This is a genomic window from Streptohalobacillus salinus (assembly GCF_003201605.1).
Taxonomy (GTDB): Bacteria; Bacillota; Bacilli; order Bacillales; family Amphibacillaceae; genus Streptohalobacillus; species Streptohalobacillus salinus.
The window spans coordinates 1-57,671 of record NZ_QJJR01000008.1 but is presented as its reverse complement, the minus strand read 5'-3'; the positions used below and the strand labels follow the sequence as shown (position 1 = coordinate 57,671).

Sequence of the window (57,671 nt, the reverse complement as noted above, 5' to 3'; positions counted from 1 at the left end):
ACCCAGAGCAAAATTATCAATTCAGTGATCACTTTGTTGAGGAACCGTATGATTTATCACAGGTGCTTTTTATCGCGACCGCAAACCAAGGTCAATTAATCCCGCGTCCGCTCTTAGATCGGATGGAAGTTATTCAATTACCTGGCTACACTGAGATTGAGAAACAGTTTATTGCGAAAAACTATTTAGTACCGAAACAGCTAAAACAGCATGGTTTAACAAAAGCGAATCTCACGATTCGTAAAGATGGCTTGTTAGAATTAATCCGTCGCTATACGCGAGAAGCAGGTGTCCGTCAACTAGAACGTAAAATTGCTTCTCTCTGTCGAAAAGCAGCCAAAGTCATCGTTGAAAACCCTGATGAAAAAATCATGATAACGAAGACACGTCTCGAAGATTATTTAGGCAAACCGCTCTACCGTTACGGTCAAATGGAAACAGAAGACCCTATTGGAACAGCAACAGGTCTTGCTTATACGGCTTTTGGTGGTGATATCTTATCTATCGAGGTGAGTGTCGTTCCTGGTAAAGGGAAACTGCAATTAACAGGTAAGCTGGGTGATGTGATGAAAGAATCTGCTCAAGCAGCGATTAGTTATATTCGTTCAAGACAAGCAATGCTCGGGATTAACGAAAACTTTTATCAAACCAATGACATTCATATTCACGTACCAGAAGGCGCCACGCCAAAAGACGGTCCTTCTGCGGGGATTACCATGGTGACAGCCCTTGTTTCAGCGTTAACCAACAAGCGTATTCGTCGCGAAGTCGGTATGACCGGTGAAGTCACCTTACGTGGACGTGTGCTCCCGATTGGCGGTTTAAAAGAAAAGACGATGAGTGCACACCGCAGTGGTTTAACAACGATTATTATGCCTAAAGACAATGAGAAAGACTTAGATGATATACCAGAAAGTATTAAGAAAGATTTGACCTTTATTCCTGTCTCGCATATGGACGAGGTCTTAACACATGCATTCGTGGAGGGTGACTAATGAAAGTAACAAAATCAGATATAACCATCAGTGCGGTAGCACCAAAACAATATCCACCTGAAGGCTTACCAGAAATAGCATTAGCGGGTCGTTCAAACGTGGGAAAATCATCATTTATTAATAAGTTAATCAATCGAAAAGCGTTAGCACGAACATCATCAAAACCAGGTAAAACCCAAACCTTAAATTTCTATCTCATCAATGAAGCCTTTCACTTTGTTGATGTGCCTGGCTATGGCTATGCGAAAGTGTCAAAAACGGAACGTGAAGCTTGGGGGAAGATGTTGGAAACGTACTTTTCTGAACGTGAGAATTTGCGCGCGACCGTACTTGTTGTTGATATTAGACATCAACCATCTGTTGAAGATGTAGCGATGTATGACTTTTTAAAATTCCATAAATTACCTGTCATCATTGTGGCAACGAAATTAGATAAAATTAAAAAAGCGCAAGTCCAAAAACATGTTAATCGTATCCGAGAAACCTTAGCCGTTGAAGGTGATGATGTAATCATTCCGTTCTCATCAGAAACAGCACAAGGGAAAGAAGAAGCTTGGCGTAAAATTGAATCATTTTTATGATAGTTGCAAATCCGTTTCTGTTCTGAATAGGCACTTTCATGTAAACGAGAGTACCGGACGTAAGGTTGATTTTTAAGTTCAAGATGGCGAGAAACCAAATTGACAATGGCCAGTGAGGTTTTTCTTGTCGCAAAAAACTCAAGTTAAGTAAGCAGTGCCCAGTGAACCATTACGATTGTTCACTGGGTAGCTTTACTGTTGGGCAGAATGAGACCTAGCTGCTTTATTGTGAGAAAACATATTTAAACGAATCGATTTTCTTTTCATATTAGCGAAAATAGCGTAAAATGAAAGCGCTTAACAACGTGGTCAATGTCTGCTTATAAGTATTTTATCTAAATGATTCAATTGCTTTAATGCAGCGTAGCCTTTGTGTGGTGTGACAGCACAAAAATAATAGAAGTGGAGTGGTGGTAAGTGGAAAAACAAGCAGTAAACCCGTACCTTCCATCTTGGGAATATATTCCTGATGGTGAACCTTATGTATTTAATGACCGAGTTTACGTCTATGGCTCACATGATAAGTTCAACGGTCATGTCTATTGTTTAAATGATTATGTGTGTTGGTCAGCGCCGGTTGATGACTTAGGGAATTGGCGCTGTGAAGGGACAATTTATCAGAAAACGGATGATCCGCTTAATTCTGACGGAAGGATGTGTCTTTATGCACCTGACGTGACGATTGGTCCAGATGGTCGCTATTACATATATTACGTCCTAGATAAAGTATCGGTTGTATCTGTTGCTGTTAGTGATTCACCAGCAGGAAGGTATCAATTTTATGGTTATGTTCGCTATGATGACGGCACGCGTTTAGGTGAAAAAGATGGTGACCAACCGCAGTTTGATCCAGGGTTGTTAACGGAAGGGGATACGACCTATTTGTATACCGGTTTTTGTCCAGTGGGCGATAAGTCAAGGAAAGGAGCGATGGTTACCTTACTTGGTCGAGATATGGTAACGATTATAAAAGCGCCTGCAATCATTTCACCTAGTGAACCATATAGTTCAGGAAGTAGTTTTAAAGGGCATGAATTTTTTGAAGCGCCATCGATGCGGAAAATCGGTGAGACGTATTATTTTATTTACTCTTCTGTTGTTTTCCATGAACTCTGTTATGCGACCAGTCGATCGCCAGTTGAAGGATTTGAATATCAAGGGGTAATCGTTAGTAACAACGATCTTCATATTGATTCTTATAAGCCTGCAGCACAACCGATGTACTATGGGGGTAACAATCATGGAAGTATTGTTGAAATCAAGAAAAAATGGTATATTTTCTATCATCGTCACACGAATGGTTCAAATTTTAGTAGGCAAGGTTGCATCGAAGCAATTACCATTCAACCTGATGGAGCGATTCCGCAAGTAGAGATGACCTCTTGTGGTGCAAATGACGGTCCGCTAATTGGGCGAGGAGAATATTCGGCACATCTAGCCTGTAATCTTTACTGTGCCGATGAAGCGATGTATACGGGTGATTTATGGATGGATCATCAGTTTCCGAAAATTACTCAAGACGGAAAAGATGGCGATGAGGAACCTGGCTACATCTGTAACATGAGAGACTCAGCAACAGCTGGATTTAAATATTTTAATTGCCAAGGCGTGACCCATATCTATCTAAACGTTCGTGGATACTGTCGCGGTTATTTTGAAGTGAAGACGGTTTGGAATGGCGAGGTGTTGGCGAAAATTCCGGTGGCATTCACCAATGTTTGGACAAAGTACGGAACCCCTGTGTCGATACCAGACGGTGTGCATGCATTATACTATACCTATAAAGGTGAGGGGCAAGCAAGTCTCCAATCCTTTGAACTTGCATAAGAAGTAAGCGGTTAAGAGAAGGCGCTTCTGTTTGTTTGGAAAGGGAAAAGAAGGGTTACTTAAATAAAAGAAAATCAGCGCGTAAGACAACTTGTCTTACGCGCTGATTTTAAGAAAGCTAGGTTTAAACTCCTATAAATTATGCTGTTCTTTCAGAAAGACGGTTATGACCTAAAGAAAACATGAATAAATCGTACCGCTTTCAGTCACGCGTTACTTTTTAAACAACAAATAACTACCGAATAAAATTAATCCAATTGGCCAGTAACTTTCAATGTTCTGAATAAAGCTTTGTATTTGCTCTTGAAAAGGAAGATAGGTAAGTGACAAGAGGAAAAACAAACCGACAATGAAAAGCGTAACCCCTAATTTTAAGCCTCGTTTTGTTTTTTGATAACCAATCAGAAGACTCAAACCAATTAAAATTAAATACATACTCCAATGATCAACCCAAAAAGAAAGATGATTAATGAAATGGAGATGAAGGCCAAGTAACAGCAAAAAAGCGCCAAGGCTGGGTTTATCATCGTTACGTGCTTTTGAACGATCAAGCAACAAGCTAAGCCCGAAAATTACAAGTACAGATGGCCAAAGTGCTAATGCTGGTAGGTAGGGAATGTTAAATTGTTGGGAAAGAAAATAAAGACCTAAACCGATTAGGAAATAGGCAAACGCTTGATTTTGTTTTTTCATAAATGAGATACGCATGAACAGGTATCTCCTCACCTCCTTTAATGATAAATACGATGACATCCGCATTGTGCAGTTTGATTGATAATCGAAATTATGATAGATTTTGTAGAGACAATCTTAGAACGCTAAACACGCATTGTTTATTTTAGCATAGAAAGTGGAATGCTTGCGAGTAAAAGAAAGGAAGAGGCAGATGATACAATTGTTCACCATCAATCACGAACGGGCACCGCTGTTAGTCCGTGAACAATTAGCGCTGACGGATAAATGCTTAGTAGAGTGGCAAGAAGCGTTAGACAGCCAAGCATCAATTAGTGGCAGCGTGCTCTTAAGCACCTGTCACCGTTTTGAATGTTACCTCCATACAACAACCAATCAAACGTCATTTATAAAAGAGAAAATGCGAAGCTGTTTTAATTTTAATGGCGACCAATTTGATCGTTTTGTTGATGTGAAAACTGAGCAATTAGCTGTCCAGCATTTATATGAAGTGACGACCGGTTTGCAAGCTGCAATTAAAGGGGAAACACAAATTCTTGGGCAAGTGAAACAAGCATACTTTGCCGCCCAGGCAAATGGAAGTACAGATAAAGAAATTCATCGCCTTTTTCAAAGCGTGCTTCATTTTGCAAAAGATATGCACAAAAAAACTGGCATCAACAACCACCCCATTTCATTAAGTCGAATGGCCTATCAATTTGCAGCTGAGAAGTTGTCTAAAGAGCGATTAGCTGTAGTTATTTTAGGTGCAGGTAAAATGGCAAAACTAGCGATTGAATATATTACTGGTACCTCAAATGATACGGTTACGGTATTAAATCGCTCAAAAGAGGCGTTAATGACGCTGAATCAGCAATTTGATGTGACTGTTGCTGATTTGTCAACGGTTTCCGATCAGCTTGAAAATGCAGATTTAATCATTAGTACGCTGAACGTTGATCAACCTTTTCTTACAGCAAGTATGCTACAGTTCCGTTCGCGTAAAAAGCCACTAATGATCATTGATTTATCAGTTCCACGCAGTGTCGAAGCTTCTGTTGGTCTGTTGGAAGAGATTAGTTCCTATAACCTTGATGATTTAGCTGCCGTGATTGATCATCACACGTACTTGAGAAGAGATAAAGCTGATTTGATTCAACAAGCGATTGAAAGAGCTGTTCCAGAGGTGTATCGAACTGTCTTTCAGCAGTCCGAAGAAGCGTTAAAAACACTTTTCACGACAAAAAGTCAACACCTTGACCAACTCATGACTAGTGTTGCTAATAAATTACCAGGTTTAACTGCACGGGAACAACAAGTGATTGAAGACCATCTTTCCTATGCACTTCATCTCAATTTAAAGCCAACGCTTGATGAACTAAAAAAAATGAACAAGCAGTAATAACTGTTTCAAAACAAGGAGGACTGGACAATGGAAAAACAATTTCCGAAAGCGAAACAAGCATATAAAGCAGCCGTTGAATTGATGCCAGGTGGCGTGAATTCACCTGCCCGTGCGTTTCGCTCTGTTGCCATGGATCCATTATTTATTGAAAAAGGGTCGGGTGCTTATATTTATGATATCGATGGCCATTGCTATCTTGATTATGTTTTAAGTTGGGGGCCTTTAATTTTAGGACATGCAGCGCCTTCAGTGGTCGATGCTTTAAAGAAAGCAGTTGAATGTGGGACAAGTTTTGGCGCGCCGACACTCCTTGAGAATCAACTGGCACAAATGGTCATTGACCGGGTACCGTCGATTGAAATGGCTCGGATGGTCAACTCAGGGACAGAGGCAACGATGAGTGTTCTGCGCTTAGCACGCGGTTATACACAAAAAACGAAAATTTTAAAGTTTGAAGGTTGTTATCACGGTCACGGCGATTCGTTGTTAATTAAGGCAGGTTCTGGTGTCGCCACGCTCGGATTACCTGATAGCCCGGGTGTGCCTAAAGGCCTTGCTTCTGAGACAATTACCGTCCCGTATAATGATTTAGCTGCTGCACAGGCTGCTTTTGATCAGTATGGTGATGATATTGCTTGTGTAATTGTGGAACCCGTTGCTGGTAACATGGGGGTTGTTCCGCCTCTTGACGGTTTTTTAGCTGGTCTTCGCAAACTAACAACTGCACACCAAGCGCTATTGATCTTTGATGAAGTCATGACTGGATTTAGGGTCGGGTATGAAAGTGCACAAGGCTATTTTAATGTCACACCAGACTTAACGTGTCTTGGCAAGGTGATTGGTGGCGGTTTGCCAGTCGGTTGTTACGGGGGAAAACGAGAAATTATGGAACAGATTGCCCCGGCGGGGACGATTTATCAAGCTGGAACCCTCTCAGGGAACCCGCTTGCGATGACGGCAGGAATTGAAACGTTAAAGAATTTAACAGTGGAGAGTTATGATTACTTAGAAGACCGGATTGATCAATTAAAGCAAGGGTTTCTCGAGAAAAAAGCGAAATACAACATCCCACTCACAGTGAATACAGCCGGTTCGATGATTGGGATTTACTTTAATGATGAACCTGTTTATAATTATGAAACGGCGAAAGCGAGCCGCCATGATCTTTTTAAAGTATATTACCAGTCAATGATTGACCAAGATATTTTCTTGCCGCCTTCACCTTACGAAGGTGTCTTTTTATCGACTGCTCATACCAAAGCGGATATCGATAAAACAATTGCAGCAATTGATGTAAGTTTTAAACAATTAGTACCACTGGTTTAGGCGGGTTAACCAAGATATAAAAGTATCTGTTGATTTTACTAGTAAGATTCGCTAAAATAAACTAAAGTATAAACTTATAGTGATACGATGATGAGGAAGAGTAAGGTGAGGAGACAATTTTAGAGAAGAAACCCTTTGGCTGTGAGGTTTCTATTGCCACGATCCCCTGAAGGTAGCCTCGGATGTAATTTGGTTGAACCTAAGTAGGCCAAGTCGGTTAAATACCGTTATTCATTTAATGAAGTGTGCAGTCAGTGAATGATTGTAAACAAAGGTGGTACCACGGAAATGACAACTCAATTCGTCCTTTATATAATAAAGGCTGAATTGGGTTTTTTTGTGATTAAAAAGGAGGAAAACAACAATGGAACAAAAGCAAACGAATTTACCCCCAAAATATGATTCGACAGCAGTGGAAGCAGGCAGGTATCAATATTGGATCGACAACAAATTTTTTGAAGCGACGAAAGATGAGTCGAAAAAACCGTATACCGTTGTGATTCCACCACCAAACGTGACAGGTAAACTCCATATTGGTCATGCGTGGGATACAACGTTACAAGATATTATTACCCGAATGAAGCGGATGCAAGGTTATGATGTTTTATATTTACCAGGTATGGACCATGCCGGAATCGCAACGCAGGCAAAAGTAGAGGCAAAATTAAAAGAACAAGGTGAGAATCGTTATGATCTTGGCCGCGAAACGTTCCTAGAAAGAGCTTGGGATTGGAAAGAAGAATATGCAAGTTTTATTCGCGAGCAGTGGGAGAAGATGGGGCTGGGTTTGGACTACTCACGTGAACGATTTACCTTAGATGATGGCTTATCTGAAGCAGTTAACGAAGTATTTGTTAAACTTTATCAAGAAGGACTTATTTATCGCGGAGAATATATCATCAACTGGGATCCGCACACGAAAACCGCACTCTCTGATATTGAAGTGATCCATGAAGATATTATGGGGCATTTCTATCACATGAAATATCCATTAAAAGATGGTTCAGGTCATATCGAAATTGCTACGACACGTCCGGAAACAATGCTGGGCGATACTGCGGTTGCGGTTCACCCTAAAGATGAACGTTATCAACATTTGATTGGCAAACAAGTCGTTCTTCCAATCATTGGTCGTGAGATTGACATTGTCGCAGATGATTATGTTGATATGGCGTTTGGTTCAGGTGCAGTGAAAATTACACCAGCTCATGATCCAAATGACTTTGAAATTGGAAATCGCCATAACTTAGAACGTGTACTTGTGATGCACGAAGATGGAACCATGAATGAACGTGCCGGTAAATATGAGGGAATGGATCGGTTTGACTGCCGCAAAGCAATTGTTAAGGATTTACAAGATGCAGGTGTCCTCTTTAAAATCGAAGAACATATGCATGCGGTTGGGCATTCCGAACGCAGTGGTGCAGTTGTCGAGCCGTACCTCTCAACACAATGGTTTGTTAATATGCAGCCGTTAGCGGAAGATGCATTAAAGAGTCAAGCAAATGAAAGTGAGAAAGTTAACTTTGTACCTGAACGCTTTGAAGGCACATATTTACGCTGGATGGATAACATTCGTGATTGGTGTATTTCGCGTCAATTATGGTGGGGTCATCGGATTCCTGCTTGGTATCATAAAGAGACGGGTGAGATCTATGTTGGCAAAGATGCACCAACAGACAGTGACAACTGGCAACAAGATGAAGACGTCCTTGATACTTGGTTCTCATCTGCACTTTGGCCATTCTCTACGTTAAACTGGCCGGATACAGAAGATGATGAATTTAACCGATACTTCCCAACGAGTACCTTAGTGACCGGCTATGATATCATTTTCTTTTGGGTTGCACGCATGATTTTCCAATCGAAGCACTTTACAGACCAACGGCCATTTGATGATGTCTTGATTCATGGACTTGTTCGTGATGAGCAAGGACGTAAAATGAGTAAATCACTAGGTAATGGCGTTGATCCAATGGACGTCATTGAGAAGTACGGCGCCGATTCATTGCGTTACTTCTTAGCAACCGGATCAACACCAGGTCAAGATCTACGCTTCCAGTGGGAGAAAGTAGAGTCAACCTGGAACTTTATTAATAAAATCTGGAATGCTTCTCGGTTTGTCTTGATGAACACTGAAGGAATGACAGCAGCAGATATTGATATGACTGAAAATCAAAACATCGCTGATCAATGGATTTTAACACGTCTGAATGAAACGATTAAAGAGGTCAATAAGCATACCGAACGCTATGATTTTGGTGAGGCGGGTCGTTACTTATACAACTTTATTTGGGATGACTTCTGTGATTGGTATATTGAAATGGCGAAATTGCCCCTTTACGGAGAAGATGAAACAGCAAAAGCAACCACGCGTTCTGTGTTGGTTCATGTCTTGGATCAAATCTTGAAAATGTTACATCCATTTATGCCATTTGTAACCGAAGAAATCTGGCAATACTTGCCGCAAGAAGGTGAGTCAATTACTGTCGCTGACTGGCCGGTTGTTGATGAAACACAATCAAATAAAGAGGCGGCAATAGAAATGAAAAGATTGGTATCAATCATTCGCTCTGTCCGTAACATTCGTCAAGAAGTTGATACGCCGATGTCGAAACAGATTGATTTGTTTATTCAAGTCTCAGATGAACGTGCGCATCAACAATTAATCACTAATAAACACTATCTAGAAAAATTCTGCAATACCGATACGTTAGTGATTGATACAAAAATTAACGTTCCAGAAAAATCAATGTCAGCAGTTGTAACGGGCGCAGAAATATTCTTGCCACTCGCTGGTCTGATTGACATTGATAAAGAATTGGCGCGTTTACAACAAGAATATGAAAAGCTAACCAAAGAAGTTGAACGGGTGGATAAAAAGTTATCAAATCCAGGCTTTGTTAATAAAGCGCCAGAACAGGTTGTTGACGAAGAAAAAGCAAAACAGCAAGACTACATTGAGAAACGTGAAAAAGTCAAAGTACGCATGGAAGAATTGAAGAAATAAGGCACAAACAAGCTAAATAAATGGAACGTTCACTGCAAATTGAGTGAGCGTTCTTTTTATTTATGTAAAAGATGTCTTAAACACTTTTCAAACGACCTAAAAAGGGCTACAATGTTAGGCATGATTACAAGAAGGGGGTGGCATCTTATGTTTAACACAGTTCATGCTGTCGATGCTTATTTAGATGAGAGAGAAAAATTAGGCGTAAAGCCAGGTTTACAACGCGTGAAGGCGCTGTTGGAGGACGCGGGATTTTATCAACAGCCCTTTAAGGCCATTCATATTGCAGGAACTAATGGAAAGGGTTCGACAGTGGCTTATTTAAGTGCATGTTACCGCGCCTGTGGAGACAATGTAGGAACGTTCACATCACCAACACTGACAAATCGACAAGCAATGATTCAACTCAATCACCAGCCGATTAGCGATGACGATTATTTAGCGCTAATTAATCGTTTGTATCCAACGGTTGTTAAACTTGATCACGTTGACGACCAAGCAAGTTCATTTGAAATTTTAGTCGCAGTCGCTTTTATATATTTTCAAAGTGCAGCCGATATTGCTTGTATTGAGGCGGGGCTTGGTGGACGAGAAGATGCCACTAATGTATTTACACCGATTGCTTCAGTCATTACTTCAATTGGTTATGACCACGAAAACTTTTTAGGGACATCACTAGCAGAGATTGCTGCACACAAGTCAGGGATCATTAAAGAAAAAGTACCGATCATTGTTGGTGAAGTGGATAAAGAAGCGTTAACGGTTATAAAAAAAGAAGCGCGACGCTTGCATGCCCCCATTTATCTTTACGGTGAACAATTTAGTGTGATTGAAGAAAGACGAGAAATCTTCTATCAATCATTTAATTTAAAAATGCCATTACGCTTACAGATGAAAGGGAAACACCAAGCCCATAATGCAGCTGTTGCGATTAAAACATTGTTCGCCTTAAATCAACTAGGTGAGAACGTGTGTATCAGTGAAATTAAAAATGGCATTGCTGCAGCACAATTAGCAGGTCGTTATGAAGCTGTTTCAAAAAATCCAACCATTATCATTGATGGTGCGCATAACACCGAGGCTATTACAGCGTTTGTCGATACAGTAAGAAATGATATCAAAAAAGATCAACCTGTTACCGTTTTATTTGCGGCATTTAAAGATAAACCCATTACTTTGATGCTCGAAAAGTTAGTGGAACTAACAAATGATATTCAGTTAACCAGCTTTGATCATCCAAGAGCAGCATCACTTGAAACCTTAGCTGAGTCTGTGCCAAAGCTGTTAAAGACTACGCTGGTTGATGATTGGCAAGCTTATTTATCAAAGAAAATGGAAAATGCGGAAGATAATCATGTGACTTATGTTGTGGGCTCACTTGATTTTGTTGGGAAAGTTCGCCAATATATTGGGGCGATTGTATTGCAGAAATAACCATTTAAGCTTATACTTAAGTAAAGTTACTCAGAAAATACAGATAATTTAACCGGCAGAAAAAGAAAGAGTTAACTTGCGTTAGCTCTTTCTTTTGGATTTAACTATATATTTGTGAGGGGAAGGTGCGTGCATCATGAAATGCTTAAGAAATGAAACGGGTTTAACATTAGTTGAAGTTCTTGCCTCAATTGTCATATTATCATTAATTGTGGTCACGTTCCTTACTTTTTTTATTAATTCTGCGCGGACGACTGAGATGTCAGAAGACACGTTAGATGCGAGTTTTTTTGCTCAGCAATACATAGAAGAAGTATATAACATTGCCGCAATGGATGGACAAACACTTGCAAGCATTCATACAGCGGTTGTAAATCTTCAAGATATCAGCAGCAGTGATGGCACCATTCCGGCAACCTATACAATTAATAATGGAAGCGGTACGGGTATGATTATCATTGAACCAGCCCAAGATAAAGAAGGCAATTTGATTGATCGCTTGCTTAAAGTAGTTGTTACGTTCAATGTATCTGGAAATAGTGATGCGAAGCATGAGACACGAATGATTTTCGGAGAAGGTGATTTGAATGATTAAAAACGAAAAAGGAATCACCCTTGTTGAGCTTCTTGCAGCATTAGCTATTTTATCGATTATTTTATTATTAGTGGGTTCTGCGCATATATTCGGTCAACGGCAATATTTCGAGCAAAATAAAACAATTCAACTTCAAGATGAAGTACGAGCGGCTATGAGTCAACTAACAACGGATGTGCGTAAGGTAACAGCAGATACGGGCGCAACGGTAACAAGAACTAATGGTACGACGACGCTCACGCTAGGTGAAAATAATTATACACACCAAGCTTCGACATTGAAACGAAATGGTGTCGTAATCAGTGATTATATTTCCACTTTCAACTGGGAAGAACCTAATGAGCGGCAAATAAATATTGAAATCGAAAGTACGTTAAATGACAAAGGAAAACGAGCAACGCTTACAACGACGGTATACTTTAGGAGGTAGCAAAACTCATGCGAAAACTAATCAATGATGAATCTGGTGCAGCGTTAGCTACCACCTTAATGATTTTAGTTATATTAGTTGTTTTGGGAACAACCACTGCATCGATTGCCCTCGCCAATGTGAAACTGACAGCAGAAGAACGCGATTATCAATCGGCTCACTATATAGCTGAAGCAGGGGCAAACGAAGCTTACTTAGAAATTGAAAAATTAGTCCATCATAGCTACCAAACAACATCGACTGAGGAAGCTTTTTTAAACCAAGTAAACGCAACGCTTGCGGCAAGATTTGATAAAACATATGATGATTTTGAAGCAGTAAACAATGAAGCACCTGTTGCAGAAGTTTCAGTCAAAAATGATAGTGGAAATGAAATAGAGATTATTGCATTAGGTCGAATCGGGTCCAGACAAAGATCTATCAATAAGCGTGTGACGCTTAATTGGATCGCTAAAGGTAGTAACGGTCAATATCCAACGCCAACTCTACCAAAAGGCTATGCTGCAGTGGTAAGATCTTTATTAAAGGTATATGGGGGCGGAAGAATACATGGCAATGCATTAGTAGAATCAAGAACAACGACCGTTGTCAATGTTACTAAAAATAGTTTTAAGCCTAAAAGTAATGGTGTTGATTATATTGAAGATAATCCGAATTTAACAGTGGATTGGTCGCTATTAGACGATTTTTTTAATAATTTTCCCTCAGCACCTACCTTGATGACACATCCGAATGTAACGGAGGATGTGCTTGGTCAAGAAATTTCGGTTATAAACAACGGACGACTAAGAACGGGATATAATGGAAGGTTAACAAGTCATACGTTGGAGATAAAGGATAACTATTACTTTGAGAGCATTGATCTTGCAGGGACTTTAAATATTGACGTTGGTAATAGTGATCAAACAATCGTTGTTAAAAACTTAAATACGGCTGGCATGGCACAAATAAATATTATAGGAGATGGATCATTAACGGTCCATGTTTTGAATCAACTGAATCTACAATATGGTAGCGTGAATAGCGGTGGTAGAACGAATCAATTAACTTTCTTTTACCATAATCATACCCCGTTACATTTAAAAACAGACACTGTAAATGCCGGCATAATTGTTAAAGATGCAGTGGTAAAGATGAGTAGCAATAGCAATCATAATGACCACAATGGCTTAGGGTACCTATTAACGGGTGGTGATTTCGTATACTCAGATAATGGTTTTAAAGGTGAATATATTATTGTAGGTCCGTATGCTGAAGCGAATTTTCAAGGTGGGGTATGGTTTTCTGGTGTTGCACTTGTTGACCGATTTGTAGCAGGCAACGGTATGAGGTTAGAGTACAAAGAAGTTGATACGTCAGGTTTTGTTTTAGATTTTATAACAATTGATGAAGGTGAAAAACCACCAACAAATAACCAAGGGATCGAAGATTTAATTACAGCAGGACCAGGTATCGGAAGTTAATGCAATAATTAATTTTAGTTTAACTTACTTACATAAGTGATAGACTACAGTATGGACTGTTTTTCGTTTTATGGTTACATAGACGAAAGTAGGTGAGTAAGTTGAAGCGATTCAAAGATGAAAGTGGTGCAAGTTTAGTCATAACACTGATGACGATGGTTGTCTTATCAATACTTGGTATTACAATTGGTACACTAGCAATCGAAAATGTGCGTTTAACGAGACAAGAACAAGATTATCAAGCTGCTTTTTACATTGCTGAAGCGGGTCTGAATGAAGCTTATATTGAAGCTTCAGATATAATTGCCACAAATGCAACATTGTTTAATCAATCGGATAGTTTTTTTAATCAGTTGACTATCGATCTAACGAATCAATTGCATAATAAAACATACAACCATTATGAAGTAAATACAGGTAAACAACCAACTGCTCAAGTTCAAATTGAGCGGATAGAGGGCAGTGGAGATGCACGCGCTGTTCGTCTTTTAGCTAGAGGACAGATTGGTCAACGTACACAAACAGTGCGTCGTGACTTCATTGTCAAATGGAATAAGATAGGCGTTCTACCCTATATTCCTCCAGGAACTGCAGGGATGATTCGCACTAAGATGAACTTACGAACAACCATAAATGGCGATCTCTATATAGGTAGTGGAGTAAGTGGGGCAGTCGAGCTTGATTGGGGCACCAATTTCAATGGTGACTTATATGCACCTGATAACTACGCAAATGATCTGATAGATTATCCAAATAATTACAATAATGTTCCTAATATAGAGAACTACACCTTTGGTGATACCTTTAATCAATTTGATGCCTTAATTAATCAGTTTCCGGTATTTAACCCGCCATCAGAAACAATCAGTAATATTCAATTGCAAGGGGGTACCAATGAAACAATTACGCAATCAAGTGATGTATTCATTGAAGAGATATCGATTAATAGTAACCGAACATTAACAATTGATACAGAGGGAAACGATATTAATATTTATTTGGAACGCCTTCTTGTGAAACAAGGAATGATAGAAATTGTCGGCGGTGGAACGGTAAACTTATATATTAGTGAACGGTTTCAAATTGGTAATCGTAATGGGGGAGGAAGTAGTCAACTTAACACCACGGCTGCAACAGACCAGCTAAATGTTTATTATAGTGGGACAGAGTCGGTGCAAATAGGTGGCGGAAATGCGGTGAACGGCTCGCTTTTTAATAAACAAGCAGATTTATCTTTTGGTAACGGTCAAAGTTTTACCGGCTTTATCGTTTCTGGAGGTGACGCCATTACTGTCAGTGGCGGAGCAACGACCGATGGTTATTTTCTAGCGCCAAAAGCAACCTTTAATTTTGAAAACGGAACAATTAATGGCTTTATTGCCGTCCAAGAGCTAATAACCAAGGGCGGTGCAACCTTAAATGTGAGCGAGGTTGATACCAGCCAGTTTCCTTTCGGCGTCGGGGCAGGGAGTGGTGAAAACAAAGTTGAAATCATTCCAGAGCCAACAATCATTGATTAAATAAATTTCAGGAGGATGTTTATGGCCGTTCGATTAAAACGAAAATTAGGCGATGTTCTAAAAGCTGAAGGTTTAATTACAGAAGAAGAAATACTCGAAACATTAGAACGTAAAAAATCACGTCAAAAACTTGGCGATGCTCTTGTTGAACAAGGGTTTATTACGGAAAAGCAATTAATTGAAGTGTTAGAAATCCAACTGAATATTTCTAGTGTGTCACTGTATCGTTTTCCGATCAATGAGCAGTTGATGGACTTGGTTCCGAAAGAAGTTGCCCGTGAAAATATCCTTATTCCAATTGATCAGCATGAAAATGTCCTGACTGTCGCTATGAATGACCCACTTGATTACTACGCGATTGATGATTTGGAGCTTTCAACAGGTTTTGAAGTAAAACCTGTGATTGCGACGAAAGAAGACATTTTGCAGGCAATTAATAAGTATTATGATATGGAAGACGATTTATCAGGTGACACAGAAGGTGAAGATGCACCTGCTGTAAAACTGCTTGATCAAATCTTGCAAACTGGTGTGACATTAAGAGCAAGTGACGTTCATTTAGATCCAAGTGAAGCGAAGATAGCAGTGCGCTACCGGGTTGACGGAATCTTGCGTAGTGATCGAACCTTACCTAAACGGATTCAAAATGCATTAATTGCGCGAGTGAAAATATTAGCGAACTTAAACATTACTGAAACACGCTTACCTCAGGATGGTCGGATTCGATTAGTTATTGATGCCAAGCCGATTGACTTACGTGTGTCGACGTTACCGACGGTGTTTGGTGAAAAAGTTGTTATTCGTATTTTAGATTTAACAAATATATTTAAAAAACTTACAGAAATTGATCTCAATGAAGATACACTGAAACAGTACCGTGATGTGATTAGTCGTCCTTCCGGACTTATTTTACTTACTGGACCAACCGGTTCTGGTAAAACCACGACGTTGTATTCTTCAATAAATGAATTAAATCAGGAAGATGTCAATATCATTACCGTGGAAGATCCTGTTGAGTATCAACTTGAAGGGGTTAACCAAGTGCAAGTAAATAGTGCGGTTGGTTTAAACTTTGCGACGGGCTTACGTTCGATATTAAGGCAAGATCCAAATATTATTATGGTTGGTGAGATTCGTGACCGAGAAACTGCTGAAATTGCTATTCGTTCTTCTCTAACCGGTCATGTTGTATTTAGCACCCTGCATACAAACAGTGCTGTTGATGCGATTCCTAGGCTGTTTGATATGGGGGTTGAACCCTACTTGGTTGTGTCATCTTTGACCGGGGTGATGGCACAGCGGTTAGTGAAGCGGGTTTGTAAAGACTGTAAAACAACACGTACACTAACAGAAATTGAAAAAGATATTTTCGAAAAACACCATCTGGAAGTTGACACGGTCACTGAAGGGAAAGGCTGTGACAGCTGTCGTGGCACAGGTTATCGTGGACGGATGGCAATTCATGAATTATTGGTGATCGATGACCAGGTAAAGCAAATGATGATGAATAATGCCAGCATGCGCGAAATTAAAGATTATACTGAAGAACAAAACATGCATTTTTTAGTTGATGACGGTCTACTCAAAGTGAAGCAAGGGTTAACCACGATTGAAGAAGTCATGCGGGTAGCGATTGATGGATAAGGAGGGATACTGTGGAAGAACTAAAAGATTTACTCACACTAGCATTCCGAAAGAATGCTTCAGATATTCATATTACGGTTGGATCGGTCCCTATCTTTCGCATTGATGGTCGCTTAATCCCGCATAAAGGTGATGTGTTAAAGCCGGAGGATACGAAACAGTTAGCCCGCACTTTAGTTAATGATGAGATGTGGGAACGGTTTATGGTTGAGCGGGAATTAGACTTATCGCATGGGATTGCTGGAGTTTCCCGGTTCCGGGTTAATATGTTCTATCAGCGCAGCAATATTTCCATTGCTTTTCGCGTCATTCCGACAACCATACCAAAAATTGATGATTTAAATTTACCACCAGTGTTAAAAGATATTGCGGCTAAACCACATGGTTTAGTCTTAGTCACTGGTCCGACTGGAAGCGGAAAAAGTACAACACTTGCTTCAATGATTGACTATATGAATGAACACATGAATAAGCATATTATCACGCTTGAAGATCCAATTGAGTACTTGCATAATCATAAGCAGTCTATTATCGATCAGCGAGAGGTCGGGTTTGATACAACATCATTTCAAAAAGGTCTGCGCGCTTGTTTGCGCCAAGATCCTGATGTGATATTGGTAGGTGAAATGCGAGATTTAGAAACAATCCAAACGGCAATCACAGCGGCTGAAACAGGCCACTTAGTCCTAGGTACCTTACATACTCAAAACGCAAGCTCGACGATGGACCGTATCATTGATGTTTTTCCAGCGCATCAAAAAGATCAAATTCGGATATTATTAGCTAATGTTTTAGAAGCTACCGTCTCGCAGCGTTTATTCCCACGAGCACAAGAAAGCGGCCGGGTAGCCGCAACCGAAATATTAATCAACACGCCTGCGGTTAAAAACTTAATTCGCAATGAAAAGATGCATCAAATTCCAAACACGATGCAGACATCCAAAGATCAAGGCATGCATACGCTGGAAATGGATATCACCAGTAAGGTCCGTGAAGGCCTTATTTCTCCGAAAGATGCAGAGCCATATTTAACGGGACGTTTGTCATAATGGGAGGTGAATCGATTGCCGATTTATCAATATCAAGCTAGAACGACAGAAGGAAAACTCACAACGGGAAAATTAGAAAGTGAAAATGAGCGCGACGCCTTGTCTGAATTAAAACAAATTGGACTATTTGTCTTTGAGATTAAACGCATGAATCCATTTCTATATAAAGATATTTATCTTGGTAGTCCAATCAAAAATAAAGACTTCGTTATATTCTTGCGTCAATTTTCTACGTTAATTGATGCAGGGATTTCACTTGTTGAAGCGACTGAGATACTTTCCGAACAATCGAATTCTAAAGCGTTGACAAGTGCCTTAGAAGAAGTAAAAGAACGAATCGAAGAAGGAGAACCCTTATCGGTAGCACTAGGGTATTACCCGAAACTTTTCCCGGAGTTATTGGTGAGTATGATTAATGCAGGAGAAGTTAGTGGGCGATTAGATGAAATCTTAGACCGGATGGCTAGTTACTATGAGAAGCAGTACCAACTAAAACAAAAAGTTGTGACAGCACTTACGTACCCAGCCGTGATTGGTGTTCTGGCAGTTTTAATCACCATCTTCTTGATGGCTTTTCTTGTCCCAGTGTTTGCGGATATGTTTATCTCTTTTGATCAAGAATTGCCAGCTTATACGCAATTGGTATTAAATATGAGTGAACTTGTTGGTTCTATTTGGTGGTTATTGGCGCTTTTCGTCATAGGGCTGATCATAGTTGTTAGAACGTTAAATAAACAAGAAAAGTTCGCCTTTATTTTTGATAACTTTAAATTAAAACTACCACTTTTTGGTGTATTTATTCAAAAAGCAGCCCTTGCCAGAATGACACAGACATTGAGCTCACTGTTAAATAGCTCGGTACCAATTTTAGAAGCAGTGACTATCACCGAAAAAGTGGTTGAAAATCGAGTGATTAAAAAAGTTTTAAGGGAGAGTCATAAATCGCTAGAAGATGGTGAATCTTTGGCTGAGCCAATGAAGGAACATTGGGTGTTTCCTAAATTAATAACACAGATGATTGCGGTCGGTGAGGCCACAGGTTCAATGGACGAGATGTTGAAAAAGGTAGCGCAGTTTTATGAAGAGGAATTGGAAGAAGCTGCTGACAAACTAAAAGCCTTAATTGAACCAGTTATGATTATTTTTCTTGCGATCGTTGTTGGTGCGATTGTTTTGGCAATTGTTGTCCCGATGTTTAGCCTGTTTGAAGGTGTTTAGGAAACAATTGTTTAAAAGGTGAATAATATTATATGACAAATGATGGACATGTGTCGATTTAATAGTATAATAGGTATAAGTAGAATATCAGACATAATGATTATTTATCTTAATCTGGGCACTTGGATAAATAGGAGTGAGTAGTGCAACCGACTGACATCATAATGGTTAATTTATGTTGTGGGTCTTTTTTTACACGCCATGGATCGAACCATTATTATATTTTTATATTTTAAGGAGGAATTATTATGGTGAACAAATTAAGAAAAATGTTAAAAAATGAAAAAGGGTTTACGCTGGTTGAACTTTTAGCGGTTATCGTTATTTTAGGAATTATCGTTGCGATTGCGATTCCAGCAATTGGTAATATCATTGACACAGCAGAAGATGACGCAACGGCTGCGGAGGAACAATTAGTTGTTGATGCAGCTAGATTATATGACATTCAAGAGGGAATCGATAGCGATGTGACAACTGTTCAAGATGTTATTGATGAAGGGTATTTACAGGAACGTGCGTCTGGAGAGGCAGATATCTCTGTTGATACCGATCGAACTTTTAATAAAGATGAAAATGGTGTTATTACATTAAATGACTAATTTGCTTAATACAAAAAGACTCCTCCCTACGAGGGGTCTTTATTTCTATCTAGGAGCGAATGATAATGATCTATATTTATAGCAGTTTCTTTTTCGTCTTGGGTTTAATTATGGGCTCTTTTTTTAACGTGGTTGGTTTACGGGTGCCAAAGGGTGACTTTTTGAAAGAGGAACGTTCATACTGTCCTAAATGTAAAAAAACCTTAAAAGCTTATGAACTTATTCCTGTTGTGTCGTACCTTTTACAAGCTGGGAAATGTCGGGGATGTAAAGAAGCAATTGCTCCAATTTATCCAGCAATTGAATTATTAACAGGACTGGGGTTTTTAAGCAGTTATCTCGTTTATGGTTTCAGCATGGAGCTAGGTCTTAGTTTAGTTATTGTTTCACTAAGTGTGATTATTATTGTAACTGATCTTACATATTATTTAATTCCGAATAAACTGTTACTCATTTTTTTGCCACTGATTATGATTATGCGTTTTGTTGCTCCACTTAATCCTTGGTGGTCATCCCCCGTTGGAGCGCTCGTTGGTTTCGCGTTAATTTTTGCGGTGATTTTACTTAGTCAGGGCGGAATGGGTGCTGGCGATATGAAATACTTCTTCGTTTTAGGTTACGCCTTTGGCGTGACACATGTCTTGCTGATATTTTTACTGTCGACCATCTATGGTACACTTGTCAATATGGTGTTATTGGCTATGGGAAAAGTGACACGCAAATCAAAAGTGCCGTTTGGTCCTTACATCAGTTTAGCAGCACTAACCGTGTTATTTGTTGGAGAACCGATGATTAATTGGTATTTTGGTTTTTTCTAGACTCTTTTTAGCAAAGGATGAAACAAATGGGACTATTTAAAAAGATGAACGTCTTTCTGTCAATCAATGATAGAAGCATACGCTACCTGGTTTGCCCGGCAAAACAGTCAAAAGGAACAATTGACGACGGGGAACTTTTTTTTGATAAGGTAATCATGGAAGATGGTCGGATTATTAACGAAGCACAATTAAAATCACAGGTGAAAATGTTAGTCGAACAAAAGAATTGGAAAGGTGCGAAGTTATCCTTTATCGTTCCAGATAGCTTTCTGACAATGCGAACAGAAGAGATCCCAAATCAATTGGAAAAAGAAGAAGCAAAACGATACATTCGACTACAATTAGAGGGGAGTATTCGTTTGCCATTTAAGAATCCAATGATAGACTTTGAAGTATTGACTCGTGGTGAGGATACTAATGAAATTCTACTGTTTGCTTATCCGGAAGAACGATTGAAACCTTTTTATCGTTTATTTGAAAACGCATCGCTGAATGCAGAAGTTGCAGATGTCTCATTTTTAAGTGCCTATCGTACCTATCAAGTAAATCACCAACCAAATGATAATGAGCACCTATTAATGATTCAATGGAATAAAGTTGATTTAGTGCTTACGGTATTTCATAAGAAAATTCCGAAATTTACTCGCCACGTTCATGCCTCAAATCCGTTTCAAGAATGGAAGTTAGATTCAAAAGAGGCTACATTGGTATCTCAGTCTTCACCAGAAGAATTAGAAGAAGTACGTGATCAAACACTAATTACCATTGAACGTTTCATGGACTTTTATCAATACTCAATCATGGACGGAGAAGCCGCGGTTACAAATATATTATTACTTGGTGACCATCCTGATTTGGCGAAATTGCAGTTAAGCCTTGATGAACGTTTTGATTTATCAATCGAAATTCTAACACTTCCCCAGGATTTACCGATGGGGTGTGGTGTATTATATGGCTTATCTTTAAAAACAGAATCAAAACCAAAAAAACATGTTAAGCTAAAAAAGGAACAACAGAAAGAAAAGAAAAGTGATAACAAATCTAAAGCTTATAGAACAAACGAGAAAAACAGTATGAACGATTCGAATACAACAAGTGAATTATCAGTTACGAACGATGAGTAGGGAGGGATAAGCAAATGGTTAATATTAATTTTTTTGAAAAAAAGAAAAAAAACATCACGCCATGGGTCATTACAGGTACCGCGCTTATCCTCTCCGGCTTACTTGTGTTTTATTTCAGTTGGATGACTAGTCAAATCAGAGAAGATATTACGATTAATGAACGCCAGATTGAGCAACAACAAGCTGTAGTTATTGAGCTGCAACGCGTTAATTTGATTGGAGATCAAGTCAACCAATTAAAACGAGACGCAGAAACGTTACAAGCTAATAAATACCCTGCAAAAGCACTGTACGATGAGATGATTGATCAAATACCTAATCTAAGTGATACATTGATCAATCAATTTATCTTTTCGATAACTGGAAATGTACAATTGCAACTTGCTTTACCAAGTGAAGCGGATGTGGTTAGCTTACAACGTCAATTGTTAGATTTACCCTATGTAACAAATGTTGTTTTAGAAACAATTGAGGTAACTGGAGAAGCAGCAACTTATGACACAAGATTTTCAATCATGATTGACCGCTTGTCGTTAAGTGAGGTGCTGTCTCGTGACCTTTAAATGGAATAAAACATATACATTAGTCTCGATAATGATTGGGGCAATTGTCGCAGCGGTGATGTACTACGGAACGACCTATTGGCTTGATCCAATCACAACAGAGTTAAAGGAGACAGAAAGCGTCCTTCTAGAGCAACGTGCCGTTATTTTACAATCGGAAGCAAACGAAGCGAATGAAGACGAATTATTAGCAGAGGCAAATGCGGTACGTGATCGTTTACCGACTGAGGAAGCAGTTGACCAGATTGTTGAAATGATTTTTTTAGTTGAAAATCAGACAGATGTTACCATTTCACAAATCGCATTAAGTGGATCAGAATTCACTAACGAATCAGGTTTATATCCGACAAATGTTGAGTCGATTGAATACCAAATAACACTCTCGGCTAATCAACGAGCAAATGTTGAACGTTTTTTAGCTGAAATTGAAATGATTGAGCGACTTGTTGAAGTCACAGATCTTGAAATTACGCAAAACAATTCTGAACAAGTAGAAGCTACTATTATTGTGCGTGCGTTTTACAACCAACAAGTGATCATTAATTAATAGCGTCATTTAAAGGTTTTCTTACAGTGAGACCCTTAGTGGATAGATGTTAAAGTCTATCCACTAAGGGTCATTTATTTATAGCGGCGAATCAATTTTTTCAGCGCGAATAGTAAACTGATATTAAACAAATGACTTAAGTTTTTTAAAGTTACACGCTGATTAGAGGTAACGGAGTCAATTCAGAGAAAAAGATTAAGTTGTACTTGTCATAGAAATGGTTAAACTATAACTATCACTTAGGAAAGGAGGAGTTTATATTGAGTATGCCTGAACTTCATGTCAAAATGAAGGACATCCCGAAAAATGATCGTCCGCGCGAACGATTAATCACCTGTGGCCCTTCGCATTTATCAGACCAAGAATTATTAGCAATCATTATCGGATCGGGTACCCGTAATGAAAGTGTCTATGATTTAGCAATACGACTTTACCAGTATTTTGGTGGCATTGAATTGTTACGCGAAGCGACACTCGAGGAGTTAGTGCATATTAAGGGGATTGGGGAGGTGAAGGCAGTCAGCATATTAGCGGCCATTGAGTTAGGAAATCGGATGGGTCGGTTTAAGAAAACCGACCGATATATCATTCGTTGTCCTGAAGATGGTGCGAATTATGTCATGGAAGACATGCGCTTACTCAAACAGGAACATTTTGTTGTCTTGTTTTTAGACACTAAAAATCAAATCATTCATAAGCAAACCGTGTTTATTGGTAGTTTGAACGCCTCAATCGTTCATCCGCGTGAAGTGGTGCGCCCATGTAGTCACTTAAGAAATCTATCTAAGATAGGCGAGCATTCATCACAACGTTCGCTCACCATTCAACTTACCTTAACTGGAAACAGCAAGGGGACCATAGCCTGTTGAAGAAACTCTAGCTATAGGGTGAGGTGAACTATGTATAAGGATAAAAGCTAAACTGCTTGAATGATGGTTCTCGGGGAGCCGGCGGGGCTACATTGTTTTTGTTTTCTTTGTTGACACTTTGCTTGGAAGACGTGATGAAAAAACAACCCAACTTTAATGAAGTGAGGAGAACGAATGTCATATCCGCTAACATAGAATTGTTTTTAATTGACGAACTGGGGATTACCTAAGTTTATCCAGCGATAGATAAGGTAACGGAGCTTTCGTAGTAGTCGGCGTAAGGGAGAGCCTTATACATGGCGAAGGAAAGCAGCTCAAATGAGATTTGGTTTGAGTGGAAAGCCGTATACTCTGAGAGGAGTACGTACGGTTTGGAGGGAAATCACTGATTGACCCTACTTTAGAGAAGCAGTAAAACGGTCTGCGGCCTCCATTGTTTGTCTGCATAATCATCCATCTGGCGTGCGCCTACACCGCTAACATGTGAAGTGATCATGATATGATCTAGAATTGCTAACAAATTCTATGGACGTGAACCTTATCAGCGGATTGAAAAGTGTGCTGAGACCATCGCATGGTTTAAGGTCCAAGGCATATAAGGTAAAAGCTTGATTGCCTGAACTCTAGACTTACGAACGTGATTCGTGATTGATACAATCAATCGAAGATGAATAGAAGCGGTACGTCAGACCACTTCTATCGTTAGCGCATCTTCATCGAACTTTAAATAAGTAATAGTCAAAAGGAGTACCTAAGTATGCCGCTTCTTTCTATGTTAGTAAGGTAGGGATTGCCTAAGTAACCACTCGGTTATAAGGTAACGGAGTCTTCATAGTATTCAACGTTTGCAGGTAATCTGTTTAGCATGGAAAAGGAAGACAGGTGTTAGTTGCTTCATTTGGAAAGGAAATGTGTATGTTTAACCTACATCCGCTTAGTCGAATTTTTTATCAATTAAGTAGTAACGAACAGTCGCTACTTCATCGCCCCTTCCACCAACTCTCCAATCAACAAAAGCGTACAGTCTTAACAGAAATTATTTGTGCGTTTCACCACTATAACCAACGTGTAATATCCGTTCAGCCAACAGTAAAACAAGAGCATCAAGCCATCAACCATCAAGAACTGATCAGTTTCCGCATTGATAAACCGGCATTTCGTTATCCCGTGTTAACCGTGTTGGTCAATGATGTAAAAACAATAGAGACGCTCGCAGCAATGTTGCCTTTTTCTTTTATGCGTCACATGGTTGATTTATTATTTGCTGAAAAACTAATGCGGTTTTTATATATGGTTGAATTAGGAAAACTAAATAAACCGTTTGTGACCGTCAACAATCGCATGGGGACAACGGTTTTAATTGAAGAAATGACGGTGAAATCTTTTCGGACGGTCTGGCCTGTTGAATTACCTATTCAAAGTTTACGTGTACTCGAAAGACGCCCCCAGTATTTATGTGGTTTCAGACTTCGTTATCACAAAGTAAAACAAGGGTATGTGTTTGAGTGCCCAGTTCAGCGGCAAGCACAACTTTCGGCCCTATTTGATTATGGATCGTTTACGGATGGTAAAGCGAAAAGTCGCGGTTATTTAGTTCACCGAACGCTCCATGCCATATACCGTACTTATCAAAAAGAGTTGACAGCGATTTGCTTTTATTACCGCTATATTAGCAATCGTCAACCACTCGACCGGTTCTGTTACTTTGCTTATCAAAGTTTTCTTAGGACCGTCGCCAACAAGCACCGATTAACCGTTAAACAAGCAGGGCTTTTGATGAAAGAGAGGGGCTTTCGGCCATTTAGACAACGCGATTTCCAGTTTGACCAAATGAAGCACAGCACTGGCGAGCCGTATACTTTGAAAGGAGTACGTACGGTTCTGAGGGAGATTGAAAAGATATCACACACCAATGCAATCGACCCTACGATCCATCACCATCTCAAGAAGATATCAACGTTACTAAACGATTAGCTGAATGTGGCGAAATGATTGGCATAGGTCTCCTTGACCATATTGTGATTGGCGATCATAAATTTGTCTCATTAAAAGAAAAAGGCTACGTCTAGCACTATCTATTTTTTACAAATTCTCGTATAATTGAATAGGCGAGTTATAAAACAAGCGCCCAACACAGAATTCATTTTTGTGTTCGGCGTTTCTTGTTATAATAAATTAAAAACGCATATGAGCATGAACGATAAAGCAATCAGCTTTTGTTTAAACATTAGGAGGAAGATTAACGTGGCAAAGTTTAGTTTTACGCAAGATTTAGGGATCGATTTAGGAACAGCCAATACATTGGTTTACATTAAAGGTAAGGGAATTGTAGTTAGAGAACCGTCCGTGGTAGCAAAAAATAATTCAACTGGAGAAATTGAAGCAGTTGGTAGCGATGCCAGAAATATGATCGGTCGGACACCAGGAAATATTTCTGTCATTCGTCCAATGAAAGACGGTGTGATTGCTGATTACGATACGACGGCATCGATGATGAAGTATTATATTCGTCTGGCTCAGAAAAAACGCTCACCGTTTGCGCGGAAACCGAACGTCATGGTCTGTGTACCGTCAGGCATTACGATGGTCGAAGAACGTGCTGTTATTGATGCAACCAAACAAGCAGGAGCGAAAGATGCATTTCCAGTCTCTGAACCGTTTGCAGCAGCAATTGGTGCTGGTCTCCCCGTCTGGGAACCAACCGGTAGTATGATTGTCGATATTGGTGGTGGGACAACGGAAGTTGCCGTTATTTCACTTGGTGGTGTGGTTACAAGTCAGTCGATTCGTACCGCAGGAGACGATATGGATGATGCCATCATTCAATACATTCGCAAACAATACAGTTTAATGATTGGTGTTCGTTCTGCTGAAGCGGTGAAAATGGAGATCGGTTCAGCAAAAGAAACGGAAGAAAATCCAACGATTGATATTCGTGGGCGCGACTTGTTAACAGGTTTACCCAAAACAATTACCGTCTCTGCAAGTGAAGTTACACGTGCGTTAAGAGATACGGTTAATGCCATTATTGATGCCGTCAAACTTACTTTAGAGAAAACACCTCCAGAGCTCTCGTCAGATGTTATGGAACGAGGGATTGTCTTATCTGGTGGTGGGGCTTTACTCAAAGGACTGGATGAAGTGATCTCAAAAGAAACGCAAATGCCAGTCTTTATTGCTGAATCACCACTAGATAGTGTGGCGATTGGTACTGGTATGGCCTTAGAGTATATTGAGCACTTTAAATCACATCCGAATGTTGCTAACCGCACAGATCGTTTATAAATGGAGGATTTGTTATGTCGTTTTTCCGAAGGAAACGGTTATTTACAATCCTACTGAGTTTAATTATTCTCGTGGGATTGATAGGTTTCTCAATAAGCGAACGCAACCAGTTGTCGTCTGTTGAACAATTTATTCAAGACGGTATCGGTGCCCTACAACAGGTTGTGTTAACGCCAGTCACATATGTGGCGGGTGTTGCTGATAATATTGATGAGATGAAAAATTTATATCAAGAGAATCAAGTTTTAAAAGAGAATCTATCACAATACCAACAAAAAGTATATGAAGTTCAAGAGCTAACCAAAGAAAACGAAGAACTTGCAGCGATGCTTGGTAAATCAGAGTCAATCACAGACTATGAACCAATTCAAGCATCGGTGATCGCAAGGAACCCAGATCAGTGGTTTAAACAAGTCATGTTAAATAAAGGCGAACAACATGGGGTTACAAAAGATATGGCTGTGATTACTGCTGAAGGAATGATTGGTAAAGTGCAGTCAACCTCACAATTCACGTCACGGGTGCTGCTACTTAATGGTTTTGATCGTTCGAATCGTATTTCCGTGAATGTCGATTTAACTGATCAAACGGAAGATGCAAAAGGGTTTATTCTCGGTTATAATGAAGAGAAAGAGCAATTAGTGTTGGAGTTTTCCGATTATTACGATGAAATTCCTGTTGATGAAGTAGTCTTTTCTTCTGGGCTTGGAGGCGTCTTTCCAAAAGGGTTAGAGATTGGTACGATTGAAGAAGTTACCACCGATCAGTACGGGCTAACGCAGGTGGCATATATTAAACCTTCGGCTGCGCTTGAAGGGTTTAATCATGTGATTATTGTTGACCGTACGATGCCGACAATTTTTGAAGTTGAAGCAGAGGAAGGAAGTGGCGAAGAATGATGGCGCGCTTCTTTCCACCGGTTATTCTCTTACTTTTAGTCGCTTTTCAGGGGATTAATTATCTGTTTATTCCAGTCTATTTGACGAACCAAGGCTTTACCGTCGTCATTCATGGTGTTTTTGTCTTTCTTGTGTTAGTAACACTTTATTATGACTTAGAGTCAAGTTACTATGGAGTCTTGTATGCAATGATAGCTGGATTAATGATGGACATTGTTTATACTGGTGTATTAGGTGTATACATGTTTAGTTATGCGATCACGATTTATCTGCTTCATAGTTTACGCAAACTTTTGCATGTGAATATTTATGTCACGAGCTTCCTTATGCTTTTGGGGTTAGCGGTATTAGAATTGTTGCTGTACCGCATTTATACATGGGTAGGTTATCAACAGATTGCCTTTACTGATTATATTAATGAACGATTTATCTATACCTTGATTGTTAATATGGTGGTATATTTAATCTTTTTCGTTTTATTTAAGAAACGGTTATTGACTTACTCAACGAGACGTTTCGAAGAGACTAAATTTAAAAATTAGCACAATGAAGATAATCAGGAGGTGTGATGATGGCGAATAAAAAACAGCATATTACAATGAAGGGTACGCGTGATGGTCTCAGTCTTGTTTTAGATGACCGCGCTCAATTCAGCGATGTTCTTGCTGAATTAGCAGAAATCTTATCACAAAAAAACTTTGATGATAATCAATCATTAGTGACAGTTAAAATAGACTTAGGTTACCGATTCTTACATAAGGATGAAGAAGAACAGTTGCGCGAGATGATTCGAAGCAAGGAAAAGTTAGTCGTGCAATCCATCGACACAAAAGTTATGACAAAAGAAGAGGCCCTGCGTTTAAAAGAAGAGAACGATATCCATGTCTTATCAAAAACGGTCCGCTCAGGGCAAGTGATTGATGTAACGGGTGATTTGCTGGTCTTCGGTGATATTAACCCAGGTGGTACGATTAAAGCGACCGGAAATGTTTTTGTAATGGGTGCACTCAGAGGGATTGCACATGCGGGGACCAGTGGTAACAAAGAATCAATCATTGCTGCCTCATTAATGAATCCCGTTCAGCTCCGTATAGCTGCGCTATATTCTCGCTCACCTGATTATGAAACAGAAGGTGTCACCATGGAATGTGCGTTTATCGAGAATGAAATGATCATGATTGACCGCATTCAACGGGTGCAAAAGAAACGTCCGGAATTAAACGGTTTTGAAAGGAGTGTTTTGAATGGCTGAAGCGATTGTAATCACCTCAGGTAAGGGTGGTGTTGGTAAAACAACCACAACTGCAAATTTAGGTACTGCCTTAGCATTATTAGATAAAAAAGTATGCTTGATGGATACAGATATCGGACTTCGAAATTTAGATGTCGTGATGGGACTTGAGAACCGAATTATTTATGATATTATTGATGTTGCTCAAGGGCGTTGTAAGCTAAAACAAGCTTTGATTAAGGATAAACGCTTTGATTATTTATTTTTATTACCGGCTGCACAGACAAGCGATAAGCATGATTTAAGTCCTGAAGCAATGATTGAGATGATCGCTGAACTAAAAGAAGAATTTGATTATATCTTAATCGATTGCCCAGCAGGGATTGAGCAAGGTTACAAGAATGCGGTTGCTGGTGCTGACCACGCGATTGTTGTCACTACACCAGAAAAATCGAGTGTGCGCGATGCAGATCGAATCATTGGTTTGTTAGAAAAAGAAGAAATTGAACCACCGCAACTTGTAATTAATCGTATTAGAAATCATATGATGAAAAATGGAGATATGATGTCAATCGACGAAATTATTCAAGTCTTATCAATCGATCTTTTAGGTATTGTCGCTGATGATGACGAGGTTATTAAAGCATCAAATCATGGGGAACCAATCGCCTTGCAATCGAATTCTAAAGCATCGATCAGTTACCGAAATATAGCCAGACGTATTTTAGGTGAATCTGTTCCACTACAATCATTTGAAGAAGAACAAGGTGTTTTACAGAAAGTGAAGAAATTCTTTGGCATGCGTGAAAAATAAGTTGACGAAAGCGCCTCTTACTCAAGATCGTGATGGATGAGTAGTGAGCGCTTTTCTTGTGGCGTGAGTGAGAAAAGGAGACATTTATGAAGACATTGTACTTAAGTGAAACGCTATCTGAACACGTTGCTTGTCTAGTGAAAGATGATCATTGCATTGAAGCGGAAGCGTATGTACCTGAAAAAAGTGCGAATGTGGATGCCATTTACTTAGGGCAAGTGAAACGAGTTGATAAGAGTTTAAATGCATTATTTATCGATATTGGTCTACCGACAGCAGCTTATTTAGATATGAAGGATTTGTACAACCAGGTGCCAACAGAAGGTGCATTTTTGTTGGTTCAAATTATCAAAGCGCCTTTTTTAGGGAAAGGTGCTCGTGTGACCGAAAAGATAAACTTGAAGATGAACACAGCGATGGTGTATTTACCGTTGGAGACGGGTTTATTTATTTCAAACAAGATTGACCAAGAAAAGCAGACAAGTATTCGTGGTTGGTTTATGTTGGAGGATGAAGGTTTATTGATTCGAACCAAAGGAGCTGCATATTCAAAAGAAGCCGCAATCGCTCTATTTGAACAATTAAAAACCTATTGGCAAGAAATACTTCTCAAGCGTAAACAAGTGAAAAAGCCGGGTTGTTTATTTGATGAACACATCATTGGTGAGGCCTTATTAATGGAAAATAGCGAAACGCTGACACACGTTTTGGTTGATTCACAGATGTTAAAACAGCGTATTATCAATCGCTTTCCCGATGTGAAAGAACGGGTATTCTATAAGCATGATTTGATTGCTCAGTTAGCACCAAAGATTGAGGCGTTTATGGTAAGTCTTGCTCAACCTGTGATCCCCTTAACGAAGGGTATCGAGATTGTCGTTGAATCAACTGAAGCAATGACTGTAATTGATGTGAATTCAGCTGGGTTTACTGGAAAAGTAAACACCCATGATAGTGCGCTTAAGATTAATGAGATTGCAGCGAAAGGTGCGCTCAAAGCTATAGAAGCGCGTAATATTTCTGGAATGATTGTAATTGATTTCCTACGGATGCCGAAAAAACAGATGCGTGATCAGATTGAAAAGCTGATGAAGACGACACTTAAGTCTTCCGATCGAACAACACAAGCATATGGTTTTAGTCGAATGGGGCTGTTTGAGATGACACGAAAGCGTACTGATAAAAGTCTCAGTCACCACTGGTTTGATTTAACCACCAAGCAGTTAATCAAAAAGCCATCAACGGTGTACTACGAATTTGAACGATTGTTAATTGGTTTTCATGATGAGGCTGCTATTATTGAAATGCATCCCGACTTCTATCAGGGGTTCATTAATGAAATTGAGCAATCATCGTTGAAAGAAAAAGTGAAGCAAGAAATTATATTGGTCGAAAATGATGCCATAAACGCTTTTAACATCAAACACGCAGGATCATCAGCACTCATTAATCAGGTCATTAAAGAAAAACAGTTTAAACATATTGACATTCTCTAATTAGACGTGGTATGATTTTAACGTTATGCAAGTTAAGTAGCACCCGTTGCTACAACCGCGCAGACCAGGTATTTTTAGATATAAGCGATCTGATCGCGCCTGTGATGGCGAGTCTGAGTCTTTTAAGGAGGTGCAATTAGGATGTACGCAATTATTGAAACTGGTGGTAAACAAATCAGAGTAGAAGAAGGTCAAGAAATCTACATTGAGAAATTAGCAACAGAAGCTGGTGAAACAGTTACATTTGACAAAGTTCTTTTCGTAAGTGGTGATGACGTAAAAGTCGGCGCGCCATTAGTAGAAGGTGCTTCAGTTGAGGCGAAAGTAGAAAAACACGGTCGTCAGAAAAAGGTAACAGTTTACAAATTCAAAGCTAAGAAAAACTATCACCGTAAACAAGGTCACCGTCAGCCCTATACAAAAGTAGTAATCGAAAAAATTAACGCTTAAGGTATGATGCTGTATGATTAACGTTACGATTGATCGAAAAGATGATGATTCAATTCAAGGATTTGAATTGAGTGGACATGCCGATAGCGGACCTCATGGTCATGATCTTGTCTGTGCTGCAGTTTCTGCTGTCACGTTCGGGATGACAAACGCTGTAATGATGCATGCTGAACTTGAACCAAAGATTGACCAAGGTAAAGATGGTGGTTACTTAAAGGTAACACTTCCAACAGATGTACCAGCGGAAGCATTAGCTAAAGCGCGGCTACTTCTTGAAGGGATGGTTACTTCATTAGAAACAATCGAAAAGGACTATGGTCAGTATATAACTATCTCTGCAAAACAAGGAGGTTGAAACCGATGATGTTACGTTTAGACTTACAATTCTTCGCATCTAAAAAAGGTGTGGGTAGCTCAAAGAACGGTCGTGATTCAGAATCAAAACGTCTTGGCGCAAAACGCGCAGATGGACAAATGGTTACTGGAGGATCAATTCTTTACCGTCAACGCGGAACTAAAATCTATCCGGGCAATAATGTTGGCCGTGGTGGAGATGATACTTTATTTGCGAAAGCAGATGGTATTGTACGTTTCGAACGCGTAGGCCGTAACCGCAAACGCGTAAGTGTGTATCCTGTTGCACAAGAAGCATAATGCGAGTAATGAAAAGCGTGTCTCTTGAGAATTTTCTTTCGAGACATGCTTTTTTTGATGGCTTCTAATGGTGGTCATCACCTGAGACCGAAGTGGTATCTGTGAATATAGCTAAGAAAAACTTTTACAGGGTATCATTAATTTGTTATAATTTTCTTACTATTAATCAAAAATAAGGCGAGATCAATACAATGTAACCTTTTAGGTGTTATTTTATCTAAATATTAGCGAGCCCCCCCACTTCAAACAGCTTGTAAGGGCGTTAAGTGGTGGGTAGTTCAAAAAAAGTTATAGCTTAGAACTAAACATGTATGTTTTGTAAAACAATCATACAGAAAAGAGGTGGAGTAATGTTTGTCGATCAGGTAAAGGTTTATGTAAAAGCTGGTGATGGAGGGAACGGTTTAGCTTCTTTCCGTCGTGAAAAATATGTACCATTTGGTGGACCGTCCGGTGGTGACGGTGGAAATGGTGCAGATGTTGTTTTTGAAGTGGATGAAGGCCTCAGTACATTAATGGACTTTAGATATCAACGGCACTTTAAAGCAAAACATGGTGAAAATGGAATGAGTAAAGGACAACATGGAAAAAATAGTGACCCAATGGTGCTTAAAGTACCGGCAGGTACAACAATAAAAGATGATGAAACTGGCGAAATCTTGGCAGATTTAACGGAACATCAACAGCAAGCAGTCATTTGTAAGGGTGGTCGCGGTGGTCGTGGTAACATTCGCTTTGCGACAGCTAAAAATCCAGCCCCAGAGATTGCGGAAAACGGTGAGCCGGGAATTGAACGTGACATCGTTATTGAATTAAAAGTGATGGCAGATGTCGGATTGGTTGGCTTCCCGAGTGTAGGTAAATCAACGCTTTTATCAGTAGTCTCAGCAGCACGTCCGAAAATTGCAGATTATCATTTCACCACCTTACAACCAAACTTAGGCATGGTAGAAACGGAAGATCAGCGTAGTTTCGTGATGGCTGACTTACCAGGATTAATCGAAGGTGCGCACTCCGGTGTAGGTCTAGGCCATCAATTTTTACGTCATATCGAACGGACACGCTTAATTGTTCATGTGATTGATATGGCAAGTACTGAAGGGCGCGATCCTTATGAAGACTTCTTAACAATCAATGAAGAATTACGACAATTTGATGAACGTTTATTAGACCGTCCACAAATTATTGTTGCAAATAAAATGGATATCCCAGAAGCTGAAGAACAATTGGCTTTCTTTAAAGAACAATTAACAGAAGACTATCCGGTTTTACCCATTTCGGCAGTAACGAGAAATGGTCTGCGCGAATTAGTCTTTATGATTGCCGATCAGTTAGATGCGATTCCAAAATTCACAACACCGGTTGAAGAAGCTCCTGAGCGAATTGTTTATAAACACCAAGCAGAAGAGATTCCGTTTGTGATTAACCGGGCTGATGATGGTGCTTATGTCTTGTCAGGAAGACGTCTCGAAAAGTTATTTAAAATGACAGACTTAACCCGTGATGAATCGATTCAACGTTTTTCTCGCCAAATGCGAGCAATGGGAATTGATGAAGCATTACGTGAGCGTGGCGCCAAAGATGGCGATACTGTTAGAATTATGAAATATGAATTTGAGTTTATTGAATAAGTAATCGATAAGGAGGGACGGTTTGATGCGAGAAGACAAAGATCTGTTTTATCTAATTCGCGGAGATTTTTTGCCTGAAGCAATGAAAAAAACATTAGCAGTAAAAGAGGCGCTTGATCGTGGTAAAGCCAGTAGCGTATATGAAGCTGTGAAAGAAGTCGGGTTATCTCGGAGTGCTTTTTATAAGTACCGAGATGCCGTCTTTCCTTTTCGAACGATTCAACAAGCAAAAATCATTACACTTGTCTTTCATTTGGAAGATCGTCAAGGTACCTTGTCTCATCTTTTAGACCGGATTGCTAAACACGGCGGAAATATCTTAACCATACATCAATCGATTCCGATAAACGGCAAAGCAAATGTAACGGTATCATTAGATATTGAACATTTAAAGGTGGATTTGAATGATTTGATTAAGGAATTGAAGCAACATGAATGTATTCATCAAATTGATGTCTTAAGTTCAGGCGTCTAGTGAGAGCTGTCAGAAGGAGGAGTAAAGAATGTCAGATGCGATTGGTTATTTAGGACCAAAAGGGACATTTACGAATATTGCTGTCGATGCTTTATTTAAAAATGAACATAGCATGCCTTACCAAACGATACCCGCTTGTTTTGATGCTGTGAAGTTCGGTCATGTCAAATATGCAGTTGTGCCTTTAGAAAACACGCTTGAGGGAACTGTCAATTTAACATTAGATTATTTAATTGCTTCTAAGACCTTAAAAATCGTCAGTGAAATTATCGTGCCAGTAAAACAACATTTTATGGTTCATGAAAAAAATGCAGATAGATGGGAACAAGTTGAAACGATATACTCGCATCCTCATGCACTTGCTCAGTGTCATCACTTTTTAAGTCAAACAATGCGTCATGCCAAAAATGTGACGTATAGTTCAACAGGGGCAGCTGCACAATTTGTAAGTGAGCATCCGGAACACCACATTGGTGCGATTGCAAATGAACAAGCAGCAGAAACTTATGGCTTAAGAATTGTTCGATCAAACATACATGACTTAGATAATAACCATACACGATTCGTTGTGTTACATAAGAATGATACAGCACTCAGGTCGTTACATTTACCGATTAGAGGCTTTAAAACAACCTTTATGATTGCGCTGCCCACCGATCATGCGGGAGCGCTCCACCAAGTCTTATCGGCCTTTTCTTGGCGCCGGATTAACTTATCAAAAATTGAATCTCGTCCAATGAAAACAGCGTTGGGTCAGTATTATTTCTTAATTGATATTGAACAGAAAATGGATGATATTCTTGTACCGAATACGATTCAAGAAATTGAGGCGATTGGTTGTCAGGTTGAAGTACTTGGTAGTTATCCATACTATTCGAGTGAAGACCAACAAATGGATTAATTTTTGTCTTTGTTGGAACATAGATGTAAAAAAAACGAACCCGGTTGGCGATTTTGCCAGTGCTGGTTCGTTTTTTGAATGGATGTTTATTCGAAAATGTAACCTTTTTGCTTTAAATGCAATTCACAAACATCTAGTTTTTCTTCGGTATCACTTGAAATCGTGTGAAGATGAACGCCTTCAGTTAAAACAGATAAAAGCGGGGCGTTAGTTGATGAAATACGCGCTAAAAAGTTTTTCACGTCATGTCGATCTTTAACCATAACTAACGCTTCTAAATCACCATATACCGGATGTTCAACAATGACATTTTTCACAGTAACACCAGCATCAACCATTGTATTCAGCTCGTCTTCGGTCTGTTCGGGCGTGTGCACACATGGAATAATTCGTTCATACATAGGTGTCTCAGGTTGTGTTTGCATCAGTAAATAACCTTGACTTGTGGCAATAATTGGCTCATTTTTCGCTTTTAATAGCGATATGTCTTGGACAATAACTTGGCGGCTTACCCCTGCTTTATTCGCTAGTTCTGTACCCGTAATGGGTGCATCTGAAGTCTTTAACCAAGATAATAATGCCTCTCTTCTTTGTTCACCGATTAATTTTTCTTGTTTGGCCATCATCTTGCCCCTTTCTTACGCACTAAATTAAGTTTATGTGTTCTGCTTTAAAATTGCAATGCTTAATTAACAGGGATTGCACAATCGATTGATGCGCTCGCGTTTAGTTTAAGCGCATGAAGTGATTAAAGTCATTCCGTTTATTGATTGCAACTTTAAAGGTTTTAAGGAATAATAGTGGTGAGAGCTAATAAGCAGGGCATTAAAGGGATAGCTAAGAAAGGAATGAATCAAATGGAAGATAAAGTGAAACATTTAGTGGATTGGTTGCAAGCAAAAGTAGCAGAAGCAAAGGTTGATGGTCTTTTAGTCGGAATTAGCGGTGGCATCGATTCTGCCGTTGTGGCACACCTTATTAAAAAAGCAATGCCAGATCATAGTCTAGGCGTGATGATGCCATGTAAAAGTGAGGGGGATGATTTAGTTCATGCGCAAGCTGTTGCGGCGTCTTGTGATATTGATAGTTTGACGATTGATTTATCGGAAACGCATGATGTTTTATTCGGTACAATTAATGAGACTTTAGAGAAAGCTGATCTTGTCAATGTTGAGCAAACCCGTCTCGCTGATGCGAATTTACGTGCACGCTTACGAATGAGCACCTTATATACCGTGGCAACCAATCATCGCTATCTTGTTGTTGGTACTGATAACTTAGCTGAATGGCATACGGGGTATTTCACAAAGTATGGCGATGGCGGTGTTGATATCGCACCACTTGTTCACTTAACCAAAGGTGAAGTCAGAGAAATGGCTCGTTATTTAGGTGTTCCTGATACAGTTATAGATAAAAAACCGAGCGCCGGTCTCTGGGAAGGCCAAACGGACGAAAACGAAATGGGAACGACCTATGATATGATTGATCGTTACCTAAAAGGTGAATCGATTCCAGAGAAGGATAGAAAAATTATCGATGCGATGCATCAGCGTTCACAGCATAAGCGTGATGGCATTGGATTTCCACCTGCATTTTAATGTGAATAAGGTTAATTTTGTCTTCCTTTTGGCTCATCTTGAAAGATATGATATCATTTAGTGAGAAAATGGTATCAACGGAGAGGAGACAATAATTAATGGCTGGACATTCGAAATGGAAAAACATCCAAAAACGTAAAAATACACAAGATGCTAAGCGTGGAAAGATTTTCATGAAAGCTGCAAAAGACATTTATACTGCCGCTAAAGAAGGTGGACCTGACCCAGAAATGAATCCTGGTCTCCGCTTATCTGTCGATAAGGCAAAGGCAAGCAATATGCCTAATGATAATATTGAACGCGCGATCAAAAAAGCTACGGGTAACTTAGACGGAGTAACTTATGAAGAAGTATTTTATGAAGGTTATGGGTCTGCCGGTACAGCGGTGATGGTTGAAATATTAACGGATAATAAAAACCGCGCTGCTGCTGATGTGCGCCATGCATTTTCTAAGTCAGGTGGTAATTTAGGTGAGAATGGTTGTGTTTCTTTTATGTTTAATCGTCGTGGTTATCTCGTGATTGACCGTGAAGAAACAGCAATTGACGAGGATACATTGATGTTATTCATACTCGAAGCTGGTGCTGAAGAGTTAGAAACATCGGCTGAAGCATTTGAAATTTATACAGAACCTGAAATGTTTAATGCTGTAAAAACAGCGCTAGAAGACAATGAACTTTCGATTGCTGAGTCAGAAGTAACCTTTATACCTACAACAATGTCAACACTTGAGACTGCTGATTACGATAAGGTGCAACAGTTGATTGACCGGTTGGAAGATTTAGAAGATGTTCAAGATCTTTATCACAACGCAGCGTTAAAAGACAGCTAGCAAACAGTATCATAGATAAATCTACCGGTAGTGATGCCGGTAGATTTATTTATGTGAAAATTCACAGCCGTTGCTTCAAGGATTTGCCCTACTCGAACATATGATTGTGTGTTAAAATAGCTTAGAGACTAGAGCTGGAGTTGATAAGATGATTAATTACGTAGAAGGTGAGCTCATTGAGCTGATTGAATCAAAAGCAATTGTTGATATTCAAGGATTAGGGTATGAAGTCATTTGTGCAAATCCTTATCAATTTGAACGACATATAAATGAAACGATAAAAATTTTCACTTATTATTATGTGCGCGAAGATCAACAAGTATTATATGGTTTTAAAAATCGCGAAGAGAAAACCTTGTTTTCGAAAATTTTAAGTGTCTCAGGCATTGGACCAAAGGGTGCCTTGTCCATCATTGGACAGGGCGATGTCAGTCAATTTATGGTAGCAATTGAAGAAGAAAATGAAAAATACTTAACGACATTTCCTGGCGTAGGAAAAAAAACTGCCCGTCAGATGATTTTAGACTTAAAAGGAAAACTGGATATTGAAATACAACCGGATCTAAATAAAGCTATGCACTCAGCAAAACAGTCGAGTACAGCATTAACCGAAGCGATCGAAGCGTTAAAATCCTTGGGCTACAAAGAGAAAGAAATTAAAGCAATTGAAGCTGAGCTTAAACCGGAAAGTGATAAACCAACCGACGCATTGATACGGTTAGGGCTACGTTTGTTAACGAAATAATTAGGAGGTGAATAGCAATGGATGATCGGATGATTACAGGCTTACCCCTTGATGATGACGAAGAAATAATTGAACTTAGTTTGCGTCCAAAAGCATTAAGTCAATACATTGGTCAACATAAAGCAAAAGAAAATTTAGCTATCTTTATTCAAGCGGCTAAAATGCGTCATGAACCTCTCGACCATGTCTTATTATATGGACCACCAGGACTGGGAAAAACAACCCTCGCACAAATTATTGCCAACGAAATGGGTGTGGAATTTCGAACCACGTCTGGTCCTGCCATTGAAAAAGCTGGTGATTTGGCAGCAATCCTCTCTTCATTAGAAGCAGGTGATGTCTTGTTTATTGATGAAATTCATCGATTGCCTCGTGCAGTTGAAGAAATTCTTTACCCGGCAATGGAGGATTTTTGTTTAGATATTGTGATAGGGACAGGATCAACGGCGCGCTCTGTCCGACTGGATTTACCACCATTTACATTAGTCGGAGCAACCACCCGTGCTGGGTTATTAACTGCGCCATTACGAGATCGGTTCGGCGTTTTAAGTCGCTTAGAATATTATGATACAGAGGCCTTAAGAGAAATTATCGAACGGAGTGCAACAGTGTTTGATGTATCCATTAATTCAGAAGCAGCGATTGAGATTGCAAGACGCTCAAGAGGAACACCACGAATCGCTAATCGGCTACTGAAACGTGTTCGCGACATTTCTCAAGTGCGCGGGGAAACAGAAGTAAGTATGGCAACAACGGACCGCGCCTTAACGATGCTACAAGTGGACAAAATAGGACTAGATCATATTGATCATAAGTTATTACTTAGTATTATGGATCAGTTTAATGGTGGGCCCGTTGGTCTTGATACGTTATCGGCCACAATAGGGGAAGAATCTCAAACCATTGAAGATGTCTATGAGCCCTTTTTATTACAAAAAGGTTTTATTCAGCGAACCCCGCGAGGCCGGATTGTGACAGAACAAAGTTATCTTCACTTTAATCGGAGCTATCCTAAAAAAGATCAGTAATCAATTAATACTTATTGAAACTATCGATGTTCACCGTTAAACTAGTAGAGATGACAACACACTAAGGAGAAGATTTATGAATATAGAAGATTTTGATTTTGATCTACCGGAAGAGTTAATTGCACAGACGCCGTTGCTTGACCGTACAGCATCCCGTTTACTAGTGATGGACCGTGCTTCACGTACAATTGAGCACCGTCATTTTAAAGATATTCTAGATTACTTAAATGCTGGTGATTGTTTGGTTCTTAATAATACAAAAGTCTTGCCCGCACGATTGTATGGGATAAAAGAGGACACCGGCGCTAAAGTTGAAATGCTTTTACTAACCCAAAAACAAGACGATGCATGGGAAGTCCTTGTTAAACCGGCGAAGAAAGTTAAAGTAGGCACTAAGATAAGCTTTGGTCAAGGGAAATTGATGGCTACATGCACTGATGTCTTAGAACACGGTGGACGCCTGGTGCGTTTTAGCTATGAAGGGATCTTTTTAGAGGTCTTGACTGAGCTTGGGGAAATGCCTTTGCCACCTTACATTAAGGAGCAACTGGAGGACCAAGATCGTTATCAAACGGTCTATGCAAAAGAAGAAGGCTCAGCAGCTGCCCCGACTGCTGGGTTACATTTTACAAATGCCCTCCTTGAACAAGCGCAACAACAGGGAATTGAAATTGCCTTTGTCACGCTTCATGTCGGTCTGGGCACTTTTAGACCGGTGAGTGTCACCGACCCTGAAAAGCATGACATGCACTCTGAGTTTTATTTGGTTACAGCTGAAGAAGCTGCTAAAATACAAGCGGTGAAAAATCGTGGAAATCGTGTGTTTGCAGTGGGGACCACGTCAACACGCACCTTAGAGACAATTGCACGGGACCATGAGGGTAAGATTGTCGAGGCTTCAGGTTGGACAGATATCTTTATTTATCCACCATACCAATTTAAAGCCATTGATGGCTTGATTACTAATTTCCATTTACCTAAATCGACGTTGGTCATGTTAGTTAGCGCTTTGAGTGATCGTGATTTCATCATGGAAGCATATCACGCAGCTATTACAGAAAAATATCGCTTCTTTAGCTTTGGCGATGCAATGTTTATCAAATAACAGGACTGAAATAAAGAAAGTAGGAAAAATTGTGACAGCGATTCGTTATGAATTAATTAAAACATGTAAACAAACGGGTGCCCGTTTAGGACGTGTGCATACGCCGCACGGTTCCTTTGAAACACCAGTTTTTATGCCAGTAGGGACACTGGCGACTGTAAAAACTATGAGTCCCGAAGAATTAACAGAGATTGGGGCAGGAATAATTCTTTCTAATACCTATCATTTATGGCTGCGCCCAGGTGAAGACATTATCGAAGAGGCCGGTGGCTTACACAAGTTTATGAACTGGAATGGATCTATCTTAACCGACTCTGGTGGTTTCCAAGTCTTCAGCTTGAGCGATTTAAGAAAAATTGAAGAGGAAGGTGTTCATTTTAGAAATCATATCAGTGGTGAGAAGCTGTTTCTTTCGCCAGAAAAAGCGATGCACATTCAAAATTCACTGGGCTCAGATATTATGATGGCCTTCGATGAGTGTCCACCGTATCCTGCTGAACACAAATATATGAAAAGTTCTGTCGAACGCACGAGTCGCTGGGCTGAACGCTGCTTAAGTGCACATCAACGTCAAAATGACCAAGGTTTATTTGGAATTATTCAAGGTGGTGAATACGAAGACTTGCGCCGTCAAAGTGCGCGCGATTTGACGTCACTTGATTTTCCGGGTTATGCAATTGGCGGTTTGTCTGTTGGTGAACCGAAAGATGTGATGAATCGAGTCTTAGAATTTACCACACCGCTTTTACCTAACGATAAACCACGGTACTTAATGGGCGTCGGTTCACCGGATTCATTAATTGATGGTGCCATTCGAGGTGTGGACATGTTTGACTGTGTCTTACCGACTCGAATCGCGCGTAACGGCACGTGTATGACTTCGGAAGGCCGAGTGGTTGTGCGCAATGCAAAATATGCACGTGACTTTGGCCCGCTTGATCCAAATTGTGATTGCTACACGTGTAAAAATTATAGTCGTGCTTATATTCGTCACTTAATTAAAGCAGATGAAACATTTGGTTTGAGACTTACCTCTTATCATAATCTATATTTTCTGGTAAACTTAATGGAGCAGGTCCGACAAGCGATCAGAGAAGATCGTTTAGGTGATTTCAGAGAAGCTTTCTTTGAACAATATGGTTTTAACAAACCTAATGCGAAAAACTTTTAGTGGAAGGAGGCAATAATATGGGAGATATTGGACAGTTATTAGCTGGTTTATCACCAATCATTTTGATGGTGGTTGTGTTTTATCTATTCTTGATTCGCCCGCAGCAAAAACGCCAGAAGCAAGTTTCAAATATGCAATCTAATTTGCAAAAAGGCGATGCAGTTGTAACAATCGGTGGTTTACACGGTACGGTTGAAGCAATTGATGAGGACGTTGTGGTGATTAAAGCAAGCGAAGGTCATAATTTACGTTATGATCGTTCAGCAATTCGTACTGTGAAAACAGACGCATAAGTAAACGTAAGCGCACACTATTTGATATAAATAGTGTGCGTTTTTAATTGAATAGATTGGATAATTTATACATTAAATTTTAAATTTGTCAATATTGTGACAAACATGATAATATGTTTACCCTTTCACAAAATTCGATTATGATATAAGGGTATATATTAATTATTTGAGAGGAGTTTTTACATGGATCAATTGATTCAACAAGTAGATAGTTTACAGTTACTGAATCACTTTTTGTTGTCACTTTTTTTACTGGTTCCAATGATACTGATTGCGAGGACGGTCGTTGCTGGTACACGTTATTCACCAATCCTCATCATTGTTATCTTCGGTTTAGCCATGGGCTTTGTTCTTGTAAGTAGTGACTTAGCAGAACCTGGTCTTCTACAATTCCCAGTTGTCGAACTCATTTCCAAGACAACAAACATTGCTCTTATCGTCACCTTCTTCGTCGGTGGGCAAGAAATCAGAAAAATTTTCGGTAATAAGCCAGGAACAACAAAAGATTTACTCATACATAGTGAAGAAGAAGCTGTACTTGGAACCACTCGGACACAGATGGTGCTTATTGTGCGTTCATTCTTCTTGCTAATTGGTATCGAAGCAGTTACGCGGTTAATTTTAGGGACAAATACAGGGTCCCTTGCGAGTTACTATCCAATAATGGCATACTTAGGTCTTGTCGGTTCGATTATTCTTATTGATAGTCGAGCGAAAATCTTAGAAAAACCTTTATACATTCGAAAAGGTGTCTTAGAGATTGTTGTCATTATTGGTATTTTAATCATTGCTTATCATTTATCGATTCTCGTTAATAGCATTGTTGCCTTGCCATCAATCTTTTTCGCGATGGTAGTAGCTACTGTGCTTGGTATGATTTTTTATGGTTATGTCTTTGGACCAACAATCAAAGCGTTACTTTTTGCCGGGATACCGGTTGTGTTAGCAGCTAATTTCATGGTTGGTGGATCGCGAATTAGTGAAGTATTTGAAATGTCAGGAACAGGAGCAGTATTGGGTTATGGATTTTTCGGACAGATTTTTTGGATGTTCGGTGGAATGGCCTTGATGATGTACTTTGGAAAAACAAGTGCAGTACGAAATCTGGCACCTGGAATGGCCGGTGCATTATCACATACTGGTTTAACAGGAGCATGTACCGCCGGTGATTTAGGTAAACGCGCAGCTAATCGGGCACCGATGCTCGTAAACATTCCCTTTGCGATGCATATTTTTGTATTTTCAATTCTTGCGATAAGTTCTGAGCGTGGGTCGTTACTCATGATTCCCTCAATTGTTATGGCACTGATCGGTGTTGTTCTCCTAATTTATGGTCTAAAAAACATGAAAGTACCGAACAAAGATGATCGAGCAGAAATGAAGTCACTGCTTCAATTTGGCTTTGGCTGGCAACTGATTGCAATTTTTGGTGGTTTGATACTGCTAAGTTTCAGTTCGATGTCATTGGAATTTAGTGCGATGGCAAAAGCAAGCGCGATTTCGCACTTTGGTTTATTTGCGGGGATCCAAGAAGGTATGTTTGGGTCAGCTTCTGCCGGACTGATTACCTTTACCTTCTCAATGACGTTCCTCGTCCACCCATTTGTTTTCTTTATGTTTGGGCGTGCGATGGAAAATAATGAAGAAATGCCAAAGTTACCTGTCTATATTTTAGCTTTTGCTGGTTTAATTGGTATCATAGCATCAGTTATTTTCTTGTAAGAGATTAAAAAACACATCATTCTTGTGCCCTATCAAAAGGCATAAGAATGATGTTTTTAATTGCATTTTTGATTTTTAAGTGATGCTTTGTCTTCTCAAAAGTAAAAAAGTGCTATACAATAAGATTAGTTGCATTTTTCAAGATGAAACGGAGGCATACAAAATGGAGATTCAGCCTGTATCCGCATGGAAAAATAGAGTGTCACGTGTAATTGATAGTAAAGTAGATGAACTCAAGTATCTTGGCTTTGATGAAGCAGAGATAGAAAATGTTTGGGCGTGTTTAATGCGTAAAAAATGGAAAAAAGATATCGATCTACCATTACATCAAGTTGTCGAAGATATCTTTCACTTAAATGGTCATGTTTTTATGAGCTACTTAACGATGCAAAGTTATCAAAAGGATGATTTAGGTGATTCAATTAGTCAAGTGCTTAACAATCATTGACAAACAGGTCATAAAACTGAAATAATACATGAGGACGTAAGTGGTTAAATAACGTCAATTTTTAAAAATGAGAGGAACAGATACATATGATTAAGAAAAGACGGTTAATTGCCTTTTTTATTATGGTGATTACTTTAGCAGTTGTAATTGGAACCACAATATTTGACGTAACAGATGATTTAAAGTTAGGCCTTGATCTTCAAGGTGGGGTTGAGATTCTTTATGAAGTCGAACCTTTAGATGATGAACAAGAAATTAATGAAAGTATTCTCGAAGCAACCGTTGAATCACTTCGTCAACGGGTCGATGTGTTAGGTGTAAGCGAACCGAATTTCACGATTGAAGAACCGAATCGTGTGCGTGTCCAACTTGCTGGGATTGAAAATGAAGATGAAGCAAGAGAATTGTTGCAAACATCTGCACGTCTTTCTTTCCGTGATGTAGAAGATGTTGAACGCCTTTCAGGCGCTGATTTACAAGAAGGTGGCGCGCAACAAGATTTTGATCCAACGACAAACCAGCCCATCGTAACGCTCGCTTTAAAAGATGGCGCATTATTTGGAGATATTACACGTTCAATTCTTGAAGATGATGATTTAGCCAATCAACTGGTGATCTGGTTAGATTATCAAGAAGGTGATACCTATTACGAGGAAGCTCAAAAACAAGACCCGAAATTTATTTCTGCGCCGGCGATTTCGCAGGTTATTAATAGTTCAACGGTTCAAATTGATGGAAACTTCTCCATTGATGAAGCGCAACGAATGGCTGATATTTTAAATGCCGGTTCATTACCAGTCGATCTTACTGAAGAGTATTCGACCTCTGTTTCGGCACAATTTGGTGTTGAAGCCCTTGATCAAACCGTCTTTGCAGGTATCTTAGGTGTCTTATTTATTTTCTTATTTATGCTAGGCTATTACCGTTTTGGTGGGATCATTTCTATCATTACATTAAGCCTATATATTTACTTAGTGATGTTAGTATTTGGCTGGATGAATGGTGTCTTAACGCTACCAGGGATTGCCGCGCTTATCTTAGGGGTCGGAATGGCAGTGGATGCAAATATTATTACGTTTGAACGTATGAAAGAAGAATTGAAACAGGGGAAAACAATGATTGCGGCCTTTGAGTCAGCTAATAAAAACTCGTTGTCAACAATTTTAGATGCGAATATTACAACTTTAATTGCTGCAACAGTCCTGTTTATTTACGGAACAAGTTCAGTTAAAGGATTTGCAACCTTACTCATTGTAAGTATCGTTTTAAGTTTTGTTACAACCGTTTTTATTTCCCGTCTATTCTTAGGGCTATGGATTAAGAGTCGTGTGCTTAATAAACGTCAAAGTTGGTTTGGTGTGAAAAAAGACGATATTCAAGATATTAATAATCCAGATGCTATTGCACCTAAAGTATTTGGTCGGCGTTTTAACTTTGTTACTCACCGGAAAAAATTCTTCATCGGTAGTGGGGTAATGATTGTTGTTGGAATCTTATCGTTATTGATTATGGGGTTAAACTTAAGTGTTGATTTCACGAGTGGTACCCGGATTGAAATAAATACAACAACACAAGTCAGTGAAAATGAGATGAATGATCACTTTGAAACACTTACTTACGATATTGAGAATTTAAGTTATGCAGGAAACGACAATGAAATTTCGATTATTCGTCTTGATGATCAACTCAATCAACAAGAAGTTGCCGAAGTTCGTGAATATTTCTCTGGCGTCTATGATACCGAAGCAAATATTAGTACAGTTTCTCCAGTCGTTGGTCAACAATTGGCACGAAATGCCTTATTAGCCGTTGTTATTGCATCAATCTTTATTGTTATTTATGTTACCATTCGCTTTGAATTTTACTTTGCTTTAACGGCGATTATTGCCTTGATGCATGATGCCTTCTTGATTCTCGCTTTCTTTAGTGTGACGCAAGTTGAATTCAATGTTACCATCATCGCGGCAATTTTGACGATTGTGGGTTATTCAATCAATGATACGATTGTTACTTTTGACCGAATTCGAGAAAACCTTAAAATTCGTAAACGCGTGCGCTCTTTTGATGTATTAGCTGATATTGTTAACGATAGTTTAATGCAAACTCTTGCAAGAAGTATCAATACAGTCTTGACTGTTATTGTTGCAGCTGGCTTCCTACTATTCTTTGGGGCAACAGCTATCACGAACTTTTCTTTCGCATTAGTGATTGGTTTACTCGCTGGGACATATTCTTCGCTATTTATTGCTGCTCAATTATGGTTAGTCATTCGCGGTCGCAACATTAAAGAAAAACCAATTGTTTATGTTGAAAAACAACGGAATGATCAACCACAAGTTTAACGTACTGACCTTTTGAGGTTTGAATTTCTCGCTCATGTGGTAAATATAACTGAACTTGTCGTTATTTTTTAGTAAATGAGGTGAAGATATGAAAGGGCAAACGTACATTATTTTAGCTTTACTTTTTGCATTAATTGTAGCGACTTTCGCGGTTATTAACGTAGAAGCTGTAGAAGTGAATTATTTATTTTTCCAAAGTGAGTCACCACTCATTTTAGTGATCTTGGTGTCGACACTACTTGGTGGTTTAATCACCGGTGGTTTTGGGATTTATCATTTAATTGGTGTAAAGAAAAAAATGCGTCAATTGCAAGAGGAAAACCAACAGCTTCGCGCACAAACTGCTGTGTCTTACGATGCATCCGATTCAAAGGATACTGAAGAAGCAGATGTCGAAGTGATTGAATAGTTAACGACATTTGAACCCCCTGACATTGTCTAGTATAATAGACGAGTCAGGGGTGAATTTATGTTAGAAAGTAAGAAAAATTGGTTATTTAATAAAATGAGTGAAGAAGTAGCACCAGCTCAAATGATAATGGACTTGTTAGATAGACGTGGGCTATCATCTGATAAAGAAAAAGAAGCATTTCTAAAGCCATCTTTAATGGATTTACTTGAGCCATCTTTATTACAAGATATAGATAAAGCGCAATTACGTATTGAGCGTGCCATCGAAACAGATGAAAAAATCATGGTATTTGGTGATTATGACTCCGATGGCGTAACGTCCACGGCCTTGATCATGGAAACCTTGCTCGAATTGGGTGCAGCATGCGACTATTACATACCTAATCGATTTAGTGAAGGTTATGGTCCGAATCCACAAGCGATTGAGAAAATTGCTGCAGACGGTTTTTCATTAATTATTACTGTGGATACCGGTATTGCTGCTTTTGAGTCCTTTGAGAAAGCAAAAGCACTTGGTCTTGATGTGATTATTACAGATCATCACGAAGTGCAAGGTACGGTTCCAGATGTGTTGGCAGTAATTCATCCGAAAGTGTCACCAAACTATGCGTTTAAAACGTTGGCGGGTGTAGGTGTTGCTTTTAAATTGAGTCAACATTTACTCGGTTATTTTCCAGAGCAATTTTTAGATTTGGTTGCGATTGGAACGATTGCAGACTTGGTTCCACTAGAAGGTGAGAATAGAATATTAGCCAAGTTTGGGATGGAGATGTTAACGCGGACGGATCGACTTGGTCTAATTGCTTTAAAAGAAGTCTCAGGTATTCATGATCAAGTAAGTGAACAGGATGTTGGTTTTGGCTTAGGACCTCGTTTAAACGCGGTCGGACGTCTGGGTCATGCTGCGCCAGCGGTTGAGTTGCTGTTAACACATGACGTCGCTGAAGCAAAAGCCTTAGCTGAGCAGATCAATCAAACTAATCAAGAGCGACAAGCTATTGTAAAAACAATTGCAAGTGAAGCAGAGGCCTTGGTAGAACAAGCACCGGAATTGCATCAAAACGTTATTGTTGTCGCAAAAGCGGGATGGAATGAAGGGGTACTAGGCATTGTTGCTTCACGGTTATTACGAAAGTACCAACGACCGGTGCTTTGCTTAACAATTAAAGAAGCTGATGGCATTGCTAAAGGATCTGCTCGAAGCATCGATGCATTTGATCTGTTTAAGCACGGCATGGACATACGTGAATATTTCATTGCTTTTGGTGGTCATGCCCAAGCCGCAGGAATGACTCTTACTATTGAGAATATTGAGACTGTGAGAGAAGCCCTCAATGCAATTGCTGAAAATAGTTTAGCACCAGGAGATTATAAAGAACAGGTAACGGTTGATGCTAAGCTTGACCTTAAACAGTTGGTGATTCAATCAGTTGAGGACTTGAACCAATTAGCTCCCTTTGGGATGGCTAACCCTAAACCTGTTTTTTATCTAAAAGCTTTTCCAAAGGAGAAGCGACAAATAGGCGCTGATAAATCGCACTTAAAATTACAACTTGAAAAAGATCAACATCAACTCAATGCAATTGGTTTTGGTATGGGTGAACTTTATGCGGATATGCATCCAGATGCTGAAATTGAGTGTATTGGCCGATTAGAAATAAATGAATGGAATAATGCGCGCTCTGTCCAATTTATGATTGAAGATGTACGAATAACGGAACGGCAAATTCACGATTTTCGTGGTCGTAAATTTTGGCAGAAAGATTTGCATGCTAAATTGACGGAGGATTATCAAGTGGTGCATTTTAATCAACCAGTAATTGGTCCGTCATTCACCAGTAAATCTCACCAAATGCTTGAAGAAAATCAACAAATCAAACAGTTAGTCGTTGTTGATTTACCGGATAAACTCGTCGATTTTTCAAACCTTTTGCAAAAGACAACGCCAGAAGATATCTATCTCTGCTTTCAAGCCAATGATGACTTTTTAGCTGCAATACCGTCTAGAGAAGAGTTTAAGTGGCTTTATGGTTACATCTTGAAAAAAGAGACGTATCATCGAAAAACAGAAGATTCTTTGGTAATTCGTCACAAAGGGTGGAAATTAAATAAAATTGAGTGTATAATTCAAGTGTTTTCTGAGCTGGACTTTGTTAGAATGAATGGAGACGTTGTGACGGTAAATGCTGATGTTGAAAAACAACCGTTAACAGCATCACTTCGCTATCAAGCAATGCTTGAAAAAAAAGAAGTTGAAGATATGTTATATTATTCAAATTATCATCATTTAAAAACTTGGCTATTGAGTCAGATAGAGTCATACGACTCTATAGAGGAGGAAAACGTTTATGGATTATAAACAGTATATTACCGTTGTTGAAGATTGGCCGAAAAAAGGGGTGCAATTTAAAGACATTACAACATTGATGGATAATGGAACTGCCTATAAATCAGCTGTTGATGAAATTGTCGCTTATGCTAAAGAAAAAGATGTCGACATCGTTGTCGGACCTGAAGCTCGTGGTTTTATTGTTGGTTGCCCAGTTTCTTATGCGCTTGAGATTGGTTTTGCACCAGTACGTAAAATGGGTAAACTACCACGCGAAGTGATTAAAGTTGATTACGGCTTAGAATATGGAAAAGATGTATTGACGATACACAAAGATGCGATTAAACCCGGTCAACGCGTGTTGATAACGGATGATTTATTAGCGACTGGTGGAACAATTGAAGCGACAATCAAACTTGTCGAAGAACTTGGTGGTGTGGTTGTCGGTTGTGCATTCTTGATTGAATTAACTTACCTCAATGGTCGAGATAAGTTAAAAGGTAACGATGTTCTTACGTTAATGCAATATTAAGCACAAAAGCACACCTTGCCTTTAGGTGTGCTTTTATATACATATAATTCTTATTACATATATACGTTGATCAGGAAAGTTGCTATTTACAGTTACTTTTAAAATAATATAAAATATGAGACATTCATGTTATGATAACAACACAGGAAAAGAGATATAAATCGAATTTAAAAAGGGGCTAGGGTGATAATTATGGGAAGAGACAAAATATTAACAGCGGAGGAAGTGCTTGATCAAGCAACAACTTATCTTTCAAAAGATGACGTCGCATTTGTCAAACGCGCTTACCTATATGCAGAAGAAGCCCATAAAGAGCAATTCAGACGGTCGGGGGAACCATATATTATTCACCCTATCCAAGTCGCAGGTATTCTTGTTGAGTTAGGTTTAGACAAAGAAACCGTTGCGAGTGGCTTTTTGCACGATGTCGTTGAAGATACACCAATTACCCTAGAGGAAATTGCTGAGGCATTTAGTAATGAAGTAGCAATGCTGGTTGATGGTGTAACAAAACTTGGAAAGATCGAATACAAGTCGAAAGAAGCACAACAGGCCGAAAATCACCGAAAAATGTTTGTTGCAATGTCAAAAGATATCCGTGTGATATTAATTAAATTAGCTGACCGGATGCACAACATGCGTACACTTAAACATCTCCCACCAGAAAAACAGCGACGTATTGCAAATGAAACGTTAGAAATATTCGCACCACTTGCTCATCGATTAGGTATTTCAGCAATTAAATGGGAGCTGGAAGATGCAAGCTTGCGTTATTTAAATCCGCAACAGTATTATCGTATTGTTAATCTAATGAAACAAAAGCGAGAAGAACGTGAACAGTATTTAGAACAAGTTATTACAGAAGTGAAAAATCAATTATCAGATGTCAGCATTGATGCTGAATTTTCAGGACGTCCTAAACATTTGTATAGCATTTATCGTAAGATGGTTCTACAAAATAAACAATTCAATGAAATATACGATTTACTCGCAGTGCGGATTATTGTTGATAGCATCAAAGATTGTTATGCGGTACTTGGTATTATTCATACTTGTTGGAAACCGATGCCTGGTCGATTTAAAGATTATATTGCGATGCCGAAGCCAAACCTTTATCAATCGCTGCACACAACGGTCATTGGACCGAAAGGTGCACCACTCGAGGTCCAAATTCGCACCAAAGATATGCATGAGATTGCTGAATACGGGATTGCAGCCCATTGGGCATATAAAGAGGGTAAAGCATTAAATAAAGGAAAAGCAAATCCCGAAGAAAAACTGGCATGGTTCAGAGAAATTTTAGAATCGCAAAGTGATACGCATGATGCAGAAGAATTTATGGAATCACTTAAGGTAGAATTATTTGCCGATCTTGTTTACGTGTTTACCCCTAAAGGTGATGTTATCGAATTACCAAAAGGTTCCGTACCGATTGATTTCGCTTTTAAAATCCACACTGAAGTGGGAAACCACACAATCGGTGCTCGCGTAAACGGGAAGATGGAGCCACTCGATTATCAATTGCATAATGGGGATATTGTTGAAGTAATGACATCGAAGCATTCGTATGGCCCTTCACGCGATTGGTTGAAAATGACGCAAACATCACAAGCGAAAAATAAAATTAAACAATTCTTTAAAAAACAGCAACGTGAAGAAAATGTTGTGAAAGGGAAAGAACTTGTCGATAAAGAAGTACGACATACAGGTTTCGATCCTAAAGAAGTGTTGAATACTGAAAACTTGCAAAATATTGCCGATCGTTTTAACTTTATAAGTGTTGAAGATATGTATGCAGCAGTTGGGTATCAAGGCATTACTGCTTCACAAATTGCGACCCGCTTAACGGATAAATTCCGCCAAAAAGAAGCTAAACAAGAGTTAGAAGAAAGTATTGAGAAGGTGCAACAAAAACAAAAAGCTAAACCATCTAAAGGTAAACCTTCTGGTGTAAAAGTTGAGGGTGTTGACAATCTACTTGTTCGCTTAGCAAAATGTTGTAATCCGGTACCGGGTGATGAAATTGTTGGGTTTATCACAAAAGGACGCGGTGTGACCGTGCATCGTAAAGATTGTCCAAACGTAAATGTTGAAGAAGCAAAAGATCGACTCCTAACAGTGGAATGGGAAGACAATCAAACATCACAAAAACAATATCATGTCGATATTGAGATTTCCGGATATGATCGTCGTGGGTTACTGAATGATGTGCTACAGAGTGTGAACGAAATTGGTACAAACATTATCGGAGTGAACGGGAAATCAGACCGAAACAAAATGGTAATCATTCATTTAACGATTCTTATCCAGAATGTTCAACATTTACGTAAAGTTGTTGAGCGATTAAAACAAATTAAAGATGTTTACACCGTTGAGCGTGTGATTCAATAGAAAGGATTGTTAGTGTGAAGATTGTTGTTCAGCGCGTAAAGGAAGGACAAGTTACCGTTAATCAAGAAGTTGTCGGTGCCATTAAAGCCGGATGTGTTGTCTTAGTAGGAATCACGCATACAGATACAAAAGATGATGCCAATTACTTAGCAAACAAGTTAGTACACCTGCGTGTATTTGAGGATGAGAATGGAAAAATGAATGACTCTGTTTTGGCTTTTAAGGGTGCGGTTCTTTCGATTTCTCAGTTCACTTTATACAGCGACACCCGTAAAGGCCGGCGGCCAAACTTTATGGAAGCAGCAAAGCCTGATGTTGCAGAACCACTTTATCACTATTTTAATGAGCAGGTGGAAGCTTTAGGTGTACCTGTTGAAACAGGTCGGTTTGGTGAAATGATGGATGTTGAATTAGTGAATGATGGGCCGGTAACGTTAGTGATTGATAGCGAAGAACGTCATAAGAAAGGTTAGGTAGACAATAAAAAGCACGAAGTTTGCAGAAGTTGCATTCTTCATGCTTTTTTACGTGGTTACCCATTACATTTAGGCATACATAAGGAGTAAAACGCAAATTAAGGGGACACGGGTGACCTTTATGAAGTTTACATGTTCTTTACATTCAATTAACGATAGCTTCATGTTCATCAGTTATGATGAATGTGTGGCAAAGATAAGCCGCATTAAAAAAGAGAAAGCAAATACAAGGAGGACGTATCTTATGAAAAAAATGAAATGGCTTTTACTTACTTTAGCTTTAGTCGTGTTATCAAGTGTTTTGGTTGCATGTGGTGACGATTCATCGGATGCTGAGAGCACTGATGAGTTGTCAGGTAGTGTTGCAGTAGACGGTTCTGGTACGGTATATCCTTTAATGGCTCGTATTGCGGAAGAGTACATGTTGACTGAAGGCGAAGGTGTTTCAGTTGAAGTTGCTCGATCTGGTACAAGTGCTGGATTCAAGAAATTCTTAGAAGAAGATGGCACGGATTTTAACGATGCCTCTCGACAAATCAAAACAGAAGAACAACAAACAGCAGATGAATTAGGAATTGAAGTAAAAGAATTGAAAGTTGCACTAGATGGTTTGACATTTGTTATTCACCCTGATAATGACTGGGCAACTGAATTAACAGAAGAGCAAGTCATTAATATTTTTAAAGCAGATAGTGACATTAACAACTGGTCGGACATTAATCCTGAATGGCCAGATGAGAAAATTAACACATATGGTCCAAATGAAAATCACGGAACCTATGAATTTTTCTATGAAAGTATTTTAGAAGAAGCAGATTTAAAATCAGATGTTGATCTTCAACAAGATTATTCAACCCTAGTTACGTTAGTGAATCAAGATGAAAACGCCATTGGATTCTTTGGTTTTGGATATTATGTAAACAATCAAGATCAATTAGGGGCTGTACATGTTGACTTTGGTGATGGACCGGTTGAACCATCGTTAGACACAATTAGTGAGGACGGCGCTTATGCACCATTTACACGTCCAGTCTTTACTTACTTGAACTTGAATCATGCGGAAGAAAAAGCGCAAGTGTTAGATTATGCTATTTATTTAATGGAGAATGTCAACACCTTCGCAGGTGAAACTGGTTTCGCACCGTTGCCTGAAGAAGAGGTTCAAACAGAAGTAGATTTCTTAAAAGGATTAACTGAATAGATGGTTTGACGAGTTGAGCGGATACCCGCTCAACTTGTCACGCTTTATAAAAAGGTGGGTTTAAAGTGAATAATAAAGAAGAACAGACGCAGACTGTGCGTGTAAAAAGCTTAATTGAAAAAAACAAGCAAAAAAAATCTTTACTTTCTTTTGGAGAAAAAGCAGTACCGAGTATATTACTCGTGTTTGCGATGGTCTCGATTCTCACAACAGTAGGTATTGTATTTGTTTTGATTTCAGAGACGTTTGAATTTTTCCAACGCGTTTCAATTATTGAATTTTTTACAGGCACAGTACTTAGACCGTTGAGTCAAAATCCTGAATTTGGTGTGTTACCGCTTGTGAATGGAACAATAATTTCTTCTCTGATTGCCATGGTCGTAGCAGGACCAATCGGGATGATGACTGCTATTTACTTAAGTGAATATGCAACGGATAAAACACGCCGGACTTTAAAACCTGCACTAGAAGTTCTTGCGGGTATTCCGACGATTGTTTATGGTTTTTTTGCTTTTACATTTGTTACGCCATTCTTACGTCAATTTATTCCTGAACTAGGTGCAACGAATATTTTAGCACCAGGTTTAGTGATGGGGATTATGATTATCCCGATGATTGCATCACTTTCGGAAGACGCGATGAGCAGCGTACCTAACGCCATGCGTGAAGGAGCCTTAGCGCTAGGCGCAACTAAACTCGAGGTTACATTAAGGGTCGTAGTTCCAGCTGCATTCTCTGGAATTGTTGCTTCTTTTGTTTTAGGGATTTCACGTGCGATTGGTGAGACCATGATTGTCGCAATCGCTAGTGGTAGTTCAAAGAACTTCACATTTGATTTAACGCAATCGATGCAAACAATGACCGCTTATGTCGTTGAAGTTGCAGGCGGGGATGCAAGCCCAGGTTCAACAATTTATTACAGCTTATACGCTGTTGCGATGACACTATTTGTTTTCACTTTACTAATGAATGTACTGGCTCGATACATTTCTCGTCGCTTTAGGGAGGAATATTAATGCATAGTTTAACAGATCAAAAAGTAAAAGCACGAATGAAACGTCGCGTGATGAGTAATAATATCTTTAAAGCGATTTTCTTTTTAGCAACGACGTTTGGAATCATGGTGTTAGGTGTGTTACTATATCAAGTGATTTCTGAAGGGATTCGATTTATCGATTGGAATTTCTTAACCGGAAAGCTATCAACAGACCCAGATCGCGCGGGGATTATGGGTGCTATTTTAGGAACAATGTGGCTTATGGCGGTCGTTGTTCCCGTTACGATGATTTTAGGGATTGCCACTGCCATTTATAATGAATTGTACGCAAAAAAAGGCAAATTCCAAGCAATCATTCAAACGAATATCTCAAATTTATCGGGTGTTCCGTCGATTGTTTATGGTATTTTAGGAATGACTATTTTTGCTTCTGCTTTAAATCTAGGAAGTGTCGTTTTAGCAGGCGGATTAACCCTATCCTTGCTTGTATTACCAATTGTGATTGTTTCTAGCCAAGAAGCGATTCGAGCAGTACCAGGTTTTTTAAGCGAAGCATCGATTGGTTTAGGGGCCACTAAATGGCAAACTGTTAAAAATATAATACTCCCAGCATCGTTACCAGGTATTCTAACTGGAACCATTCTAGCCTTGTCTCGCGCGATTGGCGAAACGGCACCACTTGTTGTGCTTGGGATTCCAGCGTTATTACTTCCATTTCCTAATGGTTTAATGGATCGCTTTACCGTGTTACCAATGCAAATTTATTATTGGACACTAGATTCATCGCTCGTAGAAGAGTATAAATTTTTAGCATCTGCAACGATTATTGTCCTATTGCTCATGCTATTCATTCTTAACTCAGTTGCAATCATTATCCGAAATAAATTCCAAAGACGATATTAAAGGGGAGTCTTCAATGATGAAATACGTTTCAGAAGTTAAAGCAAAAGCGAATGAAAAAGAAAATACGGCTGTTGTTTATAATACAGATGACTTAAATTTATGGTATGGTGATACACATGCATTAAAAAATATTAACTTTCCCATTTATGAAAAAAAGGTTACAGCAATCATTGGACCGTCTGGTTGTGGTAAATCAACGTTTTTAAAAACATTAAATCGAATGGTCGAATTGGTACCTAGTGTGAAAACTTCCGGAAAAATTAGCTACCGTGACCAAAATATTTTAGATCGTTCTTTTATGGTAGAAGATTTACGTACAAAAGTGGGCATGGTTTTTCAAAAACCAAATCCATTTCCGAAATCAATTTATGATAATGTTGCATATGGTCCGAGAATTCATGGGATAAAAGATAAAAAAACATTGGATACAATTGTTGAAAGTAGTTTAAAAGGGGCCGCAATTTGGGAAGAAGTAAAGGACCGCTTAAAAGAAAATGCCTACGGTCTATCTGGCGGTCAGCAACAGCGTCTTTGTATTGCGCGTGCATTAGCAATTGAACCTGACGTTATTCTTATGGATGAACCGACCTCAGCTTTAGATCCCAAATCTACTTTAAAAGTAGAAGAATTAATCCAAGAATTAAAAAAAGATTTTTCAATTGTAATTGTTACACACAACATGCAACAAGCAGCCCGTATTTCTGATAAAACAGCATTCATGTTGAATGGTGAATTAATTGAATATGATGAAACTGATGCTATTTTCCAAAATCCGAAAGATAAACGGACGGAAGACTACATTACAGGGCGCTTTGGTTAAATTGAGGAGGAATAGATAAACATGGCAGGTAGAGAGCAGTTTGAAAACGAATTAAATGAAGTGAAACAAAAGGTGATTGCCTTATTAAAAGCAAGTCAAGAACAACTCAATCGTTCGGTTAAAGCGTTGTATGCTTCTGATATTGATGAATCGAAACAATTGATTGAAGACGACAAGGCGCTGGATGAATTGGATTTAGCTATTAATGAATCTGCAATCCTATTGATCGCGAAACAACAACCGGTAGCAACCGATTTACGAAAACTGATTGCGGCTATTCGTTTAGCGACGGATATTGAGCGAATGGCAGATAACGCGAAAAATATTGCGCGTTCTGCGATACATTTAGGTCCCGATCATCATCTAACAATTGATCCGCGTTTGACAGATATGGCGAAAATTGCAAATGCGATGATTGATTTGGCTATTGAAGCATACAATGAAGAGGATATTCATAAAGCAAAGCAATTGTCAGACGAAGATGATAAAATTGATGAATTATTCGGTAAAGTATTGAAAGATATGTTGTCAAATTCCGCCAATCGTAGTGTTGAAATTCAATTAATTATGCAAGTTGCATTTTGTGCGCGTTATATTGAACGATTTGGTGACCACCTCACCAATGTTGCTGAAAACATTATGTACTTAGTAAAAGGTGAAACGTTTGATTTGAATCGTTAATAGAAAAGACGTCACCAGAATATATTGATATGCTCCTAATAAAGTAGACAGTAGAAATAATAAAAATTCTACTACTTTATTAGGAGTGTTTTTTATGCGTAAAAATAAGAAATGGACAGC

Annotated in this window: 55 protein-coding genes, 2 pseudogenes, 1 riboswitch and 2 other annotated features (1 of these 60 running past the window's edge); of the genes and pseudogenes, 55 read left to right on the top strand and 2 right to left on the bottom strand. The window is 39.1% G+C overall.

Going from position 1 to position 57,671, the window contains the following annotated elements; genetic code table 11:
* The 3 genes from lon to DES38_RS07935 form a co-directional block, all read left to right on the top strand.
* Positions 1 to 995 carry the end of an endopeptidase La gene (lon, locus tag DES38_RS07945; RefSeq protein ID WP_110251583.1) on the top strand. It extends 1,330 nt beyond the left edge of the window, so 995 of the gene's 2,325 nt are visible here — the last part of the coding sequence; its start codon lies off the left edge, out of view; the stop codon is at positions 993 to 995.
* Positions 995 to 1,576 (top strand): ribosome biogenesis GTP-binding protein YihA/YsxC, encoded by a 582-nt coding sequence (gene yihA / locus DES38_RS07940; protein ID WP_110251582.1) that lies wholly within the window; start codon positions 995 to 997, stop codon positions 1,574 to 1,576. Before lon ends, yihA begins: the two co-directional genes overlap by 1 nt.
* Before the next feature lie 417 nt (positions 1,577 to 1,993).
* On the top strand, positions 1,994 to 3,403 hold the full coding sequence (locus tag DES38_RS07935; protein ID WP_110251581.1) for a family 43 glycosylhydrolase: 1,410 nt from the start codon (positions 1,994 to 1,996) through the stop codon (positions 3,401 to 3,403).
* Positions 3,404 to 3,616: 213 nt separating this feature from the next.
* Here DES38_RS07935 and DES38_RS07930 read toward each other — a convergent pair whose 3' ends face one another.
* On the bottom strand, positions 3,617 to 4,111 hold the full coding sequence (locus tag DES38_RS07930; protein ID WP_110251580.1) for a LiaI-LiaF-like domain-containing protein: 495 nt from the start codon (positions 4,109 to 4,111) through the stop codon (positions 3,617 to 3,619).
* Positions 4,112 to 4,289: 178 nt separating this feature from the next.
* On the opposite strand from DES38_RS07930, the gene hemA reads away from it, so the two are divergent.
* The 32 genes and pseudogenes from hemA to pheA all read left to right on the top strand — a co-directional run bounded on the left by hemA (position 4,290) and on the right by pheA (position 35,525).
* Complete coding sequence (hemA, locus tag DES38_RS07925) at positions 4,290 to 5,477, top strand: glutamyl-tRNA reductase (protein ID WP_110251579.1); 1,188 nt, start codon at positions 4,290 to 4,292, stop codon at positions 5,475 to 5,477.
* Between the two features lie 30 nt (positions 5,478 to 5,507).
* Positions 5,508 to 6,806, top strand: coding sequence for a glutamate-1-semialdehyde 2,1-aminomutase (hemL, locus tag DES38_RS07920; protein ID WP_110251578.1), 1,299 nt, complete (start codon positions 5,508 to 5,510; stop codon positions 6,804 to 6,806).
* Positions 6,807 to 6,884: 78 nt separating this feature from the next.
* Positions 6,885 to 7,118 (top strand) — a binding site (T-box leader).
* Between the two features lie 52 nt (positions 7,119 to 7,170).
* On the top strand, positions 7,171 to 9,816 hold the full coding sequence (locus DES38_RS07915) for a valine--tRNA ligase (RefSeq protein ID WP_110251577.1): 2,646 nt from the start codon (positions 7,171 to 7,173) through the stop codon (positions 9,814 to 9,816).
* A gap of 147 nt (positions 9,817 to 9,963) precedes the next feature.
* Positions 9,964 to 11,250, top strand: a complete 1,287-nt coding sequence (locus tag DES38_RS07910; protein ID WP_170114371.1) for a bifunctional folylpolyglutamate synthase/dihydrofolate synthase — start codon at positions 9,964 to 9,966, stop codon at positions 11,248 to 11,250.
* Positions 11,251 to 11,386: 136 nt separating this feature from the next.
* On the top strand, positions 11,387 to 11,845 hold the full coding sequence (locus tag DES38_RS07905; RefSeq protein ID WP_110251575.1) for a type II secretion system protein: 459 nt from the start codon (positions 11,387 to 11,389) through the stop codon (positions 11,843 to 11,845).
* Positions 11,838 to 12,275, top strand: coding sequence for a prepilin-type N-terminal cleavage/methylation domain-containing protein (locus DES38_RS07900; RefSeq protein WP_110251574.1), 438 nt, complete (start codon positions 11,838 to 11,840; stop codon positions 12,273 to 12,275). The genes DES38_RS07905 and DES38_RS07900 overlap by 8 nt, the downstream gene beginning before the upstream one ends.
* Before the next feature lie 8 nt (positions 12,276 to 12,283).
* Complete coding sequence (locus DES38_RS07895; RefSeq protein WP_110251573.1) at positions 12,284 to 13,738, top strand: pilus assembly PilX N-terminal domain-containing protein; 1,455 nt, start codon at positions 12,284 to 12,286, stop codon at positions 13,736 to 13,738.
* Between the two features lie 92 nt (positions 13,739 to 13,830).
* Entirely contained in the window at positions 13,831 to 15,258 is a 1,428-nt protein-coding gene (locus DES38_RS07890; RefSeq protein WP_170114370.1) for a pilus assembly PilX N-terminal domain-containing protein, read from the top strand.
* Between the two features lie 21 nt (positions 15,259 to 15,279).
* Positions 15,280 to 16,902 carry a GspE/PulE family protein gene (locus DES38_RS07885; RefSeq protein ID WP_110251571.1) on the top strand — a complete coding sequence of 541 codons (1,623 nt, stop codon included), beginning with the start codon at positions 15,280 to 15,282 and terminating at the stop codon, positions 16,900 to 16,902.
* A gap of 11 nt (positions 16,903 to 16,913) precedes the next feature.
* A complete protein-coding gene (locus DES38_RS07880; protein ID WP_110251570.1) occupies positions 16,914 to 17,951 on the top strand; it encodes a type IV pilus twitching motility protein PilT in 1,038 nt (345 codons plus the stop codon).
* Between the two features lie 15 nt (positions 17,952 to 17,966).
* Positions 17,967 to 19,169, top strand: coding sequence for a type II secretion system F family protein (locus DES38_RS07875; RefSeq protein WP_110251569.1), 1,203 nt, complete (start codon positions 17,967 to 17,969; stop codon positions 19,167 to 19,169).
* A gap of 80 nt (positions 19,170 to 19,249) precedes the next feature.
* A riboswitch (cyclic di-GMP riboswitch) is annotated at positions 19,250 to 19,333 on the top strand.
* An 84-nt stretch (positions 19,334 to 19,417) separates the two neighbouring features.
* Positions 19,418 to 19,768, top strand: a complete 351-nt coding sequence (locus tag DES38_RS07870) for a prepilin-type N-terminal cleavage/methylation domain-containing protein (RefSeq protein ID WP_110251568.1) — start codon at positions 19,418 to 19,420, stop codon at positions 19,766 to 19,768.
* A gap of 65 nt (positions 19,769 to 19,833) precedes the next feature.
* Positions 19,834 to 20,586, top strand: a complete 753-nt coding sequence (locus DES38_RS07865) for a prepilin peptidase (protein ID WP_110251567.1) — start codon at positions 19,834 to 19,836, stop codon at positions 20,584 to 20,586.
* A gap of 26 nt (positions 20,587 to 20,612) precedes the next feature.
* Positions 20,613 to 21,710 carry a type IV pilus biogenesis protein PilM gene (gene pilM / locus DES38_RS07860; RefSeq protein WP_110251566.1) on the top strand — a complete coding sequence of 366 codons (1,098 nt, stop codon included), beginning with the start codon at positions 20,613 to 20,615 and terminating at the stop codon, positions 21,708 to 21,710.
* A 14-nt stretch (positions 21,711 to 21,724) separates the two neighbouring features.
* Complete coding sequence (locus DES38_RS07855; protein WP_110251565.1) at positions 21,725 to 22,273, top strand: PilN domain-containing protein; 549 nt, start codon at positions 21,725 to 21,727, stop codon at positions 22,271 to 22,273.
* Positions 22,263 to 22,820, top strand: coding sequence for a hypothetical protein (locus DES38_RS07850; RefSeq protein ID WP_110251564.1), 558 nt, complete (start codon positions 22,263 to 22,265; stop codon positions 22,818 to 22,820). Before DES38_RS07855 ends, DES38_RS07850 begins: the two co-directional genes overlap by 11 nt.
* A gap of 266 nt (positions 22,821 to 23,086) precedes the next feature.
* A complete protein-coding gene (gene radC / locus DES38_RS07845; protein WP_110251627.1) occupies positions 23,087 to 23,689 on the top strand; it encodes a RadC family protein in 603 nt (200 codons plus the stop codon).
* Between the two features lie 405 nt (positions 23,690 to 24,094).
* Positions 24,095 to 24,169, top strand: a pseudogene (locus tag DES38_RS12115) (JAB domain-containing protein); the annotation flags it as partial.
* 429 nt (positions 24,170 to 24,598) lie between these two features.
* The gene (locus tag DES38_RS12180) at positions 24,599 to 25,663 is read left to right on the top strand and encodes a group II intron reverse transcriptase/maturase (protein ID WP_342767372.1); all 1,065 of its coding nucleotides are present in this window, start codon (positions 24,599 to 24,601) and stop codon (positions 25,661 to 25,663) included.
* Positions 25,618 to 25,758, top strand: a pseudogene (locus DES38_RS12215) (JAB domain-containing protein); the annotation flags it as partial. The gene DES38_RS12180 and the pseudogene DES38_RS12215, both read left to right, overlap by 46 nt.
* Before the next feature lie 175 nt (positions 25,759 to 25,933).
* Complete coding sequence (locus DES38_RS07825; RefSeq protein WP_110251561.1) at positions 25,934 to 26,974, top strand: rod shape-determining protein; 1,041 nt, start codon at positions 25,934 to 25,936, stop codon at positions 26,972 to 26,974.
* Positions 26,975 to 26,988: 14 nt separating this feature from the next.
* Positions 26,989 to 27,873, top strand: coding sequence for a rod shape-determining protein MreC (gene mreC, locus DES38_RS07820; RefSeq protein WP_110251560.1), 885 nt, complete (start codon positions 26,989 to 26,991; stop codon positions 27,871 to 27,873).
* Positions 27,870 to 28,415 (top strand): rod shape-determining protein MreD, encoded by a 546-nt coding sequence (mreD, locus tag DES38_RS07815; protein ID WP_110251559.1) that lies wholly within the window; start codon positions 27,870 to 27,872, stop codon positions 28,413 to 28,415. The genes mreC and mreD overlap by 4 nt, the downstream gene beginning before the upstream one ends.
* Positions 28,416 to 28,444: 29 nt before the next feature.
* A complete protein-coding gene (gene minC / locus DES38_RS07810; RefSeq protein WP_110251558.1) occupies positions 28,445 to 29,125 on the top strand; it encodes a septum site-determining protein MinC in 681 nt (226 codons plus the stop codon).
* Positions 29,118 to 29,918, top strand: coding sequence for a septum site-determining protein MinD (gene minD, locus DES38_RS07805; protein ID WP_110251557.1), 801 nt, complete (start codon positions 29,118 to 29,120; stop codon positions 29,916 to 29,918). Before minC ends, minD begins: the two co-directional genes overlap by 8 nt.
* An 86-nt stretch (positions 29,919 to 30,004) precedes the next feature.
* A complete protein-coding gene (locus tag DES38_RS07800; RefSeq protein WP_110251556.1) occupies positions 30,005 to 31,414 on the top strand; it encodes a ribonuclease E/G in 1,410 nt (469 codons plus the stop codon).
* A gap of 43 nt (positions 31,415 to 31,457) precedes the next feature.
* Positions 31,458 to 31,539, top strand: a sequence feature (ribosomal protein L21 leader region).
* A 16-nt stretch (positions 31,540 to 31,555) separates the two neighbouring features.
* Positions 31,556 to 31,864, top strand: a complete 309-nt coding sequence (rplU, locus tag DES38_RS07795) for a 50S ribosomal protein L21 (RefSeq protein ID WP_110251555.1) — start codon at positions 31,556 to 31,558, stop codon at positions 31,862 to 31,864.
* Between the two features lie 13 nt (positions 31,865 to 31,877).
* On the top strand, positions 31,878 to 32,219 hold the full coding sequence (locus DES38_RS07790; protein ID WP_110251554.1) for a ribosomal-processing cysteine protease Prp: 342 nt from the start codon (positions 31,878 to 31,880) through the stop codon (positions 32,217 to 32,219).
* 8 nt (positions 32,220 to 32,227) lie between these two features.
* Complete coding sequence (rpmA, locus tag DES38_RS07785; RefSeq protein WP_110251626.1) at positions 32,228 to 32,518, top strand: 50S ribosomal protein L27; 291 nt, start codon at positions 32,228 to 32,230, stop codon at positions 32,516 to 32,518.
* 350 nt (positions 32,519 to 32,868) lie between these two features.
* Positions 32,869 to 34,149, top strand: coding sequence for a GTPase ObgE (gene obgE / locus DES38_RS07780; protein WP_110251553.1), 1,281 nt, complete (start codon positions 32,869 to 32,871; stop codon positions 34,147 to 34,149).
* Between the two features lie 25 nt (positions 34,150 to 34,174).
* On the top strand, positions 34,175 to 34,624 hold the full coding sequence (locus DES38_RS07775) for an ACT domain-containing protein (RefSeq protein WP_110251552.1): 450 nt from the start codon (positions 34,175 to 34,177) through the stop codon (positions 34,622 to 34,624).
* Between the two features lie 28 nt (positions 34,625 to 34,652).
* Positions 34,653 to 35,525, top strand: a complete 873-nt coding sequence (gene pheA, locus DES38_RS07770) for a prephenate dehydratase (RefSeq protein ID WP_110251551.1) — start codon at positions 34,653 to 34,655, stop codon at positions 35,523 to 35,525.
* An 86-nt stretch (positions 35,526 to 35,611) separates the two neighbouring features.
* On the opposite strand, the gene DES38_RS07765 is transcribed toward pheA, so the two are convergent.
* Positions 35,612 to 36,148, bottom strand: a complete 537-nt coding sequence (locus DES38_RS07765) for a transcription repressor NadR (protein WP_110251550.1) — start codon at positions 36,146 to 36,148, stop codon at positions 35,612 to 35,614.
* A gap of 234 nt (positions 36,149 to 36,382) precedes the next feature.
* Here DES38_RS07765 and nadE point away from each other — a divergent pair, with 234 nt between their 5' ends.
* The 20 genes from nadE (at position 36,383) to phoU (ending at position 57,551) form a co-directional block, all read left to right on the top strand.
* Positions 36,383 to 37,123, top strand: coding sequence for an NAD(+) synthase (gene nadE / locus DES38_RS07760; protein ID WP_110251549.1), 741 nt, complete (start codon positions 36,383 to 36,385; stop codon positions 37,121 to 37,123).
* A 98-nt stretch (positions 37,124 to 37,221) separates the two neighbouring features.
* Positions 37,222 to 37,956, top strand: a complete 735-nt coding sequence (locus tag DES38_RS07755; protein WP_110251548.1) for a YebC/PmpR family DNA-binding transcriptional regulator — start codon at positions 37,222 to 37,224, stop codon at positions 37,954 to 37,956.
* Between the two features lie 148 nt (positions 37,957 to 38,104).
* On the top strand, positions 38,105 to 38,701 hold the full coding sequence (gene ruvA / locus DES38_RS07750; protein WP_110251547.1) for a Holliday junction branch migration protein RuvA: 597 nt from the start codon (positions 38,105 to 38,107) through the stop codon (positions 38,699 to 38,701).
* Between the two features lie 17 nt (positions 38,702 to 38,718).
* Positions 38,719 to 39,729, top strand: a complete 1,011-nt coding sequence (gene ruvB, locus DES38_RS07745; protein ID WP_110251546.1) for a Holliday junction branch migration DNA helicase RuvB — start codon at positions 38,719 to 38,721, stop codon at positions 39,727 to 39,729.
* Positions 39,730 to 39,805: 76 nt separating this feature from the next.
* The gene (gene queA / locus DES38_RS07740) at positions 39,806 to 40,834 is read left to right on the top strand and encodes a tRNA preQ1(34) S-adenosylmethionine ribosyltransferase-isomerase QueA (RefSeq protein ID WP_110251545.1); all 1,029 of its coding nucleotides are present in this window, start codon (positions 39,806 to 39,808) and stop codon (positions 40,832 to 40,834) included.
* 31 nt (positions 40,835 to 40,865) lie between these two features.
* A complete protein-coding gene (tgt, locus tag DES38_RS07735; RefSeq protein ID WP_110251544.1) occupies positions 40,866 to 42,005 on the top strand; it encodes a tRNA guanosine(34) transglycosylase Tgt in 1,140 nt (379 codons plus the stop codon).
* Positions 42,006 to 42,022: 17 nt separating this feature from the next.
* The gene (gene yajC, locus DES38_RS07730) at positions 42,023 to 42,298 is read left to right on the top strand and encodes a preprotein translocase subunit YajC (protein WP_110251543.1); all 276 of its coding nucleotides are present in this window, start codon (positions 42,023 to 42,025) and stop codon (positions 42,296 to 42,298) included.
* 183 nt (positions 42,299 to 42,481) lie between these two features.
* The gene (locus DES38_RS07725) at positions 42,482 to 44,020 is read left to right on the top strand and encodes a hypothetical protein (protein WP_110251542.1); all 1,539 of its coding nucleotides are present in this window, start codon (positions 42,482 to 42,484) and stop codon (positions 44,018 to 44,020) included.
* 163 nt (positions 44,021 to 44,183) lie between these two features.
* Positions 44,184 to 44,468, top strand: a complete 285-nt coding sequence (locus DES38_RS07720) for a post-transcriptional regulator (protein WP_110251541.1) — start codon at positions 44,184 to 44,186, stop codon at positions 44,466 to 44,468.
* A gap of 86 nt (positions 44,469 to 44,554) precedes the next feature.
* Positions 44,555 to 46,810 (top strand): protein translocase subunit SecDF, encoded by a 2,256-nt coding sequence (gene secDF, locus DES38_RS07715; RefSeq protein WP_110251540.1) that lies wholly within the window; start codon positions 44,555 to 44,557, stop codon positions 46,808 to 46,810.
* Between the two features lie 88 nt (positions 46,811 to 46,898).
* A complete protein-coding gene (locus DES38_RS07710) occupies positions 46,899 to 47,219 on the top strand; it encodes a LapA family protein (RefSeq protein WP_110251539.1) in 321 nt (106 codons plus the stop codon).
* Between the two features lie 60 nt (positions 47,220 to 47,279).
* Positions 47,280 to 49,580 carry a single-stranded-DNA-specific exonuclease RecJ gene (recJ, locus tag DES38_RS07705; protein WP_110251538.1) on the top strand — a complete coding sequence of 767 codons (2,301 nt, stop codon included), beginning with the start codon at positions 47,280 to 47,282 and terminating at the stop codon, positions 49,578 to 49,580.
* Positions 49,570 to 50,082 carry an adenine phosphoribosyltransferase gene (locus DES38_RS07700; RefSeq protein ID WP_110251537.1) on the top strand — a complete coding sequence of 171 codons (513 nt, stop codon included), beginning with the start codon at positions 49,570 to 49,572 and terminating at the stop codon, positions 50,080 to 50,082. The genes recJ and DES38_RS07700 overlap by 11 nt, the downstream gene beginning before the upstream one ends.
* 192 nt (positions 50,083 to 50,274) lie before the next feature.
* The gene (locus DES38_RS07695) at positions 50,275 to 52,473 is read left to right on the top strand and encodes a RelA/SpoT family protein (RefSeq protein ID WP_110251536.1); all 2,199 of its coding nucleotides are present in this window, start codon (positions 50,275 to 50,277) and stop codon (positions 52,471 to 52,473) included.
* 14 nt (positions 52,474 to 52,487) lie between these two features.
* Positions 52,488 to 52,946 (top strand): D-aminoacyl-tRNA deacylase, encoded by a 459-nt coding sequence (gene dtd / locus DES38_RS07690; protein WP_110251535.1) that lies wholly within the window; start codon positions 52,488 to 52,490, stop codon positions 52,944 to 52,946.
* Between the two features lie 247 nt (positions 52,947 to 53,193).
* On the top strand, positions 53,194 to 54,150 hold the full coding sequence (locus DES38_RS07685; protein ID WP_110251534.1) for a PstS family phosphate ABC transporter substrate-binding protein: 957 nt from the start codon (positions 53,194 to 53,196) through the stop codon (positions 54,148 to 54,150).
* Positions 54,151 to 54,215: 65 nt separating this feature from the next.
* Positions 54,216 to 55,166: a phosphate ABC transporter permease subunit PstC gene (gene pstC / locus DES38_RS07680; RefSeq protein WP_110251533.1), complete on the top strand. Its 951-nt coding sequence runs from the start codon at positions 54,216 to 54,218 to the stop codon at positions 55,164 to 55,166.
* Positions 55,166 to 56,050: a phosphate ABC transporter permease PstA gene (pstA, locus tag DES38_RS07675; protein ID WP_110251532.1), complete on the top strand. Its 885-nt coding sequence runs from the start codon at positions 55,166 to 55,168 to the stop codon at positions 56,048 to 56,050. The genes pstC and pstA overlap by 1 nt, the downstream gene beginning before the upstream one ends.
* Positions 56,051 to 56,063: 13 nt before the next feature.
* Positions 56,064 to 56,870: a phosphate ABC transporter ATP-binding protein PstB gene (pstB, locus tag DES38_RS07670; RefSeq protein WP_245881987.1), complete on the top strand. Its 807-nt coding sequence runs from the start codon at positions 56,064 to 56,066 to the stop codon at positions 56,868 to 56,870.
* A 21-nt stretch (positions 56,871 to 56,891) separates the two neighbouring features.
* Complete coding sequence (gene phoU, locus DES38_RS07665) at positions 56,892 to 57,551, top strand: phosphate signaling complex protein PhoU (protein ID WP_110251531.1); 660 nt, start codon at positions 56,892 to 56,894, stop codon at positions 57,549 to 57,551.
* Positions 57,552 to 57,671 lie beyond the last annotated feature (120 nt).

Excerpts from the sequence above, each read along its gene's own strand:
- yihA (WP_110251582.1), top strand. The coding sequence starts at position 995 with ATGAAAGTAACAAAATCAGATATAACCATCAGTGCGGTAGCACCAAAA.
- DES38_RS07930 (WP_110251580.1), bottom strand. The coding sequence starts at position 4,111 with ATGCGTATCTCATTTATGAAAAAACAAAATCAAGCGTTTGCCTATTTC.
- hemA (WP_110251579.1), top strand. The coding sequence starts at position 4,290 with ATGATACAATTGTTCACCATCAATCACGAACGGGCACCGCTGTTAGTC.
- hemL (WP_110251578.1), top strand. The coding sequence starts at position 5,508 with ATGGAAAAACAATTTCCGAAAGCGAAACAAGCATATAAAGCAGCCGTT.
- DES38_RS07915 (WP_110251577.1), top strand. The coding sequence starts at position 7,171 with ATGGAACAAAAGCAAACGAATTTACCCCCAAAATATGATTCGACAGCA.
- DES38_RS07910 (WP_170114371.1), top strand. The coding sequence starts at position 9,964 with ATGTTTAACACAGTTCATGCTGTCGATGCTTATTTAGATGAGAGAGAA.
- DES38_RS07905 (WP_110251575.1), top strand. The coding sequence starts at position 11,387 with ATGAAATGCTTAAGAAATGAAACGGGTTTAACATTAGTTGAAGTTCTT.
- DES38_RS07900 (WP_110251574.1), top strand. The coding sequence starts at position 11,838 with ATGATTAAAAACGAAAAAGGAATCACCCTTGTTGAGCTTCTTGCAGCA.
- DES38_RS07895 (WP_110251573.1), top strand. The coding sequence starts at position 12,284 with ATGCGAAAACTAATCAATGATGAATCTGGTGCAGCGTTAGCTACCACC.
- DES38_RS07885 (WP_110251571.1), top strand. The coding sequence starts at position 15,280 with ATGGCCGTTCGATTAAAACGAAAATTAGGCGATGTTCTAAAAGCTGAA.
- DES38_RS07870 (WP_110251568.1), top strand. The coding sequence starts at position 19,418 with ATGGTGAACAAATTAAGAAAAATGTTAAAAAATGAAAAAGGGTTTACG.
- DES38_RS07865 (WP_110251567.1), top strand. The coding sequence starts at position 19,834 with ATGATCTATATTTATAGCAGTTTCTTTTTCGTCTTGGGTTTAATTATG.
- pilM (WP_110251566.1), top strand. The coding sequence starts at position 20,613 with ATGGGACTATTTAAAAAGATGAACGTCTTTCTGTCAATCAATGATAGA.
- DES38_RS07855 (WP_110251565.1), top strand. The coding sequence starts at position 21,725 with ATGGTTAATATTAATTTTTTTGAAAAAAAGAAAAAAAACATCACGCCA.
- radC (WP_110251627.1), top strand. The coding sequence starts at position 23,087 with ATGCCTGAACTTCATGTCAAAATGAAGGACATCCCGAAAAATGATCGT.
- DES38_RS12180 (WP_342767372.1), top strand. The coding sequence starts at position 24,599 with ATGTGTATGTTTAACCTACATCCGCTTAGTCGAATTTTTTATCAATTA.
- mreC (WP_110251560.1), top strand. The coding sequence starts at position 26,989 with ATGTCGTTTTTCCGAAGGAAACGGTTATTTACAATCCTACTGAGTTTA.
- mreD (WP_110251559.1), top strand. The coding sequence starts at position 27,870 with ATGATGGCGCGCTTCTTTCCACCGGTTATTCTCTTACTTTTAGTCGCT.
- minC (WP_110251558.1), top strand. The coding sequence starts at position 28,445 with ATGGCGAATAAAAAACAGCATATTACAATGAAGGGTACGCGTGATGGT.
- minD (WP_110251557.1), top strand. The coding sequence starts at position 29,118 with ATGGCTGAAGCGATTGTAATCACCTCAGGTAAGGGTGGTGTTGGTAAA.
- DES38_RS07800 (WP_110251556.1), top strand. The coding sequence starts at position 30,005 with ATGAAGACATTGTACTTAAGTGAAACGCTATCTGAACACGTTGCTTGT.
- rplU (WP_110251555.1), top strand. The coding sequence starts at position 31,556 with ATGTACGCAATTATTGAAACTGGTGGTAAACAAATCAGAGTAGAAGAA.
- DES38_RS07790 (WP_110251554.1), top strand. The coding sequence starts at position 31,878 with ATGATTAACGTTACGATTGATCGAAAAGATGATGATTCAATTCAAGGA.
- rpmA (WP_110251626.1), top strand. The coding sequence starts at position 32,228 with ATGTTACGTTTAGACTTACAATTCTTCGCATCTAAAAAAGGTGTGGGT.
- obgE (WP_110251553.1), top strand. The coding sequence starts at position 32,869 with ATGTTTGTCGATCAGGTAAAGGTTTATGTAAAAGCTGGTGATGGAGGG.
- DES38_RS07775 (WP_110251552.1), top strand. The coding sequence starts at position 34,175 with ATGCGAGAAGACAAAGATCTGTTTTATCTAATTCGCGGAGATTTTTTG.
- pheA (WP_110251551.1), top strand. The coding sequence starts at position 34,653 with ATGTCAGATGCGATTGGTTATTTAGGACCAAAAGGGACATTTACGAAT.
- DES38_RS07765 (WP_110251550.1), bottom strand. The coding sequence starts at position 36,148 with ATGGCCAAACAAGAAAAATTAATCGGTGAACAAAGAAGAGAGGCATTA.
- nadE (WP_110251549.1), top strand. The coding sequence starts at position 36,383 with ATGGAAGATAAAGTGAAACATTTAGTGGATTGGTTGCAAGCAAAAGTA.
- DES38_RS07755 (WP_110251548.1), top strand. The coding sequence starts at position 37,222 with ATGGCTGGACATTCGAAATGGAAAAACATCCAAAAACGTAAAAATACA.
- ruvA (WP_110251547.1), top strand. The coding sequence starts at position 38,105 with ATGATTAATTACGTAGAAGGTGAGCTCATTGAGCTGATTGAATCAAAA.
- ruvB (WP_110251546.1), top strand. The coding sequence starts at position 38,719 with ATGGATGATCGGATGATTACAGGCTTACCCCTTGATGATGACGAAGAA.
- queA (WP_110251545.1), top strand. The coding sequence starts at position 39,806 with ATGAATATAGAAGATTTTGATTTTGATCTACCGGAAGAGTTAATTGCA.
- yajC (WP_110251543.1), top strand. The coding sequence starts at position 42,023 with ATGGGAGATATTGGACAGTTATTAGCTGGTTTATCACCAATCATTTTG.
- DES38_RS07725 (WP_110251542.1), top strand. The coding sequence starts at position 42,482 with ATGGATCAATTGATTCAACAAGTAGATAGTTTACAGTTACTGAATCAC.
- DES38_RS07720 (WP_110251541.1), top strand. The coding sequence starts at position 44,184 with ATGGAGATTCAGCCTGTATCCGCATGGAAAAATAGAGTGTCACGTGTA.
- secDF (WP_110251540.1), top strand. The coding sequence starts at position 44,555 with ATGATTAAGAAAAGACGGTTAATTGCCTTTTTTATTATGGTGATTACT.
- DES38_RS07710 (WP_110251539.1), top strand. The coding sequence starts at position 46,899 with ATGAAAGGGCAAACGTACATTATTTTAGCTTTACTTTTTGCATTAATT.
- recJ (WP_110251538.1), top strand. The coding sequence starts at position 47,280 with ATGTTAGAAAGTAAGAAAAATTGGTTATTTAATAAAATGAGTGAAGAA.
- DES38_RS07700 (WP_110251537.1), top strand. The coding sequence starts at position 49,570 with ATGGATTATAAACAGTATATTACCGTTGTTGAAGATTGGCCGAAAAAA.
- DES38_RS07695 (WP_110251536.1), top strand. The coding sequence starts at position 50,275 with ATGGGAAGAGACAAAATATTAACAGCGGAGGAAGTGCTTGATCAAGCA.
- DES38_RS07685 (WP_110251534.1), top strand. The coding sequence starts at position 53,194 with ATGAAAAAAATGAAATGGCTTTTACTTACTTTAGCTTTAGTCGTGTTA.
- pstA (WP_110251532.1), top strand. The coding sequence starts at position 55,166 with ATGCATAGTTTAACAGATCAAAAAGTAAAAGCACGAATGAAACGTCGC.
- pstB (WP_245881987.1), top strand. The coding sequence starts at position 56,064 with ATGATGAAATACGTTTCAGAAGTTAAAGCAAAAGCGAATGAAAAAGAA.
- phoU (WP_110251531.1), top strand. The coding sequence starts at position 56,892 with ATGGCAGGTAGAGAGCAGTTTGAAAACGAATTAAATGAAGTGAAACAA.